General features: G+C 46.3%; 54 protein-coding genes (2 of these 54 cut by a window edge). 6 read left to right on the top strand and 48 right to left on the bottom strand.

Going from position 1 to position 57,671, the window contains the following annotated elements; translation table 11 throughout:
- From DQG23_RS32960 to DQG23_RS32995, 9 genes are all read right to left on the bottom strand, one after another.
- A protein-coding gene (locus DQG23_RS32960; protein ID WP_113035287.1) for an SMI1/KNR4 family protein crosses the window boundary here: on the bottom strand, positions 1 to 59 show its 5' portion. 769 nt of this gene lie to the left of the window's left edge; only the first 59 of its 828 coding nucleotides appear in the window; the start codon lies at positions 57 to 59; its stop codon lies off the left edge, out of view.
- 50 nt (positions 60 to 109) lie between these two features.
- Positions 110 to 766, bottom strand: a complete 657-nt coding sequence (locus DQG23_RS32965; RefSeq protein ID WP_420330264.1) for a GAP family protein — start codon at positions 764 to 766, stop codon at positions 110 to 112.
- A complete protein-coding gene (locus DQG23_RS32970; protein WP_113035288.1) occupies positions 763 to 1,536 on the bottom strand; it encodes a MerR family transcriptional regulator in 774 nt (257 codons plus the stop codon). The genes DQG23_RS32965 and DQG23_RS32970 overlap by 4 nt, the downstream gene beginning before the upstream one ends.
- A 24-nt stretch (positions 1,537 to 1,560) precedes the next feature.
- Positions 1,561 to 1,710, bottom strand: coding sequence for a hypothetical protein (locus DQG23_RS42660; protein WP_192894663.1), 150 nt, complete (start codon positions 1,708 to 1,710; stop codon positions 1,561 to 1,563).
- Between the two features lie 424 nt (positions 1,711 to 2,134).
- Entirely contained in the window at positions 2,135 to 2,590 is a 456-nt protein-coding gene (locus tag DQG23_RS32975) for a hypothetical protein (RefSeq protein ID WP_146762428.1), read from the bottom strand.
- A gap of 179 nt (positions 2,591 to 2,769) precedes the next feature.
- Complete coding sequence (gene murD, locus DQG23_RS32980; RefSeq protein WP_113035290.1) at positions 2,770 to 4,092, bottom strand: UDP-N-acetylmuramoyl-L-alanine--D-glutamate ligase; 1,323 nt, start codon at positions 4,090 to 4,092, stop codon at positions 2,770 to 2,772.
- 168 nt (positions 4,093 to 4,260) lie between these two features.
- Complete coding sequence (locus tag DQG23_RS32985) at positions 4,261 to 5,118, bottom strand: aminoglycoside phosphotransferase family protein (protein WP_113035291.1); 858 nt, start codon at positions 5,116 to 5,118, stop codon at positions 4,261 to 4,263.
- A gap of 289 nt (positions 5,119 to 5,407) precedes the next feature.
- Positions 5,408 to 5,764, bottom strand: a complete 357-nt coding sequence (locus DQG23_RS32990; RefSeq protein WP_113035292.1) for a nuclear transport factor 2 family protein — start codon at positions 5,762 to 5,764, stop codon at positions 5,408 to 5,410.
- Between the two features lie 124 nt (positions 5,765 to 5,888).
- Positions 5,889 to 6,689 (bottom strand): class I SAM-dependent methyltransferase, encoded by an 801-nt coding sequence (locus DQG23_RS32995; RefSeq protein WP_113035293.1) that lies wholly within the window; start codon positions 6,687 to 6,689, stop codon positions 5,889 to 5,891.
- Positions 6,690 to 6,983: 294 nt separating this feature from the next.
- Here DQG23_RS32995 and DQG23_RS33000 point away from each other — a divergent pair, with 294 nt between their 5' ends.
- Positions 6,984 to 8,087, top strand: coding sequence for a P-loop NTPase family protein (locus DQG23_RS33000; RefSeq protein ID WP_113035294.1), 1,104 nt, complete (start codon positions 6,984 to 6,986; stop codon positions 8,085 to 8,087).
- Positions 8,088 to 8,269: 182 nt separating this feature from the next.
- On the opposite strand, the gene DQG23_RS33005 is transcribed toward DQG23_RS33000, so the two are convergent.
- The 9 genes from DQG23_RS33005 to DQG23_RS33045 form a co-directional block, all read right to left on the bottom strand.
- Positions 8,270 to 9,079 carry a MerR family transcriptional regulator gene (locus DQG23_RS33005; RefSeq protein ID WP_113035295.1) on the bottom strand — a complete coding sequence of 270 codons (810 nt, stop codon included), beginning with the start codon at positions 9,077 to 9,079 and terminating at the stop codon, positions 8,270 to 8,272.
- A gap of 183 nt (positions 9,080 to 9,262) precedes the next feature.
- On the bottom strand, positions 9,263 to 10,408 hold the full coding sequence (locus DQG23_RS33010; RefSeq protein WP_113035296.1) for a hypothetical protein: 1,146 nt from the start codon (positions 10,406 to 10,408) through the stop codon (positions 9,263 to 9,265).
- A gap of 195 nt (positions 10,409 to 10,603) precedes the next feature.
- Entirely contained in the window at positions 10,604 to 11,089 is a 486-nt protein-coding gene (locus DQG23_RS33015; protein ID WP_113035297.1) for a hypothetical protein, read from the bottom strand.
- A 134-nt stretch (positions 11,090 to 11,223) separates the two neighbouring features.
- The gene (locus DQG23_RS33020; protein ID WP_158560812.1) at positions 11,224 to 12,213 is read right to left on the bottom strand and encodes a phosphotransferase enzyme family protein; all 990 of its coding nucleotides are present in this window, start codon (positions 12,211 to 12,213) and stop codon (positions 11,224 to 11,226) included.
- 186 nt (positions 12,214 to 12,399) lie between these two features.
- Positions 12,400 to 12,891, bottom strand: a complete 492-nt coding sequence (locus DQG23_RS33025) for a GNAT family N-acetyltransferase (protein WP_158560813.1) — start codon at positions 12,889 to 12,891, stop codon at positions 12,400 to 12,402.
- Positions 12,892 to 13,348: 457 nt separating this feature from the next.
- Positions 13,349 to 15,310: an ABC1 kinase family protein gene (locus DQG23_RS33030; protein ID WP_113035300.1), complete on the bottom strand. Its 1,962-nt coding sequence runs from the start codon at positions 15,308 to 15,310 to the stop codon at positions 13,349 to 13,351.
- Between the two features lie 651 nt (positions 15,311 to 15,961).
- On the bottom strand, positions 15,962 to 16,378 hold the full coding sequence (locus DQG23_RS33035) for a GNAT family N-acetyltransferase (protein ID WP_113035301.1): 417 nt from the start codon (positions 16,376 to 16,378) through the stop codon (positions 15,962 to 15,964).
- A 459-nt stretch (positions 16,379 to 16,837) separates the two neighbouring features.
- Positions 16,838 to 17,464: a DUF1796 family putative cysteine peptidase gene (locus DQG23_RS33040; RefSeq protein ID WP_113035302.1), complete on the bottom strand. Its 627-nt coding sequence runs from the start codon at positions 17,462 to 17,464 to the stop codon at positions 16,838 to 16,840.
- 576 nt (positions 17,465 to 18,040) lie between these two features.
- Positions 18,041 to 18,922, bottom strand: coding sequence for a LysR family transcriptional regulator (locus DQG23_RS33045; RefSeq protein ID WP_113035303.1), 882 nt, complete (start codon positions 18,920 to 18,922; stop codon positions 18,041 to 18,043).
- 389 nt (positions 18,923 to 19,311) lie between these two features.
- On the opposite strand from DQG23_RS33045, the gene DQG23_RS33050 reads away from it, so the two are divergent.
- A complete protein-coding gene (locus tag DQG23_RS33050) occupies positions 19,312 to 20,226 on the top strand; it encodes an NADP-dependent oxidoreductase (protein WP_113035304.1) in 915 nt (304 codons plus the stop codon).
- Positions 20,227 to 20,439: 213 nt separating this feature from the next.
- Here the strand turns inward: DQG23_RS33050 and DQG23_RS33055 are convergent, their stop codons facing one another.
- The 10 genes from DQG23_RS33055 to DQG23_RS33100 form a co-directional block, all read right to left on the bottom strand.
- A complete protein-coding gene (locus DQG23_RS33055; RefSeq protein WP_113035305.1) occupies positions 20,440 to 22,719 on the bottom strand; it encodes a glycoside hydrolase family 3 C-terminal domain-containing protein in 2,280 nt (759 codons plus the stop codon).
- A gap of 24 nt (positions 22,720 to 22,743) precedes the next feature.
- On the bottom strand, positions 22,744 to 23,631 hold the full coding sequence (locus DQG23_RS33060) for a carbohydrate ABC transporter permease (protein WP_113035306.1): 888 nt from the start codon (positions 23,629 to 23,631) through the stop codon (positions 22,744 to 22,746).
- A 24-nt stretch (positions 23,632 to 23,655) separates the two neighbouring features.
- A complete protein-coding gene (locus tag DQG23_RS33065; RefSeq protein WP_113035307.1) occupies positions 23,656 to 24,588 on the bottom strand; it encodes an ABC transporter permease in 933 nt (310 codons plus the stop codon).
- Between the two features lies 1 nt (position 24,589).
- Positions 24,590 to 27,247 (bottom strand): glycosylhydrolase-like jelly roll fold domain-containing protein, encoded by a 2,658-nt coding sequence (locus tag DQG23_RS33070; protein WP_113035308.1) that lies wholly within the window; start codon positions 27,245 to 27,247, stop codon positions 24,590 to 24,592.
- Positions 27,244 to 28,779, bottom strand: a complete 1,536-nt coding sequence (locus DQG23_RS33075; protein WP_113035309.1) for an ABC transporter substrate-binding protein — start codon at positions 28,777 to 28,779, stop codon at positions 27,244 to 27,246. The genes DQG23_RS33070 and DQG23_RS33075 overlap by 4 nt, the downstream gene beginning before the upstream one ends.
- 83 nt (positions 28,780 to 28,862) lie before the next feature.
- Positions 28,863 to 30,491, bottom strand: a complete 1,629-nt coding sequence (locus DQG23_RS33080; RefSeq protein ID WP_113035310.1) for a response regulator — start codon at positions 30,489 to 30,491, stop codon at positions 28,863 to 28,865.
- Complete coding sequence (locus DQG23_RS33085; protein ID WP_113035311.1) at positions 30,463 to 32,247, bottom strand: sensor histidine kinase; 1,785 nt, start codon at positions 32,245 to 32,247, stop codon at positions 30,463 to 30,465. The genes DQG23_RS33080 and DQG23_RS33085 overlap by 29 nt, the downstream gene beginning before the upstream one ends.
- Entirely contained in the window at positions 32,244 to 32,870 is a 627-nt protein-coding gene (locus tag DQG23_RS33090; protein WP_113035312.1) for a TetR/AcrR family transcriptional regulator, read from the bottom strand. Before DQG23_RS33090 ends, DQG23_RS33085 begins: the two co-directional genes overlap by 4 nt.
- An 18-nt stretch (positions 32,871 to 32,888) precedes the next feature.
- Positions 32,889 to 34,091, bottom strand: a complete 1,203-nt coding sequence (locus DQG23_RS33095; protein WP_113035313.1) for a pectin acetylesterase-family hydrolase — start codon at positions 34,089 to 34,091, stop codon at positions 32,889 to 32,891.
- Between the two features lie 23 nt (positions 34,092 to 34,114).
- Positions 34,115 to 35,029 carry a poly(ethylene terephthalate) hydrolase family protein gene (locus DQG23_RS33100; protein ID WP_146762429.1) on the bottom strand — a complete coding sequence of 305 codons (915 nt, stop codon included), beginning with the start codon at positions 35,027 to 35,029 and terminating at the stop codon, positions 34,115 to 34,117.
- 272 nt (positions 35,030 to 35,301) lie between these two features.
- Between DQG23_RS33100 and metE the strand changes: the two genes are divergently transcribed.
- A complete protein-coding gene (metE, locus tag DQG23_RS33105; RefSeq protein ID WP_113035315.1) occupies positions 35,302 to 37,572 on the top strand; it encodes a 5-methyltetrahydropteroyltriglutamate--homocysteine S-methyltransferase in 2,271 nt (756 codons plus the stop codon).
- Between the two features lie 28 nt (positions 37,573 to 37,600).
- Here the strand turns inward: metE and DQG23_RS33110 are convergent, their stop codons facing one another.
- The 3 genes from DQG23_RS33110 to DQG23_RS33120 form a co-directional block, all read right to left on the bottom strand.
- On the bottom strand, positions 37,601 to 38,542 hold the full coding sequence (locus tag DQG23_RS33110; RefSeq protein WP_113035316.1) for a LysR family transcriptional regulator: 942 nt from the start codon (positions 38,540 to 38,542) through the stop codon (positions 37,601 to 37,603).
- A 207-nt stretch (positions 38,543 to 38,749) separates the two neighbouring features.
- On the bottom strand, positions 38,750 to 39,541 hold the full coding sequence (locus DQG23_RS33115; RefSeq protein ID WP_113035317.1) for a nucleotidyltransferase domain-containing protein: 792 nt from the start codon (positions 39,539 to 39,541) through the stop codon (positions 38,750 to 38,752).
- 231 nt (positions 39,542 to 39,772) lie between these two features.
- Positions 39,773 to 40,900 (bottom strand): NADH:flavin oxidoreductase, encoded by a 1,128-nt coding sequence (locus DQG23_RS33120; protein ID WP_113035318.1) that lies wholly within the window; start codon positions 40,898 to 40,900, stop codon positions 39,773 to 39,775.
- Positions 40,901 to 41,401: 501 nt separating this feature from the next.
- On the opposite strand from DQG23_RS33120, the gene DQG23_RS33125 reads away from it, so the two are divergent.
- A complete protein-coding gene (locus DQG23_RS33125) occupies positions 41,402 to 41,626 on the top strand; it encodes a PspC domain-containing protein (RefSeq protein ID WP_113035319.1) in 225 nt (74 codons plus the stop codon).
- 252 nt (positions 41,627 to 41,878) lie between these two features.
- Here the strand turns inward: DQG23_RS33125 and DQG23_RS33130 are convergent, their stop codons facing one another.
- The 7 genes from DQG23_RS33130 to DQG23_RS33160 all read right to left on the bottom strand — a co-directional run bounded on the left by DQG23_RS33130 (position 41,879) and on the right by DQG23_RS33160 (position 44,920).
- On the bottom strand, positions 41,879 to 42,079 hold the full coding sequence (locus tag DQG23_RS33130; protein WP_113034398.1) for a cold-shock protein: 201 nt from the start codon (positions 42,077 to 42,079) through the stop codon (positions 41,879 to 41,881).
- A 311-nt stretch (positions 42,080 to 42,390) separates the two neighbouring features.
- Complete coding sequence (locus tag DQG23_RS33135; protein WP_113035320.1) at positions 42,391 to 42,858, bottom strand: GNAT family N-acetyltransferase; 468 nt, start codon at positions 42,856 to 42,858, stop codon at positions 42,391 to 42,393.
- Positions 42,859 to 42,987: 129 nt separating this feature from the next.
- The gene (locus tag DQG23_RS33140) at positions 42,988 to 43,254 is read right to left on the bottom strand and encodes a hypothetical protein (protein WP_146762430.1); all 267 of its coding nucleotides are present in this window, start codon (positions 43,252 to 43,254) and stop codon (positions 42,988 to 42,990) included.
- 122 nt (positions 43,255 to 43,376) lie between these two features.
- Complete coding sequence (locus DQG23_RS33145) at positions 43,377 to 43,733, bottom strand: hypothetical protein (RefSeq protein ID WP_113035322.1); 357 nt, start codon at positions 43,731 to 43,733, stop codon at positions 43,377 to 43,379.
- A 143-nt stretch (positions 43,734 to 43,876) separates the two neighbouring features.
- Positions 43,877 to 44,188 (bottom strand): GyrI-like domain-containing protein, encoded by a 312-nt coding sequence (locus DQG23_RS33150; RefSeq protein ID WP_337589423.1) that lies wholly within the window; start codon positions 44,186 to 44,188, stop codon positions 43,877 to 43,879.
- 120 nt (positions 44,189 to 44,308) lie between these two features.
- Positions 44,309 to 44,596, bottom strand: a complete 288-nt coding sequence (locus tag DQG23_RS33155) for a hypothetical protein (protein WP_113035324.1) — start codon at positions 44,594 to 44,596, stop codon at positions 44,309 to 44,311.
- A 21-nt stretch (positions 44,597 to 44,617) separates the two neighbouring features.
- On the bottom strand, positions 44,618 to 44,920 hold the full coding sequence (locus DQG23_RS33160) for a type II toxin-antitoxin system HicB family antitoxin (RefSeq protein ID WP_113035325.1): 303 nt from the start codon (positions 44,918 to 44,920) through the stop codon (positions 44,618 to 44,620).
- 330 nt (positions 44,921 to 45,250) lie between these two features.
- On the opposite strand from DQG23_RS33160, the gene DQG23_RS33165 reads away from it, so the two are divergent.
- A complete protein-coding gene (locus DQG23_RS33165) occupies positions 45,251 to 46,444 on the top strand; it encodes an RNA polymerase sigma factor (RefSeq protein WP_158560815.1) in 1,194 nt (397 codons plus the stop codon).
- Between the two features lie 41 nt (positions 46,445 to 46,485).
- Positions 46,486 to 46,953 (top strand): GNAT family N-acetyltransferase, encoded by a 468-nt coding sequence (locus DQG23_RS33170; RefSeq protein WP_113035327.1) that lies wholly within the window; start codon positions 46,486 to 46,488, stop codon positions 46,951 to 46,953.
- Between the two features lie 278 nt (positions 46,954 to 47,231).
- Here DQG23_RS33170 and DQG23_RS33175 read toward each other — a convergent pair whose 3' ends face one another.
- The 10 genes from DQG23_RS33175 to DQG23_RS33220 all read right to left on the bottom strand — a co-directional run.
- Entirely contained in the window at positions 47,232 to 47,711 is a 480-nt protein-coding gene (locus DQG23_RS33175; protein ID WP_238178156.1) for an NUDIX hydrolase, read from the bottom strand.
- A gap of 106 nt (positions 47,712 to 47,817) precedes the next feature.
- A complete protein-coding gene (locus tag DQG23_RS33180; protein WP_337589424.1) occupies positions 47,818 to 48,393 on the bottom strand; it encodes a histidine phosphatase family protein in 576 nt (191 codons plus the stop codon).
- 131 nt (positions 48,394 to 48,524) lie between these two features.
- The gene (locus DQG23_RS33185) at positions 48,525 to 49,043 is read right to left on the bottom strand and encodes an HIT family protein (RefSeq protein WP_113035341.1); all 519 of its coding nucleotides are present in this window, start codon (positions 49,041 to 49,043) and stop codon (positions 48,525 to 48,527) included.
- A gap of 167 nt (positions 49,044 to 49,210) precedes the next feature.
- A complete protein-coding gene (locus tag DQG23_RS33190; RefSeq protein WP_113035329.1) occupies positions 49,211 to 49,804 on the bottom strand; it encodes a class I SAM-dependent methyltransferase in 594 nt (197 codons plus the stop codon).
- A gap of 266 nt (positions 49,805 to 50,070) precedes the next feature.
- Positions 50,071 to 50,514: a DUF6376 family protein gene (locus DQG23_RS33195; protein ID WP_113035330.1), complete on the bottom strand. Its 444-nt coding sequence runs from the start codon at positions 50,512 to 50,514 to the stop codon at positions 50,071 to 50,073.
- Positions 50,515 to 50,908: 394 nt separating this feature from the next.
- Positions 50,909 to 51,628, bottom strand: coding sequence for a GNAT family N-acetyltransferase (locus DQG23_RS43225; protein WP_238178157.1), 720 nt, complete (start codon positions 51,626 to 51,628; stop codon positions 50,909 to 50,911).
- A complete protein-coding gene (locus DQG23_RS43885) occupies positions 51,595 to 51,945 on the bottom strand; it encodes a phosphotransferase (protein ID WP_113035343.1) in 351 nt (116 codons plus the stop codon). Before DQG23_RS43885 ends, DQG23_RS43225 begins: the two co-directional genes overlap by 34 nt.
- A gap of 785 nt (positions 51,946 to 52,730) precedes the next feature.
- Positions 52,731 to 53,045, bottom strand: a complete 315-nt coding sequence (locus DQG23_RS33210; RefSeq protein WP_113035331.1) for a Uma2 family endonuclease — start codon at positions 53,043 to 53,045, stop codon at positions 52,731 to 52,733.
- A gap of 319 nt (positions 53,046 to 53,364) precedes the next feature.
- Positions 53,365 to 54,174, bottom strand: a complete 810-nt coding sequence (locus DQG23_RS33215) for a M55 family metallopeptidase (RefSeq protein ID WP_158560816.1) — start codon at positions 54,172 to 54,174, stop codon at positions 53,365 to 53,367.
- A gap of 367 nt (positions 54,175 to 54,541) precedes the next feature.
- Positions 54,542 to 57,671, bottom strand: the 3' portion of a protein-coding gene (locus tag DQG23_RS33220; RefSeq protein WP_113035333.1) for an S-layer homology domain-containing protein. The gene runs 1,484 nt beyond the window's last position; the window shows 3,130 of its 4,614 coding nt (coding positions 1,485-4,614); its start codon lies off the right edge, out of view; it ends in the stop codon at positions 54,542 to 54,544.

Here is a 57,671-nt window from a genome sequence, read left to right on the forward strand (position 1 = left end):
AATTCCTTTTTGCCGCAATTATCTACTGTATATGTACCGGTTAGCTTTACCACTTCCATGCAGATTCCTCCTCGCTATAGCCTCGTCTCTATCTCAATTATAAAACTCTCTACAGATAATCCAAACTATTAAAAACCAAAATCAACCCCACGATACACATGACCCAAGAAACAGCCGATCCTGAATGCTTCGATAGCCTGGTTTGAAGCCTTACTAATGGTCTTTGCATTACTCGTCCAAATAATAAATGCAATGTAAACAGGATTAATGGCGGTAGAACCATTATGAAATTATAGCCAACTATAATTGGGAGCCACTGAAAAACTTCTAAATTTGAGGTAGTCATAAGACCAATCGCAGCAAAATACGGAAATGCTATACCTACTTCAATCAAAGATGTCGTGAAACCGAGTGCAATCATGGCTGTCTTACTTTTTGACTTTGGCCGTGGCAAATCCGTTTTTTTGCTCTTAGGGTAGTAAAAGCTGGCTATAAACAGAACTCCCCCAATGATCAGCATAACCCAACTCACAATCCGATTTTGAAAGATCGAAGAGAACGTAGCCAGTAACGCATCCAGACCTAATATGGAAGCAACGCCTACTGAAAAATAAAATGCTGCGACTGTCACTAAATAAATCATTAAGCGTGAACTTAATCGCTCCTTCTCCGTTAACAGCAAATATACCGTCACCCCTAATGTTGCAGGACTAAGCATATCCAGTAAGGCTAATCCCCCTACCATAAAAAGGAGTTCAAGAGTCACGATTCTCCTCCTTGCTCCATGGAAGAGTTCTGTATTGAAGAAATGTGAATGTCATAGGCTCGCTCCATAAAATCAAGAATTTCCTTGTCTATAGGATATAATCCCAGACTCTCAGATTGCTTTGGAGATTTCCTCAGATCCCATAATTTATTCACAAACTCGTCTTCTCCTTCGAATTCTTCCATTTGTTTTTCTATCATACGCCGTATTATGTTTTGCACTCGTGATGAAGCAGGATCATCTTTCGTATATCGTTTTATCTGACCTAGCAAAGCAATCCACTCTAAAGAATAAGGGTCTTCTCCACTCATTTTTGGGAGCTTTGTCCAAAGCTTCATTTCCTTCTCGTTAAACACGTTCTCCTTGATGGTCGGCAATCTTTTTTTATGTTGATTCGATAACTGAATAAGTTTCTGTATTGCAAGCCGTTCATCCCCTCCGTCGACTGCAATCCCATTTATCAATTCCCGCAGAGACGACTCTATACTCCTTAATCTTTCTTGCTCTTCAAGGATATACGCTAACTGGCTTTTCAAACTGTTCGACCAATTCCAATTAGAGTCGGATAACATATCTTTAATATCTTGCAACTTGTAACCCATTCCTTTTAAAAATTGGATATATTGAAGCTTCTTCAGTTCTTCTTCTGAATATAGACGATGTCCCCCTTCTGTTTTGGATGAAACCGTCAATAAGCCAATCTGATCATAGTACCTAAGTGTTCTGACTGTGATTTTAGTTTGTTTCGCAACTTCTTTGATATGAATCATTACAAACACCTCCGACGATGGATGCTAATTTTCTTTATCTTTATATACAGCGTATTTGATTAGATACCCCAATCCTAGTCCGACTAATACTCCAGAAAATGCTTGATCCAGCATAAGTCCAATCCCTGCTCCTATAATGACACATGCATAAATAAAGATATCACCTTGTTTCATATCTTCTATCTCCTTTGGTATAGATTCCTTCTTCCCTCTATTTGCCGGTTGGCCGCGCTGCCGTAAACCCGTCAAGGCCGCGAAGTGTTTATATAGCCTTGACGGTGGCTCCAAGCTCCCGCGCTGTAGCCCATTGGCTTGATTATACAAAATGACGTTACGTCACTTTCAAGTGTTTTTATGATTAAAATATACTTTGCTTGCACAACTTAGCTTGATGTTGACGCAACGTAATCTTATAAAATCATTTCACAATAATAAAGAGGTGAGGAAATGAATAAATATTACGTTTATTTCTTTGAGTGGAGATACTTTCTCTTAGTGCAAAATTCACATCAATAAATAAGACAAAACCACTCCTGACGATGGAGTGGTTGTGGAAAGTCTACACCAGTATTATTTGTATGTTATTATTTGTTCCTGTTTAGTCTCTAAAGTTGGCCACGCGCTCAGAAATACTCGTAGCTAACTCTAATAAAGTGCCAAGAACCTTTGTTGGATCTGCGCTTACATTTTGAGTAAATAACTCTTTGTTCATAATCCATTCCACTGCTTTTACTTGTGGCAACCCTGCTGACATCTCTAAAAGCTCATTGAAATTATGCGGATATTTTCCCGTTATTATTAAACGCTCTATACGCATAGCTACGCATAAAGGCTTTAATACCCATCTTTTTAGGCGGCCGTCGCATAAATGCTGGACAGGTTCTTGGGCGGTTATGTAATGACGAATACTCATCACTGCCTCGGATATAATGTTTTCAAAAAAAGGGTAAAAATCTAATAAGGAAAAGAAAATTCCGCCGATCATGGCAGCGAAACGGACATAACCTTGCATCGAGTTATTACTTGAACTTACCTTATCCACTGGTTTAATCAATTGAATATTTTGCTCAACTAATCTGCTCGTTACTTCAATAGAAAAAGAAGCAGCTGATGCAACACGCTACTCCACGCTAACGTTTCCCGATAACATAATGAATCACTCAGTTGCTGTTTAGAACCATCTATAAATGAAAATACATCAGCGCAATCAACACGTATCATATTAATATCCTTTCAGTCCGTCCGGTGCAGCGCTCCTACCAGCTCTACAAAGTGATGACCGCGCTCTTCAAAGTTACGGTATTGATCAAACGCAGTGCATGCAGGACTCAGCAGCACAGTGTCGCCCGGTTCTGCCAGCTTGTGCGCCTGCGCCACTGCCTCGGCCAGGCTTTCGCAACGGACAATAGGCGGACAACTCGGCACGCTGCGCGCCGCAGCTTCGATTTGACCGGTCGCTTCTCCGATCAACAGCAGCACCTTGACATGATCAGGCAGCATCCTAGCCATCTCGTCAAACGGTACTTTCTTATCTCGACCTCCCGCGATCAACAGCACTCGGCCCACATGTGCATGCAGCGTGGCGACGGTACGGGCGGGACTTGAGCCGATTGAATTGTTGTAATATTGAACGCCGCCCACAGTTGCCACCCACTGATTTCGGTGCTCCACGCCGACGAAGTTGCGCACCGTCTCCAGGATTGCTTCATCCGACACGGTCCCCCGCACAGCAGTCATGGCAGCCATAACATTTTCCACGTTATACCATCCCGGCAATCGAATGTCACTGATGGGTAATAGACCGTCGATTACGCCATCGCGGACAGTGTGCCCGCCGAAATACATGGTTTTTCCTCGCCCTCGCAGTGCGGCGGTCGCCGGATTATCGCCGTTTAGGACGGCAAAGTCGTCAGCACTCTGAAAATCCAGCAGACGACGCTTGGCGGCGGAATATTCATCCATACCACGGTGCCAGTCGAGGTGATTGGGCGAGAGGTTGGTAATCACCGCCACATGGGGAGAGCGCGTCATGTCCATCAGTTGGAAGCTGGACAGTTCGACCGCACACGCGTCTAGCGGAGTCATCTCGCCCGCGCGCGTCAACAGTGGCGTGCCAATGTTGCCACCCAGATGTACCGTACGACCTCCGTCAGCCAGCATGTCTGCTATCAGCGACGTGGTGGTGGTCTTACCGTCCGAACCGGTTACGCCGAAAATGGGACAAGGACACAACGCAAAAAACTCCTCCATCTCACTGGTCACACGGCTACCGCCAGCTCGGGCCGAGTCCAGTGCCGGATGGTCTGGACGCATGCCCGGAGTGCGGAACACCACGTCACCTTCAACGCGATCCAGATAATTCTCCCCTAGCTGCAACCTGACGCCCAGATTGTCCCATTCCTCCCGGGGTAGTGCCGGATTGCGGTCACGCACGGTGACTCGCGCCCGAGCCGAGCACAGCATGCGGATCAGCGGTGAATTGCTGACGCCGGCGCCGATGATAGTTACGTCCTGACCGGCCAACGATTGGATATAGGTTTCGAAAGCGAAATTCATAGGCACCTCCGATTAGAAAATGTCATTATATAGAATATACCACATATTGGAACTCCCCCGCCCGTTAGTTGAGAAACGGCAGCCGATCAGTCTTACCTGCTACCGTCATGTATTTGTTAAGCTATTGTTTTCACTTATCCTAAGTGACGGGGGGATGAAATCTTCACTTCATTTCCCGTTAATAAGGAGTCTTCTTCTAATCTCCTTTACCAACAAGTTTTTCTCCTCCTCCGATATTCCATCAGCACTCAATTTTCGAGCAGCAATAGGAACAATCCAAGACTCCACCTCTGCATATCCAATACCGGACAGCCTTTCGTACTCATCCATGAAGATACGGATGCTGGATTCACGCGTTTTATTTAAACCATCCTTGGCTTGAATCGGAAAATCTGATAGTAATATTGCATATCTAACCATAATGATATATTCGGCCAAGTCCGCTTCCGGGTTCCCTGTCGATGAATTGTTCCAATCAATAATTATGGCTTCGTTATCTCTAAAAATTACGTTGCCTGGATTTGGATCTCCATGACAAAGCTGTTGTTTCATCGGTAATTGATCCAATCGGTTAATAACTGCTTCTTTTTCGTTTTCATTCAAGTATTGCGAACGAAGAATGTCATTCTTGATGTTTTCTCGCTGGCTCGGCATATTTTGAACCGAATGAGAATGGATTTGAAAAAGAAGCCGCGCTGTTATCTTGGCGTCGATATAATCGTCAAACACATTATTTGTTTCCTCTGTCGTCGCCTGTTTAGTTGATCTATCAACAAATCGCTTCAAGATGGATTCTCCATAAATTCTTTCAAACACAATGCCTGACCGGCCATCAATATTCAGAAGGTCAAATGGTTCAGGAACTGGTAGACCACAATCCCATGCAATTTGACAGTGATACAGTTCACGTTGCAAGGCAGCGACACTTGTATTTGATTTTGCTAATTTAATAATCTTATTATCATCCATCCACTCAAATACCTCTGCACATCCACCTTCGCCAATCTTCGCACCAAGTTTTTTCATTTCCTTACTCCCGTTCTAGAGAATATATAAATTTAGTTTCATGATGAAATATTCTGAGCAAAGATCGTCTTCTGTGAGTATACCACATGGAATTTTTAGTAAATCGGTCTTAGGAAGTATTCTGCCAGTATAGGTGAACAAGGCAGCCGATCTTTACAAGTGGTCACTAATCAGTTTAGAAATAAATATTCTCATCAGCCATCCTGTCCGTTACTTCAACTAATAAAGAAGGAGCCGCCTCTTGGCAAGCTCCTCTGCAATCGTAATCCATTAGATAAAAAAGACCACTCTACAGTTCTATCGTTCCTTGATGAAAATACATTTGCCATCGACCATCGATAAATTTCCATATACTGCTTCGTAAAGTCCTATTTTTTGTTGTTTTGTTTTCTAAACGATAAGTCGTTAAAACTACATCTTCCGCCAAGGGATGTACCTCACAATTAGAAAACGTAATATCCAATGGGGCGATTCCGCCTTCAACAATACAATCTGCTTTATAAATAAATTTGCCCGAACTTGCAATTTCAAAGAAACCATCTGCAAGTATTTTTGCTAATTCCTCTGGATTAGTGCGAACCCCAGCTTTTAAATGACTTTGCTCTAATTGACATATCTGTTCTTTCAACGAGGCATTATATACCATTTCTTTTCTCCTCATGAAAATATATTGGATTAATACTTCGCATTACTGCCCAATAACTTAAGAAACTGTCCGTTCTTCCATGGCAGCCTCATGGTTGGAACTTTCGTACCCGTTAGCTTAATCGTCATTTAATGGCTTCTATTGATAGCCATTGAGGAATAGCAGCTAGTGGATTTTTACGCCAATTACAATAGTTTTCAAGTTCTTCTTCTGACAAAAATTCTCCCTTATCAGTGGAATCGTCCACCCAAAATGAACCATCCTCTGCGTACATTTCCTCGATACGTCTGATGTTAAGATTTGATGATATGATGGCATTCATAATATCTTGGATGCGCCATTTAAAAGTTGGTATTTCTCCAAAAGGACCTGTCACATCGTATGGTTTTTCCACTATTAGATCGTTTCCCGCTTTTATGCCGAACGGACGCATAAAGGGATGTATATCAAACATAATGTATGTCCCATTTTTCTTTAAAACCCTTGCAATATTATTGTACATGGATGCTAAATCATTAATCCAAACATGAACGCCATTTGATGTGTACACATAATCATATTCATTGCTATTTACTTTAGATAATGTCATGGAATCATCGCATATGAACTCAATATCCCATCTATGTTTGCTTGCAATGACAAAAGCGTTTTCTATTTGCTTTTCCGAAATATCACATGAAGTTACTTTTGCTCCCATCAAATGAAAAGCAAATACCGCATGATTATCACCACTTGAAGGAACCAATACTCTTTTACCATTCAAATCCGGTACAGCCTCTTGAATCATAGAATATGTAATGCGGTGAAATGCCGACGCATGAGAAGTAATAATTCTTGTTATCACCCCATCTGATCGTTTCTTCTGATACCAAGTGTCAGACCACTCATTCCATTTATTTTTAATGATATTCTCACTACTGACCACGTAAGTCCCCCCTTTTTAATGTGCTACGACTAATTTCATTATGCATTTTTCACCATATAATGGAAAGTGATTGAATAATTAAAGTTGAACTATCCTACACGTTAGTTGAGAAACGTCAGCCTATTGTTCAGGCCGGCTGACGTTTCAAGTTTTATTGAGGTAATGTTATATAGAAAACACTTATGGAAAATTTAGATTAAACCATTGTTGGAATGGTACCGTGCGTGCTAACGAAGTACAATTGGTGGTGACAAAGAAGTATAAAAAAGGTTGGTCTTTGGAGGCGTTTTAGTCGTGATTATTTTTATGGAAGGTTTGCCTGGGTCGGGGAAATCGACCAATTCTGGTTTCCTGTACCGCCAATTTGAGAGAAACGGATTGCCTTCAAGTTGGATTCACGAGCTAGAACGGCCGCATTCCGTGTTGTTTTTCCACGAGGCATGCCTGACGAAAGAAGAGTTCCAAAGTTGGCCAGAACGTTTTCAACCCGATCTTCCTCTTCTACACAAGCTTGCGCAATATCGGGAAAACTCGGTCGGGTTCGACTTGCTCGAGATTGAATGGCATTATCTAGACTCTTTATCCGAGCCGACGCTTAATGAACTGCGGCGAAGAGATGTATGGAATTTCACGCTAAAGGAGTACTTGAACATTTCTTTGGAAAAATGGAAACGATTCGTCACAAAAGCGGTTGAGCAGCCCGATCGCATCTACATCTTAGACAGTTGCATCTTTCAGTACCAAGTATTTGCATTTCTATGGGACGATGCGCCAAAACAAGCACTAATGGACTTAGTGAGTTCAATATGGAAGCTCGTAATGCCGCTGCAGCCGAAGTTGATTTATATGTATCGCCATTCCGTCCGGGATGCGATCGAACATTTGCGGCTCGTTCGGGGGGAATCCTTTCTCCAAAGAATGTGGGAGCGGGACCGCGGCAGGCCGTATTATGCGAAACGTACACAATCCATTGAAGCGTATTGCGAGTTTTTACACGATTATCACGAGCTCGCAGTGACACTTTATGAGGATGCGCCGTGCGAGAAACTGGCGGTTGAAGTAACAGAAGGAGATTGGCAAGCCTATGAGGAGCGGATGCTGCGCTTCTTTGATCTTGCGTTCATCCCGGATCCTCCTAAGCTTCTTCCGATCGGCAAGTTCCATAACGAAGACCTGGAATTGTCCATCACAATCGAAAATATCGGAAATGAATACGTATTAGTTGATCCTTTCGGAGCTCAGCGACGACTGTATCCGCGGTCAGATGACGAAGCCTATATCCGGGATTTACCTGTCATTTTGCACGTGGAAAGCAATGATAAAATTATCACAAAAGGATCGCAATTGACAGGTCGTTGGACGGAATCGGGTTTGATTTATAAGAGAGTAAGCATCTAAAGCAAAAATTATTTCGTCCTTTCACCCTTCGTCTACAATACTGCCCCTTACTTCACTGAAACATCAAAAAGGAGCTGTCCTTGCAACAGCTCCACACTATCGTACCCGTTAATTTTAAGAGAGAGAACCCGGCAATACCTCGGCTTAAGACTTCAATCAGCTTTTTAGCCGAGTTTAACCATTCAGGCTTTTCGGACAGGGCACTGGATTTCGGTAATGTATTCATTCTGATCATTTGTCGACCATTCTCCGGCCAAATATAACTCTCGTTGGGGTCCAGCTATCTCGTACCGGTTTTCCTCCAGGCAATTCAACAAGCAATTATATGCGTTATGGAGGGTCTGATAGGGACCTTTATGAACCACGCTTGCCATTTCTTCAACACCTTCAAGGATCTTGACCTTGATACGGTCGGTTTCCGGCAAATCCCCGGATATCGGTTCAATCACCTCTGCATCTACGTATGAATCACTGTTTCCCTCGTGGTAAATCACTATGCAGGGAGGAACGATTTTTACTCCATGCTTTCTAATATGTTCCCCCAAAGCTACCCACAAGTGACCTTGATCGCCATGAGTTGGAATATGTTCCCTGATTGAAGCAACTCGTACCGGTTCAATCTTTTTAATAACACAATCATACTTCACGACATGTCCCTCCTTTTCCATTCTCATATAGCTTTCGATCCGGGAAAGTCTTGATTGATCATCCCTTACTCTTAACAAGATCTCGGAATGCTTTACTTCTAGGAACTTCTGCAGGTGTTTTGAATCCATGTCTGCATGGAGAAGGATAGAGATCTCATCTAAGGAAAAGCCAAGATCCTTCAGGGCCATAATCCGATTAAGTCTGGACATTTGGCTTGCCGTGTAATACCGGTAACCAGTTGAAGAATCGATATGCGCGGGCTGAAACAGTCCTACGCTTTCATAATGCCGTAGAGTTTTCACCGTTACCTTACTCAGCCGTGCAAAGTCACCAATTTTGAACATACTTCTCTCCCCTGCACTCTTATTTCGCGGTCCTCACATGCAGGATAAAGCTTACCCTAACAGGAGAGTCAAGAGTCAATGTAAATTTTTTTATTCAGACAACTGCTTAATTAATCGAGGCAGCCCGTTGGACCCACGGTAGCTGTTAGAACGGCTTTCTAGTTGAGGTCCAAGTCATTGCAGTTAAACGGACATTTTATGAGCCAACACAATGGCATTAACCGCTGATACGGTATCCTTGGCTACCAGCTGTTCATCCAGCTTCAAATGAAGTTGTATGGTAGATACTGGAAGATTATTGGTAGAAATCATGAGCCCCACCTCATGAGATGAAAGCACCTTCGCTTGCATGATTTGCAGCCAGGGGATAACATCCGGTAATGATTTATCCTCCGAAGGGCTGGTTTCCATGCCATCCACCCCAAGAGGTGAATGTCCATCGAAATACTCAATCCTGAACACAGCATTAGAGGGGTGACTATTCCTCTTCAAGGTCGTGGCCGCCTCCAGCCGATGGCGGGAGTTTTTTTTAGGACCGATAATCACATTCCAAAAAACGATAAACAAAGAGGGGATGAGGAAGCCGAGAACCGCCAACCAACCACTGGAGGTCTTGACATAGACGGTAAGACAGAGGGCTGCGGACAGAATCGCAAGCAACCATATGTAGAACTCCTGCCGCCATTTGGGCAGGTGCTTCCTAGATGCTGGAGGAATGGACTGTGCTGGCTGAATTTCCGGAGCTTGCTCCAGCTGAGTTAGCGTACGTTCTTTCCATGGCAAATGTTCCCCATTCAACATATAGATGTTATCGGCTGCTCCCTGCCAGACCTTCTCCTGCGAGGGATGAGGCGACTGCCAGAGGTTAACGCATTCTTGAATGTCTTTCAAATAGAGTGCGGGATCGCCCGTGAACGAGAAATATTGCGAAAGCTCCAGATGAACAACGGCAGCAGAATACCGCTGTACATGGGTCGATAAGGTTTCTAGCCACTCATGCACGGGAGCGGCAAGCGATGGGTAATGCGCCAGCGTGCCGGGTAAGCTCAGGCGCAACTGCGCTGCAGCATCCGCCCATGGAATCTGCCATTGGAATGCCTCGGAAAAGCATTCCCACTCAGGCAGATCCTCCACATCCGGTTGATCCATATGGGGTTGAATCTTGCTCCATGCTAGCAAAAGCTGCCCGCTATAGCGCTGAAACTGCTCTTGGCTGACCAGACAAAACCATACCGGAGCGAGAAAATTGTTTGTCTCGAAAGCTATATTCTCATAATCGACCGAATCTGTATCGGCGTTTGTAATGCTCAAGAATGTCCGGTTTCCCATATAATATCCTTTCCTACTACCTTTGTTTCACATCCAATATCGGTACAGTGTTTTAACATTATCAATTACTTCATACGAGATAAGGTATTAAGATGTTGCGCTAAACTCCCATTACTTCAATAAAATGAAGGAGGAGCCGCCGCTTGGCATGCTCCTCCGTAATCGTATCTGTTAGCTTAATAATGAGAGCGAAATTTAATTATTTTCGATATATTTTTCTGCTTCGTATCCGTCGACAGGGAAATCTTCAACTGTAACCGCATTATAGTAAAATTCACCGATTGAACATTTTAGATTTATTAAAATGTCTCTTGGATTAACTGATTCATCTTCCCATAATTCATCATGGAACACATACCCAACTTTTAGGTTTTCTAAATCCAATACAATTAAATCACCGTTTGACCCCCAACCAACTATTAGCAGCCTTTCAGCAATACACCTTTGATTTGTATCATATAAATTTTCACCAGGTAGTTCATTGACTTGATAAAAGGATACATGTTTGAAACTAATATGCTGGTCAAAAGAAATATAATTGAAGAAATTAATTACTCCTTTCGGAACATTACTATCAACTAAAAAGGAAAGCGCCTTGTCTGACAACTTTACCTTTTTCAGTTCCCTATCAGAGTTAATCTGTCTTAATGCCTTCTTAAACAAATCTAAATCTTTATCCACTTTCTTCCTCCAAACACTATTATTCTGCCCGTTCGTTGAGAAACGGGAGCCGATAGTTCTGGCCGGTTGCCGTTTTGAGTTTTATTGAGAATATGTAACCGATAGCTTAATAGATGATCCCTATACAAGAAGTTTTAGAACTCATCGATCAATGAGATACCCTTTATTATACGCATATAACTATCTTGCAAGAATTCGCGGGTCCAACCGTCTGGCTGACTTAAATCCCAGCTCCGGTGCATACCCACGACAACGATAATTTCGCGTAGTCTGAGGAAAAGCTTTAACAGTTCCTTCCAGTCATCTGGCATTTGACGTCCATCTTCTGTGTAGCCTAACTCAAAATGTTTCATAAAAAGCTCGTATTGCACCTTACGTTCAGACTTCGAATCTTCCCCGAATACATACAGCAAATAATAGAGCTGAATAGCGATGTCTTCGACATACCAACTGTACTGACACTCGTCGAAATCAAAAAGCGTTATTTGCCCTAATTCATCGACTGTGAAGTTTCCTACATTGATATCACCATGAATTAAACCAAAATTATCAGTATTAACAGGCAGGCTAGCTAAATGTTTTTTAAGTTCTTCCAGGGCATGAAGAACTGGTTGAAGCTCTGACGGTAAATAAACTTTTGCTCGTAAGATGTAATCATTAAATTCCCAAGTATGTCTCTCGGCCAATGGTTTGTAAAGTTTGGATAATTCATGAACACAACCAGTTATGCGTCCGCATTGCTCATAAAGCATTGAATTCCCTAGGCATTCTGGATATCCGATTTTACTGCCGGGGGCATGTTTGAAGGAGGTCACGTAGAAGTCCATCTTATTTCCTAGGATACGTTCAAAATCCTTTCCATCAAGCGACGAGACCGGATCTGAAACCGATACCCCTTTCTCCGAAAGATAACGAATCCATTCAATTTCAGCTGCAAGTCCTTCCGAAGTGCGAAGAGTACTTGGGGTGAATCGGAGAATATATTTCATTTCATTTCGATTATAGGAATAAATAAAGTTTTGAAAACCTCCAATGAACGTCAGATCCTTTGGGCTGACCCCAAACCGAGCAGCGCCTTCAGTGACATGTTTGTCCTGGAACATCAATTTTATTTTTGGGTCCATGAGTTCTCCTTGGTAATTGAATCTTGATCGAAAAATATTATTCCTTTCAATAGCAATCATACTAATCCAGCTTTTTACAGTCAATGAAAATGACTGTGTTTTTGCGTAAACTGCCCATTACGTGAGAAACGGCACCCGATCGTTCTGGTCGGCTGCCATCATGTATTTATTGAGCTAATGTACCCGTCAGTGCAACTCCAACTCCATTCTTATACATTCATTTCCATCGTCATCAACATACGTTTCTAATGCAGAAAATCCACGGCTTTCATATAGTCGCCTTGAGCGTTCATTGAAGGTGTAAATACCGTTAATAAGAAGTCTATCTCGCCTCTGAGACTTGGCGTAATCCACTATAAGGTCGAGCACCTTGCCTCCAATGCCCATGGATCGATACTGTCCAATACCAATTTCAATCGGTAAACAATCTGTGCAAAGAGCAACATCGCCAATGCTGAACCAACCATCGGTCGTCTGAACTTCGATAATAAATACCTCGCCTTTGTTCAGAAGGTAGTTATACATTCTTTCAACCTTGTCTGCATCGTATGGAACCGCCCCTGCTCCACCTTCAGAGTAATACAATACCTCTGGGTCTTGATACCAAATAACTGCCGAATTAATGTCATCTGGCAAAACGAGAGGTCGCAAACGCACATCTCCATTCTGAAGCGTCATTTCTCTCACCTTCATTCATGTGCTTTTAAGATTTCTATCGTAACTATGGTTTTATGTTTTTCTTTATCTCTTTTTTTCTTTTTGAATATTGAAATGTTTAATTCTGAAAAAGTGATATGCGAATAAAATTGAAAAAATAATGAATAAAAAAATATATACATAATAAAAACTAAGTTCTTTTCTAAAGGTAAAGTCCATTGTCAAACCTATTAATGCTAAGCCTAAATTCTCTTTGTTGTACTTTTGAAAACGATGTTTGTAAATCCTATAAGTAAATATTATTAATATAAAAAAAGTCCATGAATTTATAAATACAGTTGCTATTATTCAATCCACCCCATCCGTCTTTAATTGATACCATATTATTCCACGTTGAGCATATCCGTTATTTTCAATACAGATATTCGCTCAAATTCCTCAGGTTTCACTCTGCCTTCATCCCAGTGGATCATATTGGCTACTCCTTAACTTGCTTCAAATTACGCACTGCATGGATTGCGACTCGAATGAGCAGGATCGCGCTGATCAATATGCCGGCGTATCCGAAAACGGCCACGATATTCAACTCATCCTGAGTGTTATGTTCGCTTATGCTAAGCAATCCGATGGAGATGCCTCCGAACGCCGTTCCGACGAAAGCCAGCAAAGCCAGTGAAATCCATTTCGTCACGAATGAGGTGTTGGCCTTGTCGGAAAAAAAGCCTACCTTAACGGACATCTCGCCCTTCTCCAGCATCGACCCGAGATGGTCGAGTCGCCGCGGCAGCCTGCGAATAACGGGGAGCTGCTCCAGAAATTCATTCGTCGCCGTTTTCCGCAGATCGCTGTAGTCACTGACAGGAAGGAACTCCGCCGTGTGCTCCCTGGCGAAGCGGCGGGATTCGTCCATTAAGCTGAACAAAGGATTTAATTGCGCCATCGTGCCCTCAAGTGTAATCAGTGAGCGGAACGCGCCCGCAACGTTCGGGTAAAACGAAAATCCGAACTCCCCAATCATCCGAAACAATCCCTGAATGAACGCATCCGAGCTTCCCGCCACGCCATAAGCCGTCTGAACCAGCAGCTGGCTGAGCGCCTGTTCCAAACCTTCTTTTTCGATTTCCTGTTGCGGCTCGACCAGTTGCAGCAGAGCATCCATGATAACATACGTGTTGCGCTGTTCGAATCCGATCAACAACCTCTTCAGGGAGTCCTGCTGCAGCGTTCCGAGTCTCCCGACCGAACCGAAATCCAGCAGCACGGGGGTTCCATCATTCAAAATATAAACGTTGCCGGGATGCGGGTCGGCATGAAAAATTCCCTTGATGAAGATTTGCTCCAACATGCAGTCGAAAATTTGCCGTTGAACCTCCTGACGATCGATGCCGCGTTCATCCAGTATAGCCGTGCCGCTTTTTACGCTAACGCCCTCCATATATTCGATGACGAGAATTTTCGCGTTGCTTAGCTCCGGGTAGACATGGGGGATCTTCACCTTTGTCCGGCTATTGGCCAGAGAAGCTTTCACTTGAGCGAAATTGCGGGCTTCGATGCGAAAATCAGTCTCTTCCTTCATCGCTGCGGAGAATCCCTTGGCCAAATCGAGGAAGCCGATATTTCTAGCCCAGGCAGATTTTTTTGACGCCCAGGCCGCAAAGCGCACTAAGATGTCCAAATCGCGCTGCAGCTTGGAAGTGATATCCGGACGTAGCAGCTTGACGACTACTTCCTTCCCGCCCTCGAGCAGCGTGGCACGATGGACTTGTCCGATCGATGCCGCAGCGAGCGGTTCCATTTCGAATTTTTGGAATATCTCGTCTTTGGGGCGCCCCAGCTCTTTGGTCAATATTTCCTCCACCTGTGCAGTCGTCAAACGGGCGACGTTTTCCTGCAAGTGCGATAGTTCTTCGATAACCGCCGGGGGCAACAGATCCGAGCGCGTCGACAACACCTGACCGAATTTGATAAAGAAACCGCCGCAGTCCTCTAGCATCCTACGAAGCGATACTGCCACCTTTTGATCTGAAGCCGACGATCGTTTGATGGCCAGATTTTTGCCTACGCCATTCTTGAGCGCGATCATCAGCACTTGGACGTATCTTCGCTGTCTTCGCCACCAGGCGGACAGCCTTCTTACCGGGTTTTTCGTATCGGTGAGACGCTCGCCTCGCTCCCCAAGAGGGATAGGGTCGAACATCTCGAACAAGAGATAGAAGAGCAGGGAGACGATGACCATGCTGAGCAGCCATAACCATCCGTCGGCTTCGAAGCTATCCGTATTGCTGCGGTAACGCAAGAATGTGTACCAATACACGGAGGTCGTTACAATGACGCTGGACAGCGATGCCATGACTTGTTTCATAAAGCTGATGTTCGTCCCGATCAATCGGCCGATGATGATGATCATAATAACGGCCAGTAAAATAATTTGAGAATACATCGGTTCACTCCTTTTAGTAAAGGGTTCGCCCTCTTATTATACATAATTTTGGTAGCAGCGACGTAAACAACCCGACACGATTATTGACATTGTTCTCCAAGCATTTGCGTGTAGTGTCACTACGTTGCTATTACCCCAATCAAAGCGAAGTTCCCAGAGCATGAGTTTAACAATCTACTTTGCCCCTGGTGATAGCGACGCTGGTACAACCCCTAAATGCCGCTAACAAGTAAACATATACATCAAAAAAGCAAGTAAAAACCACCCCTAAATCGTCCATTTTCTATCAAGCTTTAGGTAAAGCTTTAAACTAAAGCAATAATATGATTCAAAGAAAACATTGAACTTTTTATGAAAGAACCCTTCGACTAACATAATTGTTTACATAACATTATTATTGGAAACTATATTTCGAACGGGCTGTCGTTCTGAAATTTTGATGCATTATTTATGTATAATTGGAATGACAAAAAAGCCGGATCCGACATCGATACCGGCTGAATTATTTTGTTCCCTGTCCCTCAGCTTACTTTACCCTTAACGGCTGCAGTCGGACTGAAACCTCAGCTTGATCCGGCGTCCAACAGCTCGCTTCCGATCCACGTCAGCAGCCGCGTTTTAGTTGTATATTAAGCTATAATCCCACGTTAGTTAATCTAACGGTCTTAATAAATAAAGAATTTCATTATCTATAATTTTGCCTGTGTTTTCAAATCCTGTCTTCTCGTAAAGCACTTTTGCCACAAGGTTATCAGAATGAAACGACAAGTATATTTCCGGATTATTATATTGAGATCTCATTACGTTGATCACTTGTTGCAATGCCTTCTTACCATAACCTCTTTGCTGGTACCTGTGATCGATCATTAAACGGCAAATTTCATGGAAACCATTCTTTATTGAGTAGCCAAACATAGTAAAACCAACCATTACATCATCACTATATATTGCCTTTATTGTCCAATTTTTTTCAATTTTAGATTGAGCTATCGATACGGTTGGGTCTTCCCCGTAACATTTCATCTCTCCATCCAGTTCATACCCTTTAGGTGAAAGAATTCGATTCATTATGTACTGGATCCACTCTACCGATTTATAAAATTTCTCCTTCTCATTCCATACGATTTTTTCTTGTCGTCAGTTGGAATCCAGCCACACCACAAACTAGGTTGTGGCGCTGGAGGTGAGTTTCTATTTAGAACGGTCTCATCTTTAACGCGAATGTAAACACCCTTCTCCATAGTATGAGACGGTCGATCTGTAAAGTAAAATTCTCCTTCAGTGCCGTATTTCTCAAGAGCATCCTGTTTAGATATATTGTTTATTCGAGCTAGAACTGAAATATCCCGACTAACCCTAATAGTGTTTCCGAGGTTATGGAGCAAATTGAATGTTTATCGACTAATCATTTCTATAAATGATTGTCGTTATCCTGCCCATTACTTCAACAAAGAAAATGGGATCAGCTGCGTAATTTTCAAAAGCAATCTACATAAATTTCTTCCAACTCATTTGATAACCGATTGTTTAATCTAACGAAATTCCATCAAACACAGTTTTCCACAGATGATCGTTTTGACGCCAAATATCGTGCCCTTGCATTTCTAGCAGTGTTACATTGTCCAGACTACATGGGTGCTCAACGATACCCGTAACACCGGTATATTCGACAAGCAGCAGCTTGAATTGATGGCGGACGAACGATGACAGGATGGCATGTAGATCCAGAATCGCATGATCTATCTTACCGGCTCGAACGAACAGAATGTGATCGCAAGTTGAAATCTTCTCCAGAAACCGCCGGATGCGCCTATCCATCTTACTTCTAAATTCGGAGTAGGTGACCAAGTTATCGGGTGTATTAAGCCGTATGGGAAAGTCGTGTACCGAATTTATGTTATATAAGTGATCCTTAAACACATAGTTCCGATGATGAGCATCTATCCCTTCAAACGTCAAATTGGAGCGCTGCATAAACCCGTTAAACCGGTTCCGTAAAAGGTTGTTTACATCTTCTAGCGATGAAGAATTCATCCAATCCAGGACACCGGCATAAGGTCGTAAGTTGTTTTTCTGAAGTTGAATGGCCGGCGAGCAGTTTGACCCAAGGCTGAAAATAGCATCATATCGGCCTTTGAGAGCCTTTAGTTCCATTCCACACTCCTCCATCATTCAGTTAAATCATAATATACGAATCATGGAAAATTCGGTTGGCCTGGAATCTATTATAGAATGGATTTTAATAATCCTTATACTGGTTTAGTTCTTCCAACTGCCTTTTAGATGCAATTGATTATTGCCCATCTAATTCCATTTAAGGAAATCCGTCAGTGATGAGATAAAATTCTTTTCATCAATAAATGACAAGAACTTTATCCCATAAAATCAAAAAGCCGCATTCTATGCGACTTTAATCAGATCATGTTCTTATTACCCGACATTACTGAACCCATAATTATCAGTATTTCAAGCAACATAAATCGAGGAATATGCATGTTTGACATTACTGTCAATACACATAAACTCCTGCCCTACAAACCAGCTTGCCTCCCCCATGAAGATGTGACTCCTGTGCGAAACGCAATTGTCGTTTCGTTCCACCTGTACCTGGATTCGACCAGCTCTTGGCATTTTCAAAATGATGGCTCTTACGCTCACCTTCTCCATGTGAGCAGCAGCTCGAAGTTACATGCTTGTCGTATTCCATATCTGGCGTAGTAACCTTCCATTTCAACCCGCTTTGTCAGATTCGGCAAAGTACCCAATGAGAAATTCGCGAAACTTGCGCGCAGCAAGGGAGAGATACCGTTTTTCGTGCCAAGCGATTTGGAAATTACGCTGGCAGACTGGGAACTCAATGTGCAGTAAATTCAGAGGTGAGTTCGGGCCGCCGCAATTTCCCACAAGCGCAACGCCTAGCCCGGCCCGGACAAGACTTGAAATGGCGGCAGGCTCGTCGACCCGGCAGACAAAGTTGGGCGTGATCCCGACTTCTTGAAAAAACAAATCATTCATTCGCTGAAAAGGAAAACCCTCCTTATACCCGATAAACGGGTCATCCGCAAGCTCGCTCAGGCGGATGCTCTTTCTCCCGGCAAACCGGTGTCCTTGGGGAACAGCTAAATAGATATCTTCCTTCAAGACGGACACTGCGCTAATGTCGGGCCGATCGATCGGCAGCGCCGTAAAGCACATGTCGACCTCGCCCGTCTCCACCAAATGCGTCATTTCTTCCATCGAAGCCTGCGTAATTCGAAAGCTGACTTCCGGATGAATCGCGAGAAATTCGCCCAGCGCATCAGATAACCGGTCCAGTGTCGTTGTCGCGAGGTGAATGCTTCCTTGTTCGAGTCCCGCCAACTCTGACACTTCTTTCCTTCCTTCTTCCAATAGTGCGAGCGCCTTCTCGACTTTGTCCAGGAACGCCTTGCCAAACGTATTCAGGCGAATCCGCCCTCCGTGCCGGTCGAACAACGGAACCCCTACGTCCTCCTCCAATCTTGAAATCGTTTTGCTTAGCGCAGGCTGCGCGATTAACAGCTCCTGTGCCGCCTTCGTCATGTGCTCCATCCGGGCCACCGTTCGAAAATACCGCAACTGCAGCAGCTCCATACGTGTCCCCCTCTCATATACCTGAGTATATACACCTTATGGTTAAAGATATATTTCTGTTTATTTATATGTGATTGTAAAATATAGCAAGTAAGGAAGCAACACGCTTTGCGTAAAAAAATATCGCATTAGCAGTAAGGAGGACTTTACGGCCATGGTTGTCGCAGTTCAGCAGCAAGCCGGCGAAAAATTGATCCGTATTCTGGCCTTCACGCTGATCATTTCCCTCATGAGCGCAACGCTGTTACCCGATCAAAACATTTAAGCCTGCCGAACTGCACGTTGGTAAAAAAACCGCATTGTGAGATCAGCTTATCTCATGGAGCGGTGTATTAATAACTATACGATAAACGAAGTTACAATAGGGATGAACTGGGGAGGATTGCATGATGAGAGCAGCAGCATTTCGCTCAATCGGCGGACCTGAGGTCATGGAGGTCATGTCATTTCCCGAGCCACAGGCCGGTTCGGGGCAAGTCAGGGTCCGGGTGAAAACGGCCGGGGTACAGCATTACGATTGCAGCGTGCGGAACGGTTGGGCTCCGCAGGGCGTCGCCATTCAGATTCCGCAAATTCCGGGCAACGAGTTCGCGGGCATCATCGATCAAGTAGGCGATGGCGTAACCGGCTTTCACATAGGCGGCGAAGTACTCGGCTTCGCACTATTGAATTGTTACGCTGAATATGTGGTCGTGGGCGCAGACCAAATCGTAAGCAAGCCCGGCAGCATGACCTGGGAAGAGGCAGGAGGGCTGACCGGCAACGGCCAGGGCGCCCATATTGCCATGAAAGCCATTGGAGTTGGGCCGGGCGACACCGTATTAATCAATGGCGCGGCCGGATCACTGGGCGCTTTTGCCGTACAACTGGCTAAGGAATGGGGGGCCAAAACCGTCATCGGCACCGCCAGTAAGCAGAACCATGACTACCTTCGTTCGTTAGGCGCTGTTCCGGTGACGTATGAGGAAGGTCTCACTGAGCGAGTAAAGGCGCTTGCGCCGGACGGCGTCGATGCCGCATTCGATACGGCCGGAGGCGAGGGGATTCACGCCGCGGTGAACTTGGTGCAGGACAAAAACCGTATATGCACGTTCTTCGCCTATGGCCTCATCGAGGAACTCGGCCTTCGCGTCGTCCGTGGCCAGCGCTCCGCCGCCCGTCTGGCCGAGCTTGTCGATCTGCACAGCAAGGGCAAGCTGCGTATCCATATCCGGCAGACGTTCCCACTCGAACGGGCCGCGGATGCGCATCGGCTGATCGAAACGAGACACGGCCGAGGCAAGATTGTCCTCACAATCGACTAAGTAGAGTCCATCGAAAATGATTCAACCAAGGATAAACGGCTTCGCCGTGCTTTAAGGACAGGCTCGTTTACCGTTGAATATAAGCACTTGATACGTGAAACATATAAATTCCTTATATTTGAAAAAGTCACCGTAAGGTGACTTTTTAGTTTTTACCAGTCAGGCTTTCGCGGAACAAGCAAATGGACAGTCGAATAGATTCATCTGCGTCCGCTAACTGTTCTCCTGCGCCCCTATCGTATTCGCAAGGTGCAAAAGCCCCTCGAGCATTTCGTCGGTGAACGCCCCCTTGCTGAAAGCGACTAGCGATCGAAGCGGCATTTCTCGGATAAACACGGCCATCATCTCCGAGCTGTGCTTTTCTTGCGAATCGGACAAACCTTGCGTAAATTGGCGAATGATAGGCTCAACCCGAGGATCGGCGATCAAATCCGACAAGGACGACTGGCGGTCGTATTGCCTTGCGATCGAAGTTGTCGAACGGAGAGTTACCGTCTCTTCCAGCAAAATATGCCGAGAGGACTGGCCGATCAGAATATCGAACTCTCCCGTCTCCGCGTGCCAATCTTTAAGTTCTGGATCATAAAAAGCGAACGCCCTCTTATCCAACGTAAAGGCAATTTCTTTGGCTTCCCCGGCATGAAGCTCGACTTTCGCGAATGCCTTCAGTTCCTTCTCCGGCCGAACCAATCGGCTAACCTTGTCCTTTACATACAATTGAATCGTTTCCTTGCCTGTTCGAACGCCGGTATTCCGAACCCAAAGACGCACGGTGAGCGTTTCTAGATCGCTGAAATCTTTCTTATCGAGATACAAATCGCTGTATTCGAACGACGTATAACTTAAGCCGAAGCCGAATGGATAAAGCGGCTCGATATTGCGGCTGTCATAATAGCGGTAGCCGATGAAGAGGCCTTCGCGATATTCGCAGCGATCTCCCTCGCCCGGAAAACCGAGGTATGCCGGAGTGCTTGGCAGATCGACCGGGAACGTTTCCGCAAGCTTGCCGCACGGATTCGCATCTCCGAACAGAATGTCCGCAAGCGCGCCTCCAAAGCCTTGGCCGCCCAAGTAAGCTTCAACGATTCCGCCCGCATGCTTCGCCCAAGGCATCTCCACGGGAGAGCCATTGCATAAAACGACAATGACCCGCTCCTGAACTTGCGCTATGGCGCGGATAATCTCGGCTTGGTTAAAGGGAATCCGCAGATGCTGCCGATCATACGATTCCGATTCGCAGCGCTCGGGCAGGCCAACGATAACGATAACCGCTTCGGCTTCCGCCGCTGCCGCTCTCGCCTCCTCTTCCAATGCCTTGTTGATTGCCTCGTTGTCCAGATCGTAGCCTTGCGCGTAGACAAGCTCGCTGCCTTCGCCCAGTTTGTCGGTTACTGCGGCTGCCACATCATCCACTTGCGTCGGCTTCATATGCGAACTTCCGCCGCCCTGAATTTTCGGCGAACGGACCATTGCTCCTATAAGCGCGATCTTACGCTTCGTCTTGGACAACGGAAGCAGGTTCGCCTCGTTCTTAAGGAGCACCATGCTTTCCGCCGCGGCCTTCCGGGCAAGATTATGATGACGCTCATAATCGCAATCGATCGGCTGCCCGGAACGCTTCGCGGAGAGCAAAGCTAATTGCAGCACCCGCTCGACGGCATGGTCCAGCGCTTCTTCGGTCAATGCCCCGCTTTGCACCGCTTTGATTATGCTTGCAGGACCGTAGCCTTCGCTCGAAGGCATCTCCAAATCAAGCCCGGTCCGAATTCCTTCCGACAGCACGTTCACCGCTCCCCAATCGGAGACGACCGCGCCTTCAAACCCCCATTCCTGCTTCAGAATTTGATTCAACAAATGCGGATGCTCCGAGCAATAAGCGCCATTGACCCGATTGTAGGCGCTCATGATCGTCCATGGCTGACTGCCCTTGACGGCAATCTCGAAGGCGTTCAAGTATAGCTCCCGCAGCGCTCTCTCTTCTACGACAGCATCGGTCGTCATCCGCCGCTCTTCCTTATTGTTGCAAGCATAATGCTTCAACGAGGTGCCAACGTTTTGGCTCTGAACGCCGTTAATGTAAGCTTTGGCCATCTCCCCCGACAAATAGGGATCCTCCGAGAAATATTCGAAGTTTCTCCCGTTTAGGGGAGAGCGTTTCAGGTTCACGCCAGGCCCGAGCAAAATATCCACTCCCGCCGCATGACACTCCTTCCCGAGCGCAACGCCGATTTCCGTCAGCAGTTCCCGGTCCCAGGATGACGCCAGCGCCGACGCCGATGGAAAGCAAGTGGCCGGAGCGCTGTCACTCACATCGAAGTTGACTTCAAATTCGTCAAGCTTCCTTAACCCGTGGGGGCCGTTCATCATGACGATGGACGGGATGCCCAATCTTTCCAGCGCGTTCGTTCTCCAATAATCCTTGCCCGAGCACAAGCTCGCCTTCTCTTCCAAGGTCATGAGGGAAAGCCATTCCTTTACTTTTGTAAGCTCCATCCGTCTGTTCCTCCTCGCTCCTGCCTATCCTTTAACCGCGCCGATCGTTATGCCTTTAATGAGATATTTTTGAAAGAAGGGATACATGGCGATAATCGGCAGTACGCCGACTACGGCGATCGCCATCTTTACGGTCGTGCTGGGCAAATTCGCCCCTGCCTCGCCTAATTGCGCGCTGAACTTGCTTTCCGTCAGAAACTGAATGTCCGTCAGCATTCGATTCAGAATGTTCTGAATACTGAATAGCTTAGAATTCGTCACGTAGATCATGCCGTTAAACCAGTCGTTCCAGTAGATGATCGCCTGAATCAGGCCTACGGTGGCCACGATCGGCATCGACAGCGGCAATATGATTCTCCAGAAAATTTTGAACTCTCCAGCTCCGTCTATTTGCGCCGCTTCGATTAAGGCCGGAGGGATCGTCGTCATGAAAAAGGTCCGCATCAGCAGCACGTTAAAGCCGTTCATCAGCAATCCGGGCACGATAAGCGCCAGAATCGTATTTTTAATATGGAATAATTGCACATAGATCAAATAGGTCGGGGTCAACCCGCCATTGAACAGCAAGGTGAAAAAAACGAAAAATGCGATTGCCCCGCGCCATGGAACGCCTTGTCTGGACATCGGGTAAGCGAGCATCGCGGTCATGAGCAAGCTTGCCGCCGTGCCGAAAATCGTTACAAACACCGTTACGCCATATGCCCGCGCGAGTTGGTCGGAATGATTCCATAAGTAACGGTAAGCATCCAGCCCCAGTTGATCGGGAAAAAAGGTGTAGCCCTGCCGCAGGATCGAGCTTTCATCCGATACGGATGAGATGACAAGCAGCAGGAAGGGCAGCACGCAGGCCGCCGCTAGGGCAAGCATCGGAAGATGAAGCCAAAACTGTTTTCCCCTGTCGATCGTATTCATGCTTCTCCACTCCAGTCCCGGACCTTAGAACAATGCGCTGTCCTTGTTGAATTTGCGTACCGCATAGTTCGATAGAATCACCAGCACGAAACCGACGATGGACTGGTACAGTCCTGCGGCGGAAGACATCCCGATATCTCCGAGATTCATAAGAGCCCGGTAGACATAGGTGTCGATGACTTGAGTCGTATCGTTAAGCGCTCCCGAGCCTAGCGGAACTTGATAGAACAGGCCGAAATCCGAATAGAAAATTTTGCCGATAGCGAGCAAGGTCATCATAATGATGATCGGGGACAGCAGAGGCAGCGTAATGCTGCGGATTTGCTGCCATTTGGAGGCACCGTCCAGCTTGGCCGCCTCGTAATATTCCGGATCGATCCCGATAATCGCCGCCAAGTAAATGACGCACAGGAAGCCTGCCCCCTTCCACATGCTGATGATCGTCAGGATGAACGGCCAATACTGCGATTCGCTGTACCACGAAATCTCCTCTATACCGAGAAACGGAAGCACGGTCTTGTTCATGAAGCCGGTATCCATGCTCAGCAAAGAGTAGGCCAAATAGCTGACGATAACCATCGAGATGAGATGAGGCAGCAACAGCACGCTCTGATAAAATCTCGACATGAATCGGCTGCGAATTTCATTAAGCGCAATCGCGATGCCGACGGCAAACGCCGTGTTAAGAATGATAAAAGTAAAATTATAAAGGATCGTGTTTCTTGTGATGATGTAGGCATCCTGCGTCTTGAACAAATATTCGAAGTTTCTAAAACCGACCCAATCGCTGCCGAGCAGTCCCTTCGCAAAATTGTAATCCTTGAAGGCGATAAGCAGCCCGAACATCGGCAAGTAGTTGTTGATTAGCAAATAGGTCAAGCCCGGTAACATCATGAGCAGCAAAACACTGTATTTGCGTATTCCGTTCTTCCGGCGGAGCCGATAGGTTTGTTCCATATTACTCCCCGCTTCCCTCGCTTATCGTTGATGGCCTAAGAAGCCTAACTGGGCCGAGCAGACCGGAGGGCTCCTGCTGAACGAACTTGGAGAACCAATCCTGCTGATCTTTGACTAACGTATTCGTTACCTCGACGGTTAACACGTTCGCCCCCTGCTGCCAAAACTCCGAAATATCCCAGACATAGGGAGCGCACAACCGGACTCCGGCTTCCCGTCCGTTTATCCAAACCTGCGCGGTCTCGTATACCCGGCCCAAATCAAGCCAGACGGAGCCGGCCGCTTCTTCGTCCCGCACTTGGCATTCGTACTTCATCGTGCCGGAAAATCTCGGCAGCAAATCGCGAGCGCTTATGTTCCGCAAGCTCGTTAATGTCCCCCAAGGCTTGAATTCAGGGTAGTCCTGTGCCGAGGCCAACGAAACATGCCACTCCGTCGGCTCAATCAGACGGCTTGCCGTTTTCGTCGCTGGTGCCGTCTTCCCCTGACCAATCGGATAATCCGCCTCGTCGCCGGGCGGAATGCGCAGCAAGACGGCCGATTCATAAGCTCTGAGCGTGAGATCATGAGCATAATTCCGTCCTTCCCCGATCCGTTCCAACGTATTGCCGAAGGCGTCGTAGCGCAGCCATACTCCATCGCCCGGAAGAATGACGCGAGTATTCAACGTCTCTTCGGGATGCTCGTTGAACAGCATGACGGTTTCCAAACGGTCATGACGATACTGGTACACTCGAAGATAAGGCTGTCTTTCGCTTGCCTCCAGCTCGTACATGCCCCAATCTCGCAATGTTTCTGAAAGACTAAACAGAGGCACGACCGCGACATTGGCCTGAGCTTCCAATCTCCTCAACGGCTCCGCATAGGGCACAGCTTGGCTAGCCCGTTGTGGCAGCGAGTCGACAAAGACGACCTGCAAGCCTGATTCCGCCAATTCGGACAGCTTCGCGATCAATTCAATCGGCAACGCTTCTGCACACGGAACGATTAAGCAGCGATACCTTTCTTCGTGAACGGCAAGCTCTCCTCGAATAACGCTTGAACGAAGCAACCTATCCGCCGGCAGAACGTCGCAATCAATTTGACGCTGCATGAGCTGCTTGACGGGCTCTTGGAACAGCATGGATTCCCCGGACCATTCCGCTTCCGCATGATACAATACTCCCGCAGTCGCCACGTGCTGACCGTCGTTCAATAAATGGCAAAGCCGGTTTGTATAGGCGTTGAGCAGCCCGTAATATCTGAACTGCGGATTGTATCCCCTTGCATAGAAGTGCGGTGGACAGTCCCAATCGGGAAATTCCTTCTGGGAAAAAGCATGGGGCACGAAATGGTTAACGCCTCTGACAAGCATATGATCGGTCAGCCATTTCATCAGCTTCAAGCCTTCCGCCCAGCCGTACGCCCCGAAAATCTCGCAAAACGTCCGCCCCCGCTTCCGGGGATCGATATGTCCGAGCGATACCGCCAGCTTTGTCATACCATAGTGGAAAAAGACGCTGTCCGTCTCTCCGCCCATCCAGGAAAAGGACATTTCATCGAAGCCGGGCACAATCTGCCACAGCACAACGTCAAGGCCCGACATATCTTGGCCCTCCAGCGCGCGGAAGAAATGTCCGGCCCCGCAGCCGAGTCTGGCGTGGACGTTGTTGTCCTCCATGAGGTGGCCGATGTAGGCGACGCCGCGCTCTTGGCACCAGCGTCCGATCCGGCCGCTAAAATGTTCCGCATACAGCTTGCTGACGACATTCATGTAGGCATATCGGACCGCGAACGTATGCGGACCGCCTTCGTGCCACAGCAAGGGCAGATGCCGGCGAAGATTCGGGCCGTATTCCGCCTCGAGCAGATCAAGGAGATCGTCTCTCCACGGCAAAGCCATTTTGGCGTCGCCCAGCCCCGAAGCATAATCATAGGAAGATTTGCTGTTGTAGAAGCCCGGCTCGTCGGAGAAAAAGCCGGCGAACGCAGCGCCGAAATCGTCTTTATAGCGTTCATAATAGGCTTCATAAATCGTGTCGATCAAAATTTGCGTCGATTCCGGAACGATTGGGTTCAAATAATCTTTCCTGCGCTCGTCTCCCCCTTCACGAGTGACGACGAACAAACAAATCGTCCAAAAACCTTCAGGCACGGGCCAATACAGCACGCCATCCTGTACGGAGGCTTCAAGGTCGATGGGAAGGAACTCGCCGTCCAGCTTTCCTGTGGCCGGATCACGTCTGGCGGCAGCGGCACCTATAGGCCTTGCTCCATCCAGAACGGACCAAGGACGAAGCAGGAAGGAGGCTTCGGGATCCGGGCCTCTCGCATCGATTCGCCGCTCCGATAGAAACTGACGCTGATGGTCCGGCGGCGCTTCCTTCACCTTGCCTGCGGCATGGCCGGTCGGAAAGTGATCGTCGTCGAACACCCAAATCTGCATGCCGTAAGTCCGTGCCTCGTCCATAATAATGTCCATGTCTCTCCACCACTTCGGACCAAGCATGTCGGGATGGGGCCTGGACTCGACGCATACCGCTCTTATCCCCGCTTCCCTTATGCGCGCAAGCTCCTCGCGGATGACGGCTTCCTCTTCTCCGCGCTGCCAGAGGAACGGGAGAATATAGTTCCGTTCCTCGCCGCCGAGCAATTCCTGCAATTTGCTATTGCCGCTCATCGCTGACCCCCGGCTTTAGCCCATGCATCCAACTGGCGCTGCTTCTCCGCAATCACTTTATCCAGACCCGCGGCTTTCAGCTTTTGATTCAATTGAGGAAGCACTTTATCCGGGTCGACGGAGCCGGTCTCCAGCACGAGGTAGTATTGCGCGATGACGTTGGAAACCGCGGCGATTTCCGTCTTCACGGACTCGGTGTCCATCGTAAAGCCCATCGCTTTCGACTTGACCGCTTGATCGTTGAATTCCTTCATTTTCTGCCAAATATTAGGGTCTTCCCCCTCAAACACATAAGCGAGAAATTGATTGCCGAACAGCCAGCTCATATTCAAGTTATAGCCGTTCGTCAGCATCGTTACGCCTTCCGGGTACTTGATCACATTGTCGGACACTTTGACGTAATGCTTACCTTCAATGCCCCAATCCAGCAAATTTACGAGCTCCGCATTTCCGTACATCAAGTCCAAAAACTTCATCGATGCTTCCGGATTGTCCGCTTCTCTAGGAATGCCCCACATAATGTTCAGAACATGATCCGTCATCGATACCGGAGCCGATAGCTCTGCGCTAACCATCTCCTTGCCGATCGAGCGGGATTCCTGCGCATCAAAGCCAGGCTTCAGCTTCGAGAGGTAGCCGAAGGCACGATCTGCCTTCATTAATTCGATCTGGCTCGACTTGTTCGTAGAAGCATCCTTCAGCAAGTAACCCGCCTCATACCAGCTTCTCATCCGTTTCAAAAGCTCGGCATACTCCGGCGACTCATAGCTGTTGACTAGCTGCAAGCCGTTGTCGTAGCCAGGGAGAACGCCTATTCCATTGCCTATCCCGTCGTGCCAGCTATAGCTCGTTAAGAAAGAAAACCCCGCACCGCTTGGAATTAATGGCGTTATCCCCGGTTCTTTATCTTTAATGATCTTAAGCGCGGCTTCTACGTCGTCCAAGGATTTGATTTTGCCTGCATCGATGCCGTACTTGTCTGCAAGGTCTTTGCGCATCGTGAAACCGTTGGCGGTCGCCAGATCTCTTACTGGCGTTACGCCGTAGATATGGCCGTCCACCTTGCTTGCGTTCAAATATACGGGATCAAGCGCCTTGCGAATATTGCTCCCATGCTTGTCGAGCAGTTCGTCCAGCGGAAGCAATTGTCCTCGGGATACTTGGGAGCTAAACCCGAACGGCGAACCCACAACGATCAGATCCAGCTTCTCGCTGCTCGTCAGCATCAGATTGACCTGCTGGGCGTATGCTCCATAATTGATCGGCATCAAATTGACGGACACATTGATTTTGGCTGTTGTGATTTTGTTGATTTCAGCTTCTACCGCCTTCAGATCGGGCGGCGTTCCCGTTACGCTCAGAAAGGCGACGTTCAGCTCGTCGATTTTCTGCGGCTGGCCGCCTGAAGGAGCTTCCGTCCCGGAAGTGTTCCCCGGCTTCCCCGATTCGCCTGAGCCTCCATTGGAACCGCATGCCGACAACAATAGCAATACGATTCCTAAACTTGCGGACAACCATGCCTTCTTGCTCATTGTATTTCCCCCTCGCTTGGTCATTTGGCTTTCTCTTGCATTGTAGCCGGAGACCGCCGCTTTCTTCTGCTTCAGCTTCGACTTTAGCCTGACGTGATTTCGACTTTGTTATTGGAGCCTCCGCGCTCGCTTTGCCGAAATTCTACCGGGGTCAAGCCCGTCTGCTGCTTGAACAGTTTGGCGAAATGGGAGAAGTTCGCATAACCGCTGGCCATCGATACGGCGCTTACGGGAAGCTCCGAATGAGTAAGCAGCTGCTTGGCCAGCTTCATTCTTTCGCGCAAAATAAACTCAGGAATCGTGCATCCGAGCTCCTTCTTGAATAAGCGAGTCAAATAATCCGGATGCAAATAAACGTGGCTGGCCGCCGCCTCCCTGGACAGGTTCTGATCCAGATTGGACAAAATGTAACGGGTTGCGCGTTCGACGACTTCTCCCACGGAAGAAGCTTGAGCATATCCCACCGCTTTCGCAATGATATTTACAAGCCAGCGCTCCAGATCCGCCAAGGATCGCGACGCCGCTTCCGACAACCGCAAGCTGCCCCCGTCGCAAAACATAAGATGCGCTTGTACACCTTGCTGCTGCAGCACCGCATGCGTCATTTGCAGAAAATTCTCTTTGAATGCGAGCAAATAGCGGCTGTCGATGTCCGGCCGCTGCCTCAGCTTGCCAATAAACGCTGCGGCTTCCTCCAGCAGCCTCTCCTTAACGCCCTGCCGGAGCAACGCCGCCCAACCGCTCATATCGGGCAAGGCAATTGAAGCATCGACGGAACGGTTCTCCGCGGCAAGGCTGACATAACCGGCTCCGTTCACGTTGTTCCGATCCAATCTTAGCAATCTGTGAAGCATTGATGAAACTTCGTGTCCGGGTATGGCTTGCCCCTCGTAACAGGTTAACTCGCAATAGAGGTTTGTTTGGCAAAATTCAACCAATCGGCGACACATGAAGGCGAGTCCGCTCTCTCCTATACGCTGATCCGGGGTAACAGACATAATGAGCAGCCAAGCCTCGCTGCCGACCGGCACGAACACGCTCCCCGGATTAAGCCTTCCGATCAGTTCTTTGCCCGCATTTTTCAGCGCATACTCCAACAGCTTTCTGTCTCTAACCCGAAAATCCTGATGCCAATGTCGAACGACCATTAATATCGGGAGCACTTCGGCATCCCTGCAAAGTGAAATTTGCCGGGCGGCCGCTTCGCGAAGAAAATCTCCGCGATTAGCCGGAATCGCTTCGCTCAACAGATCCGTCCAAAACCTCTCAAGATTCAAGTCCTGCTGATGCGACCACCATAGCTTATTTCGCTGCGCCTCAATCCGCTCTTGCTCCCGATTCGCAATTTGACCCGCTTTATGGATAGCTTTTTCCAGCTCCTCCTTGGACAGCGGTTTGAGCAAATAATCGGAACAGCCAAGACGTACGGCTTCCTGAGCGAACCGAAAATCGGCGTGACAGGTCATCAGAACCGGCACCGTCCGAAGCTCCTTCCGCCTCATCCACTCCAGCAGCTCCAGACCGGTCCTCTGCGGCATTTCAATATCGCAAAGAAGCACATGAATGTCATGCGCCTGAAAAGCCTGCTCTGCGGCAGAAGAACTATAAGCGACATAAACGTTGGCAACGTCCAGTCCCGCCCAATCCACCATACGCTTAACCGCTTCCACAAAATGAATCTCGTCATCGACGATTAATACATTCAGCATCATTGTCGTCCTCTCCCTTGGGGAACGGCTTCATCGGCAGACGAATTTCAACCCTGGCTCCTCCTGAATCCCGGTTGGCAAACTTCAAGTCGGCATGTCCTTCATACAGCAGCTCCAGCCTGCGCCGCGCATTCCATAAGCCATGCCTGCTTCCGTCCTTGCGCTCCAAGCTCCTCCCCTCTGCCAATCTTTCCAGCACCTCTTGAGGGAACCCGCCCCCGGTATCCTCCATAACGAGGAGCAAGCGAGGCTCGCTTTCGTCCGATTCCAGCTTTCCACTAAGGGTAAGACGGAACGGCTTTTCCAACGAAAAGGCGTACTTAATGGCATTCTCCACGAACGTTTGAATAACAAGCGAGGGAACGGCCAGCTCTAGCAAATAAGAAGGAACCTCGATTTCGCTGCTCAATTGGCCAGGAAACCGCAGCTCTTGAATCCGAATGTAATTACGCGTATGCGTAAGCTCATCTCCAAGGGAGACGAATGAAGCGCCGCTGCGAAATATATACCGGAAATAGTCCGCCAGACAGCGGGACATTTCCTGAATCAGCTTATAATCGCCAACGGCGGCAAGGCTGTGCATAATGTTTAAGGAGTTCAAATAAAAGTGAGGGTTAATCGTCGCTTGAAGCTGTCTCAGCTCCGCTTGTTGCTTGCTCAATCGTTCCTCGTAAACATGGATTTTCAGCTCTCTGATTTGGGAGAGCATGTAGTTAAAGTTGTCGTTCACAATGCGAAACTCTTCCGTCGAGGTACTGGATTCGGGAATTCCTTGCATATGACCTTCCCCGATTCGCTTCATCGCGACGAGAAGCCTTCGAATCGGCAGCAAAATCGTTCGGCGAAGCAGCAGCAGGCTCAGCGGCAGCAGCAAGATCGAGCCGACCGAAACAACCATGTTCCATTCCCGGAGATTAAACAGGCCCTTTAAGATTTTTTGTTCCGGTATAAGCGCTGCGAGGCGAAAGTCTCCCTGCTTCGATAACGCCCCCACGGTTAAATAACGCTCCGGCTTCCCGGATAAGCTGTATCCTCCCTTGGCGAAGCTAAGATCGATTTCATTCTCGCGAATAAATGTGGTATGCATCATCGGCTTCCCTTCCGTCGTGGCGAACAAGGAGAGGCCGCTTTCCCCCAAGTCGATCAGCTTAAGCGGAACAAGCAGACTCTCCGCCTTCACCCAAGCTCCGACGTAGGTGTTTCGTTCAGCTTGAAGCAGCCTTACAATATAGTAGCTGCCATCGATCTCGCGAATGATCCAATTTCTTGCCTTAGGCGGAGACTTCACGGAAGCTAAGCTTAGCAACCGGACGAGTTCTTCTCCTACAGCAACTCGCTCGGAGTAAGACGGCCGCAAGCTAAATGATTCAATAAGACTGTTGTCGATAGCCGAATAAATAAAAAATTCGTCCATCGTTCCGTAACGGGCAATTTCGTTCGCAAGCTGCTTGGAGAGCTGCACCTTTAACAGGGCCGCCTGCTCCTCGGACTGCCGTTTATCCAACAACGGCAAATTCGGGTCGGAAACGATCATGCCGATGAGGAAGCTGTCGATCTCTTCCAAAACGCCGTCTATTTGATTCATATAAAGCGAAATATAGCTTTGATTGCTCTCGGCTACCTGCGTTCGGACGACTTGCGCGGCATAATATTGGTTGAAATTAAGCAGGGAGATAAGCGGCACGAGAATCGCGGCTACGCCTGCCGCCAGTTTGAAGCGAATCGTGTGTCTTAGCCCTCGACGGCGGCTCCCACTCATTGTACGTCCCACAAGCTGAGTAGAAATTCCTTATAACGAATGTTCTGCTCGATTTCCTCGGCTTTCGTCGCATCTTGATTCTGGCGGGAAATTAAAACAGACTTCTGCAAATAAATGAAGTAAAGATGCGTCACCATCCGCGTGCGCTCGATCCAAACGAGCTTTTGCCCCGTTTCCTCCGTTTGCAAATCGAGCGAAAACGCGCTCACCGACAGATGGGTTTCCTCGCTGATCAATTCCTTGAACGCCGGCAGCTCCGCCGGATTTTTGCCCATGCTGGCAAAATACACGCTGAAGAGCGAATCGTAATACAGCAAATCCGGGTGGTGCTCCCTCAAGAACAAATATTTATTCAGAATGGCCTCTATTGAAGCGCGCGGCGATTGGAAGTCGAATTCAAGAAGCAGTCTCCCGAACATTTTTTTGAGATTGTCCACGTACACCTCGGTCGCGAGCTGCTCCTTGTCTTTAAAGTGATGGTAAAGCGTCCGTCTGGAAGTACCTGAGCGGGCAGCGACGAGAACGAGGTCCGAGCCTTCGATCCCCTTCTCGCAAAACGTTTCCAACGCAGCCTCCTTGATCATTTCCCTTGTTAGCTGAAGCTGCTTTTCTCTAAGCTTCATTGTGCGATCCCCCTTGTTCTAGGCTTGCATTCTAGTTTTCTCTGCATCCGCCGGTTCGGCTTCCTTGTTCTGAAGAAAGCGGGAGCCCAATGAGACGCGTTTGTTCTTGTGAATGATGCCGTCGAGCCACGTTATTAATTTGGTGCCTTCTTCCTCCGCCTCGTAGAAGGCTTTCATTGGCAGCAGAGTATGCGGAGTCGTATGAGTTGTCGAATCGTATTCATGATCGGTGAGGAAATAATAAAAATTAGGCAATTGTTCGTCAAGCCTACGGGTAGACGCTCGGAATTGACGGCTCCATTCCTCCGTGCTTTGCCTATTGATCTCGTCCCCTTTGCCGTTCAGCCTATTCTGAAACGAAGTCAGCACTTTATCGTGGACCGTGCAGGCATGAAGCAGGACTGAATGTGCAGGCATGGCTGTGCCGTTATGGCGGAAGGCGGCTCCAATCATATCCGCTTCCATCGGATAAGAGAACGTCCGCTGAAATTCGGCCTTCCAATTGTTGTCCACAATAGTCGGCCACTGATCGGTAACGAGAAAAGAACTGTCCGAGAGATGATAAATTTCGGCACTGGCGTAATGATTCGCGATTTTGCTCCCCCAGAAGGCGGAACCGAAGCCTCCGGCGCTGGAGCCTGCAATGAGCAGCTTTTCCGGCGTCTCGAAATTCCGGTAAATCCACTGTAACGCTTCCTCTACGTTATTTCTACCGTTGTGCCTGACCGTTCGTGATTTCGAGCCGTTTCTGTTCTCATAACGGGCTGTCGTATGGCCGATATGAAAATCGCCGGACGCATATGGGATAAACACGATGTTCCATTCCGAGAACGGATTGTCGGGACGTTGGTCGAAGATTCCCCGATGCATGCTAAGGATATAAAAAGGAATACGCGCGAAGTAATAGCCGAATTGTCCTTGCTTGAGATAAGAGCGCAGCGACAAAGGGATATGCGCCGTCTCGCCGTCCCAGCAGGCACCGCCTCCGCAAAAATAAATCATCAAATTGCGGCTTGCGCCTTTGCGGGTGTACAAGAAAAACTTCGAGCCGTCGGTTGCCGTTGTTTTTGTGCCCAGCTTCACTTTATTCCACTTGCCGGGCTTCGTTTGCTCAAAGCTGGTTTTGCTGCTCGGTCGCTTGAGAACTTTGCGGTTAAAGTACACGATGGAAAGCACAGCGGTGGCAATGGAATAAAAAAGAATGCGTTTAATCGTTTTCATTGGTCGGTTCCCTCTCCCCGTCTTTAATTAACGTCCTTAATATTTTGGGTGCTGACATGCTTCCAGCCTTTATTGCGATGTATCTCGGGGCTCTTGCCCGCAAAGGCGGTAGCGGCTAGCCCGTCCTCCGCCAACCGATAACGCAGCCACGCGGTCAAATAGCCTCTATGCATGCCTCCGTTCCCCATGCTTTCCAGATGGTCTGCACATTTCGTCATAGCCATGACTGCCGCTTGCCCCGGACGAACCGCATGATAGGCTTTCGAATTGGAAGCTGTCGGAGATATTATGAAATCATGCGTACCGGCCATGAAAAACAAGTCTGCAGACTGGCTCCCGATTTCATACACATCCTTCGCATCGCACCATTTCAAAGCCGGCAGAGCGATCGTAACAACCGTCTGAAGCGGCTTCTCCAAATACTTGTTGGCGTTCAGAACCCCGGTGGCGCCTTGAGATTGACCAACCGCGCCAATCCGATCCGTCCGGATCTTGCCATACAAGAGACTTGTTGGCTTGTCATTCTCACGCAGCACATAGTTGACAGTATCCGCAATCTCCTTGCCGGTTCCCGTATTGCGGCAATAATTGCCGACAATCGTAAACCCCCAAGAGGACAGATGAGCCAGCAAATCTCCATAATTCTCCGGCTGAGCATCCGAGCCGTTGCCCCAAATGACAACCGGGCAGGCATCCATCCGATCTTCCGGATAATCGATCCGATATAACGGGCGTCCCTGTTCGTCATGAATGACTGCGCTGGCGCTTCGGTAAGGCCCAGATTCGCGATACAACCGCTCCAGCGGCTCCGGTCGGTAGCGGTATAACCGCTCGCGTAATTTAAGCACATACATAAGTAGCACAATCAGAGGCATGAACACCCACTTTATCCATGGGCGTGCTGTCGGCTGTTCCGAGGTCGACATACGGTTCTGCATTCCTTCCTCATTCAATTTATGTTACACCTAGTTCATTCATTACACACCGTGTGTAACAAATTATAATTTTGAAAGCCCTTTCTGTCAACGCTATATTGGAGCGATTGGGGCTCCGACAAGCTCTGTCACTTTGTCCGCGATGATAACACCACTCGCTTGCATGACATACCCATATAAAAAAACTATACTCCGATATAGTTTTTATGTGTTTTTCGATGGCACCTTCCCCGCTCTATAATGAAATCATCATTCAGAGCAGGGAGAGATTGGAATTGAAAACATCACTTATCGGCTATCCTAGAGTCGGATCATTGCGAGAACTTAAATTCGCATCCGAAAAATACTTCAAAGGCGACATTACAATCGATGAGCTGCATCGGACTGCCGCCGACCTTAGAATCAGACATTGGAGAAGACAACAAGAGAATGGCATCGACTTTATCCCGTCGAACGACTTTTCCTTTTATGACGGTCTGCTCGATACAGCGTGCTTGTTCAATATCATTCCGGAGCGCTACCAAGCGTTGGGACTTAACCCATTAGAAACGTATTTTGCAATGGCCAGAGGATATCAAGGGGAGCAAGGCGACGTTAAAGCGTTAGCCATGAAAAAATGGTTCAACACGAACTATCACTACATGGTTCCCGAAGTCGACGATTCCACAACCATCCGATTGGCCGGTACGAAGCTGTTAGATGAGTTCTTGGAGGCTAAGCAGAACAATATCACGACGAAGCCTGTGTTGATCGGAGCCTTTACGTTGTTGAAGCTTGCCAAATATACCGAAGGCAAACAAGCCGACGACTTCGTTCATGAAACGGCTGAGGCTTATGCGAACGTACTGACAAGGTTGAACGAGCTCGGTGCCGAGTGGATTCAATTAGATGAGCCCAAACTGGTAACGGATCTAACCAAAGAGGATCTTGTGCTCTTCACGAAGCTGTATTCCCGAATTCTATCCGCCAAAGGCAACGTCAAGGTTCTCGCTCAAACATACTTCGGGGACGTTCGCGACTGTTATCAAGAGCTTCAATCTCTTCCTTTCGACGGGATCGGAATCGACTTTCTCGAAGGGAAGCAGTCTCTGGAGCTCGTGAGGAAATACGGATTTTCGGATGATAAAGTGCTGTTCGCCGGTGTCGTAAACGGCAAGAACATTTGGAGAAACAACTATCATAACACGCTCACCCTTGTGCAAAAGTTGAACGGGCAAGCCAAGCAGCTGGTGCTTAGCTCCTCCTGTTCGCTCCTGCACGTGCCTTACTCGTTACAGAACGAAGCGGCGTTGTCAGACGGGATCAAACGTTATTTCGCGTTTGCGGAAGAGAAGCTTCATGAATTCGCGGAGCTCAAAAAGATCTTGTCGCATGCAGATCCTTATTCAACCGAGCTGTATAGGCAGAACGAGGTGCTCTTCGACGGCACCCGTTTCGCGGGTAACGAGACTGTACAGGCGAGAACGGCAACCTTGACGGATGCGGACTTCAAGAGACTGCCCGCTTTCGTTGAACGGGAAGCGATTCAGAATGCTAAGTTCAAACTGCCTCCGCTGCCGACGACAACTATCGGCTCGTTCCCGCAGACAGCCGATGTTAGAGCGAACCGGTTCTCCTTCAAGAAAGGCTCCATTACCGCGGAGCAGTACAAACAGTTCAACTTCGACAAGATCGCGGAATGCATCGCGCTTCAAGATGAGATTGGTTTGGACGTGCTGGTCCACGGCGAATATGAGCGTAACGATATGGTCGAATATTTTGGGGAGAGCTTGGACGGTTTTATTTTCACGGAAAACGCTTGGGTGCAGTCTTATGGAACAAGGTGCGTAAAGCCGCCGATCGTATGGGGAGACATTAGCCGTTCCAGACCAATGACAGTCGAGTATTCGGCTTATGCCAAGAGCTTGACCAGCAAACCGGTAAAAGGGATGTTGACCGGTCCTGTCACAATCCTCAACTGGTCCTTCCCCCGCGAGGATATTAGCTTGAAGGACAGCGCCATCCAGATTGCGCTTGCGATCAGGGAAGAAGTGTTGGATTTGGAAGCTAATCATATTGAAATCATCCAGATCGACGAAGCCGCACTAAGAGAAAAGCTGCCGCTCCGGCAGTCGGATTGGCAAGCGGAGTATTTGAGCTGGGCCATCCCCGCTTTCCGATTGGTCCATAGCGGTGTGCAAGCCGAAACGCAAATTCATACCCATATGTGCTACAGCCAATTCAGCGATATTATTCGCGATATCGATGACATGGACGCCGACGTCATTACGTTCGAAGCATCCCGGTCGGACCTTGCGATTATTGATGCGATCAACGCGTGCGGATTCCAAACGGAGGTCGGTCCGGGGGTTTACGATATTCATTCCCCTCGCATTCCAAGCGTCGATGAACTCAAACAGGGACTGTTCCGCATGCTGGACAAGATCGACGGCGCCAAGCTGTGGGTCAATCCCGATTGCGGGCTGAAGACGCGCGGCGTAACCGAAACTTGGGCTAGTCTGAGACATTTAGTTCAAGCCGCGAAAGAAGTCAGAGAAACGTTGTAATGCATACACGTAAAGCAAGAAGATGAACTCAGACGAGTTCATCTTCTTGGCTTAGAATGGGGTAACCATAATCTGAGATAACGCTTTTAAGCTTGCGAATATAGTCGGTGGCGAGCAAGCTCAGTTTGGCTTTCTTATTCGTGATATATCCGATCTGCATAGTCTCTTCTGTTCGCAGACGCACTGATTTAATATACTCTCCGTTTAAGTCCTCATTGAGCACGCCCGAACTGATCGTATAACCGTTTAACCCGATGAGGAGATTAAATAATGTCGCTCGATCACTAACCATTATTTTCTTATTGTATGACCTAGTGCTGAGAATCTCTTCCGAGAAGTAGAAAGAATTGTATTCGCCTTGCTCGAAAGAGAGACACGGGTACTCGTCCAAATCTTCAATTTCAAAAATCGTCTTTGCCGCAAGGGGGTGCGTAGAGCTAATAAAAACGTGCGGCTCGGCTACGAACAGCGGGTGGAATCGGAGCTCGCTTTCTTTCAGTATTTTCTCGATAACTTTCCGGTTAAAGTCATTGAGATAAAGGATGCCGATCTCGCTCCGCATATTTTGCACATCTTCGATAATTTCATATGTCCTGGTTTCGCGCAGCGTACACTCATACTCGTTCGTGTTCAAGTCTTTCAATAGGCTGACGAACGCTTGTACGGCAAAAGCATAATGTTGCGTCGATATGGCGCATAGCTTTTTCGAAGGTTTCTTATTCATATACCGCTGCTCAAGAAGTTCTGCCTGCTCTACGACTTGTCTCGCATAGGATAAAAATTCTGCCCCTTCATTAGAAAGCACGATTCCCTTGGATGACCGCAAAAAAATGTCTACGCCAATTTCCCGCTCCATTTCTTTAACTGCGCTGGATAAGCTGGGTTGAGAAATAAAAAGTTGCTTGGCTGCCTCGCTAATGGAACCGCAACTCACAATTGCTAATATGTATTTTAATTGCTGTAAGGTCAATATGATCATTCCTTAAATGTGTTACTTTAAGTATAACGTATTTCCGAAACAATACTCCTTCGAATTTCTCCGTCACTTTTGAAGTTCTACTTTAACTTACCCGTGTCCTCGGCATATTCCCGCAGAATCCAACCGCATTGGTCAATAACTTATATTCCATATTTTCAAAAGCGATTACCGTCGTTTTTTTTTTGCAATATGAGTTGTTTATTTATCTAAAGAGGAGTAAACCGTTTCGAGGTAAGCAATTGAAACTTGTTCCGCCGCTCTTTTATATTCGAAATCACCTAACTGCTGACGAAGTCGTTGATATAACCGAATGGTCATTTGTAATGCGTGGTAACAACTCTCTGTACTGTGGTTTGGAATCGTTTCTTTAAGTTCATCGAGTTCTTCACTCACATGTTTTTCGAGTTTTCTTACCCCTCTTGGAAGTTCACCGTTCTTGATCAGAAACAGTGGTCCAAGTACAGCGTTTCGCATATAGGTAAGGTGATCGATTAGTTCGAACAATTCTCCCCTTCCTAGCTTTGTCGCGCCATAATGCACCCATATCCAAAATCTATCCTCGATCCATTGGGGACTGGGGTATGGAAAGTCCGCTGATGTCCTTTGAATGAAGGAGCTTATCTCCTCTCCTCTTTCCCAGAGGATTAAAGGATTCTCAATCCTTTGTTCAAGTTCCTGAACAGTGACAAACTTTAAGTCAACATGTAGTGGCGGTGGCCCATATAGGCAGATCACTAAACGCGGTTCTCCCACATGTTCGCCTGTAAAGCCGGATAACAAGTTCCCCAGCTTCTCGGCAATTTGAACGCGGTGATTCATTATTTCTTCACTGTACCCGGCATCATATACGACTATTAAATCCAAATCGCTGTACTCATCCGTAGTACCTGTAATCATGGAACCCCCTGCAAGAAGTCCAAGGAAGCGATGGTCCTGCTGAAGTTTTTCTTTGGCTTGGATAATAAAATCTTCATGCATTTGTAAAGACATTGATATCACTCCTAAAATAATGACCTCAAAAGGGCATTACGCCATCATATCAAGTATCCAATCACCAGTCAAACAGTATTTTTTAAACCAATCGTATGCAAGCCGTCGGGAATAAGATAAGGTTCTTGTCATTTGATTTTGACAAGAACCTTATCTCATAAAACAAAAATCGGGCTCTCCCGCTAACTCGGTGTCCAATCATTTAAACAAAAGCTTAGAATTACAGCATTGTCATGATAGCGAACGTAGCGCTTCAGGGGTAAAAGGCTTCAGCTCGTCAAGCCGGCCATCGCGGACCTTAGCCGCCCATGCCGGATCCACCAGCAGCGCACGGCCGACAGCAACCAGATCGAACTCTTGATTTTTAAGCTTGTCGGTCAAGTTATCCACGTTTGCCGTACCTGCGTTTTCCCCTCTAAACGAAGATAAAAACTCATTATCCAGACCTACGGAGCCCACAGTGATTGTAGGTTTGCCTGTTAATTTTTTAACCCAGCCTGCGAAATTCAGATCGGAACCGGTGAACTCCGGTTCCCAGAAGCGGCGAGTCGAGCAGTGAAATACATCAACACCCGCTTCTACAAGCGGCGCTAGGAATTTGGCCAGCTCATCCGGATTGACTGCCAATTTCGCTTCGTAATCACTTGATTTCCATTGCGAGATCCGCAGTAGGATAGGGAAATCGGGGCCTACGGCGCGACGGCAAGCTGCAATAATTTCAGCGGCAAAACGGGTTCTTTTCACAAGGTCACCGCCATAGCTGTCGGTGCGCCGGTTCGTTCTCTCCCAGAAAAACTGATCGATTAAATAGCCGTGCGCGCCATGAAGCTCAATCCCGTCAAAGCCGATCCGTTTGGCATCAGCAGCCGCTTGTGCGTAGGCGGCAACAACGGAATCGATCCTTTCCTGGCTCATCGGCTCATTGACTTTTTCAAAGGTCGCGAGATCCAAGCCCGAAGGTCCGATCGGCAGCTCCTCCGGGTTCGGAACGGCTCCTACTTTACGGTCCGTGCCGATATGCCACAGCTGCGGCATAATCAGCCCGCCGGCTTCATGTACTTCTGCGACGACGCGAGCCCAACCCTTCAGCGCTTCCTCCCCATGGATATTCGGAATATTCGGATTATTGGTCGCTGCCGGATCGTTGATCAGGGTACCCTCCGTAATAATAAGTCCTACACCGTTCTCAGCACGGCGACGGTAATAAGCGGCCACATCAGGACCCGGCACTCCACCCGGAGAGAAGGCTCTCGTCATTGGAGCCATGACGACCCGGTTCTTTAGGGTCAAAGTTCCAAGCTTGGAGGACTCGAATAAAGGTCCTAACTTGGCATCAGTTTGGATATTTTGATTATTCATTTTAACATTGCCTCCATTATGAATTAAAATTGGTTTCATAAGCCTCACTATTCAAACTGTCATATAAATTATTACAGTTGTTGAATGTACTATACCATACTTTTTCCCAAAGCACTACTTTTTAATTGCTTTATTTTTCGCCTTTGTCCCAGCCGAAGCTTTCATAATCAGCAACTTATTGCGCAGTTTGAAGCTCCGGAAATAATGCCATACCTTAATAAATAGGCCGATCGATTTCACTTTATTGCTACGCATTATACACCACACCACACCTTACCGCACAGGTTATTTTCCTGTAGAAGCTTTCAATCGAAAATGAGGTTAAGATTTCCACTTGCTCGCTTAGCGGCGGCGATTCCTACCCATCCTCCGAACGAATTACTACTGGACTTATGCCTAGCCCGGCCGACCGACCCTGGTCCATTTCGATGGCGGGGCCTGTCGTTTACAATAAAGATATTACAAGCGCTGCGGCGCTACGTTGAAGGAGATGTGATATTCATGAATAGATTATTTCGCTCGAGAACGGACAACAAAATTACCGGCTTATGCGGCGGATTAGCGGAACGGCTTGGCATGGACGCAATGATCGTGCGTTTGCTCGTCATTATTGCGGCATGCATCAGTTTCGGAACAGTCGCGTTCGTTTATTTGATCGCAAGCGTCGTCGTTCCTAAAGCGCCTTACGGCGTCGACAACTACTTTGGCAGATTCCGATCCTATTAATCTACTAGGATTTTTACAGGTCGCAAATGAGAAAAACTCCTCTATGTATAACCAGGGAGCATACTGGTCGTTTATTTTTTATAGCTCAATAAGGCACGCCCTACTAGGGATACTGCTAATAAATAAACGAGACTGCCGGGAGCCTCGTTTATTTTTGTGCTATCGTACCCGTTAGTTCAATAATTTCATGGGCAAGAGATAATAAAAAGCCTGCTCCAGACATATCGTCAGGAACAGGCTTTAATGTCATTATTACAGTTTTACAACATTCTCCGCTTGAGGTCCACGCTGGCCTTTAACAACATTGAATTCAACGCGTTGTCCTTCGTCCAAAGATTTGTAACCTTCGCCTTGAATGGCGGAAAAATGAACGAATACATCTTCGCCGCTCTCCCTTTGAATAAAGCCAAACCCTTTTTCAGCATTAAACCATTTGACAGTACCTGTTTCCATGAGTAAATAACCTCCAAAGTTTAAAACATTATGCCCTCAACAATACGGGACTATTCACTAGTATATCAGATTACAGACGCAAAATCTGTCGGAATTTGTTTTGAAAACTTTTAAGCTTTAAATGAAGACAACTGCCCATAAGCTCATTCAACAGCAAAAAAAGAGACCCTCAGTAACGGGCTGCGGGTCTACGGTTTATATTTTAACAAGGGGGTCATTGTTTATTATAGGCTTGATTTATTAATCCTGGATGAAAATAAGATTTCAACTTATTACATTTAATGAACAAACGTACCCGTTAGCTCAATAGGCTATAGGACAAACTCAACGTATACTTCACCAGAAGGGTGGGTATTCCCTGTTTCTACAAAACCTAGTGATGTATATAGATTTTTCGCAACTAGGTTTTCTGGTTTATATGTAAGTTCAACGACCCTCGCTTTTCCATAAGGATATGCCCTAGAAAATTCTATAGCTTTTATCATGGCTTCTTTGCCATACCCTTTGCCCTGATATCGCCCATCAATCATGATTTTAAAAACTCCATAACTGCTGTAATCGAAATTGCCATTTCCATCGTCATAATACATCATTATAAAGCCGACCATCTTCTCGTCTTTATAAATCGCATGTGTAATAATGACTTGACCCTCTTTTGAGGCAATATAAGCTTCTGCGAGTGCATGTTGATTGGAGGAAATAAAGCGTTTCTGTTCCTCTGTAACTTGCAGCTCAATACATTCAATAAAGTTGTCCCACGTTATTTCTCTAAATTCCACTAACCAATCCCCCCAGAAAGTCTTTTCTAATTTCCAATATCAATTATACAGATATTGGAAGTTCTCTACTCAATAGCGTAATAAAGCTGCCGATCCCGCGGCAGCCTTGGTTTAGCGCAAAAACAAGGGTTAGGTTAGCGCAGATTTAACAATTATGTCATTGACTTTAATTGTATCTTCATCGATTCGTGCAAAAGAGTTTTCTTTGTCATAGTTCTTTTTTAGCGAATCGATCAAAGTATCGGCAGATTGCAATGCACCATGCTGAATCTGAATCAATGATTGTATTCTAAGTGCAATCTCCAGTGGGAGTTGGACTACGACATTGAGTCCACGACCTTCTGATTTACCAATGTAAAGTTCTAAACTTTTCAGTGCATCGTTACTTTTACTCATTCTAACCTCCATTTGCATTTTTCTATAATATTCCACACACAGCTAAACTCTCCTGCCCGTTACTTTAATGAACTGGAGCAAGTCGCCGAGGCACCTTCTCCATCATTTCACTATCGTACCCGTTAGCTTAATTTGGCTTCAATTCTTTCAACTTTGATATGGTCTGAATTAAGAAAATGAAGCACATCTTGAAAAAATAATTTAAGTTCATCTACTTCTTTATTTTTCTTCATAAACAACACCTTTGCATTTATCCAATTATCTTCGCTCGAAAATTCTAGTAATTTAAATGGATTTACGTACTTTCCATCATGAGGAAAAGTCCATGATCCAAATAAAGAGTCAAGAATTCGGGCGTTAAGGGTCCCGATTGGTTTAAAACAAGTCATCAAAATCTCTATTACTACCCCTTTTTTTAGTGTTAGTTCAGTTTGCCGGATATAAATATCCTCTAATGTATCCCAGTTATAGTTAGCCAATATATCACCTCAAATATTCTCTTGTGTTCTTAATTGTCCTGCCCGTTAGTTGAGAAACGGCAGCCGATCGTTCTGTGGCCGGCTGCCGTCATGTATTTATTGACCTATCGTACCTGTTAGTTCAATAACAAAGTGGATAAAATTTATATTTTTTCTATGGGTATCCGGACGATCGTTTGCCACTTTTCAACAGGATTCCAGGTCGGCGGATTCATATAGATTTCCCGAGTCTTTCCCCGTGAACGAAAGCCTTGTGAAGATACAGTCTTGATGATATGGTCTTCTGTGTTTGCGATCTCATCGTAATGACCAAGATGCAAAGTGTGCGCGCACAACCTCTGCGAGATACGTCGGAATGATGGAGCAAGAAATTCCACGCCTTTATTTTTGATTCTTACGTTGCGAATCGCCTCATCAACGAGCAACTGGTCGATCTGCTCCGGAACCTGTACCATGACGACTCGCTTCCATATTCCATCTGGTAATTGATCTTGCCATATCATTTCAAACGGCATTAGGCGGAAATTGTATTGCATACGTTTCGAAGTGATTATCCTCAACTGATTCTGTATCCTTCAGAACAACCAGATAAGGGAGGGATCATCTTTAGTCAAATCATGCCTTCTTCCCTCATTCTCAATCACCAAAAAGTTCAGATCAGGAATTTCGTTAATCATGACAATATTCGGTTTCAGTTGGTAGACGCTTTTATACTCTTTACGGTTATCAGTTAACTTTACGGAATTATTCTCCATAATAACCTCCCCATTGATATTTCCTCCCTCGTCTTTTTTCAGTCCCACAATAATTCTTAAAGCGTTAGGAATTTCAGTGTGGTTGTACGCATCAGTACTCTTCTTCAAGAACCTTGACCCATTAGTGGTTTATTCGGAAATAGGACGGAAGATGGTCCATCCCATCCGGTTATCCAGTGGCGTTGAACTTGGATCACTGCCAGGCTCTGGTATAGGCTTACCATGCTTAATGCAAAACTCAAAATAAAACCTTTTGATGATCTCCAAGTCAATAAGCAACTCCTCATGAGTTTTACCTTCAGCTTTTAATCCTGGAAGCTCCGCTATCTGAGCGGTCAAATACTGTCCATTTTCAGGATCGTTTTCTGAGTCGACTTTTTCGATTATCACATTGAAGTTAAGTCCCATGTAATACTCTAAACCTCTCTGCATATCCGCTTTAAACCTCCTTTAAAGTTATCCGTTTTATTCGGGGGGTATACTTTTCTTCTTTTTATTTTACAGGAAATTCTATTTTCCTGCCCGTTAGTTGAGAAACGATAGCCGATTGTTCTGGACGGCTGCCTTCGCTTATTAATTGAGCTCATGTCGCACGTTAGTCCCCCCATGCCGCGCTTCACGGCATCAATGATGATGAAAATTTAGATTTTCCAGGGTAGTTAAACGAGCATTTACGTTCTTATTTTAAAAATTTTTTTGGTTATGTGGCCATTTATAACTTTTTGGTGTCTAATCATATGTGAAAGCAAAGGAGGTTCACATGTGTCTGGGCCCAATGACAAATTCAATAAAATCTACGAGCAATATTATAAAAAAATCCACCGCTACCTCTTGCTGAAGGTCGATATTCAGACAGCAGAGGACGTCACTCAGTTAACCTTTGTTAAGGCTATGGAAAATTGGCATACTTTTCGTGGAGATTCAAGTGTATTCACTTGGTTGAGCAATATAGCTAATAACACGCTAAAAAACGAATTCAGAAAAAGGTATCGAAACCAAGAGGTTTCGATAGACATGCTGGATATGGAAAACCGATTCATAACTATTGAGTTCACTAAGAATGTTGAATTAAGAATCGATGTAACCATGGGGTTACTCAAATTAAGCCAACTCGACCGTGAAATAATCTCATTACATTATGATGTAGGGTGCACATTTAAAGAAGTATCGGAGATTGTCGGGATGCGGATTAGCGCCGTGAAAAATCGGTTATACAGGGCGCTAGCCAAGTTAAGAAATGAACTTGATGATTGGGATGTTCAAAAAATAGTGTCATTTATAGACAGTATCTCGATTGTAAGTAAAGATGTTGAGCCTACAAATAAACCTACATCGCATATCAAGATTTATCAAGATATCCTCGAGCACCTTAGAGCTAATGTTGATCGAATTTGTTCACAACTAAGGCACCAACCTTCAAGGAAGTTAACGATAGAGGTTTATCCGAATCTTTACTCCTTCCATCAAGCTGTAAACGAGCCTAATGCTCCAAATTGGTTTATGGGTTTGATTGACAGTGATACGATTAAGATCGCTTCTCCCTTACATCCAGGCCCGGAACACACCTACGAATCCATTCTTAAATCTACTGTGCATCTCTTTACAATGTGGTTGGTAAAAGACATTAACCCGTCAACTCCAAAGTGGCTGTACCAAGGTCTAGGGGGATATGAAGCTGGATTAATGACTCAGAGCTATATAAAAAATTCAATTTTAGAGTTAGTAAAACAAGGACAAATTCCTACCTTTTCTGAACTTGAAAATAACACATGGGATTTTGAAAAAATGAAAGGCTTTCAGTTTTCCTACCTTATATGTGAGTTTATCCTATTGAGGTACGGCCAAGAGGCTCTTAATGAGATCATTAGAGAGCCAAACGATTTTGAGGGTGCTTTTTTGTATTCATGTATTGAAGTTCGTCAGCAATGGATTGAAGATTTAAAAAGCTTATCCTAATCATAATAATGTATTCTAAATGAAAGGTAGTTGATCGGTAGATGAATATAACCGTAGTGAATCTTGCAGATAGATTGGAGTACCTAAATGAAGTAAGTGAATGGTTTTGGCATAGGTGGGGCGCAAAACAGACTCTGGAGAACATGAAATACACTACACTCCATAGCACCCTAAGCAATAAAATTCCACTGACGTATATTGCGCTATGTGGCGAAAGACTAGTTGGTACAGTCGCAATATGGCGGAATAACCTGCGCTGCAGACAAGATTTATATCCGTGGATGACCAATTTGTATGTTACTGAAGATATGCAAAATAAAGGAGTTGAAACACTCCTACAGAACTGTATTATCGAAGTAATCAGAAGTATGGGGTATAAAGATTTGTTCTTGATTTGTAACGAAGGCTATGATTATTACGAAAATACAGGATGGGTATTCAAGGAACTAGCGCCAATGGCAAACGGAACTATGACGAAAATTTATCAAAAGGATTTAAGCATTAACTAGACTTCCCATCTTAACCAATCAATGAAGGATTCTCACTTAGTGTCCTAATGGCATTTGTCGAATTTGAGGAATTAGAATAAGAATCATGTACGGGGATACCGTTGTTTGAAAAAAGGTGACGTGCATTTAGAAGTGAGATTTGGCCACGTATAACTGCCCATTCGTGCAAAGAGGCTGCCAATTCATATCGGCAGCCTCGTTCTGGTCAATTATTACAACTCTCGTACCTGTTGGTTAAGTCAGATTTTTTATATAGATGATAGCCATAAAGAATAAATTCATATAACCACTCTCAACCATTCTAATGGGTCTCTCTTTACAAAATGCTTTTCAATAAATCGAAGAACTTCATCATTGCCTGGTAATGTCACTTTTTCACTTGCTTCTTCAAAACTCATCCATTTGAATTCCTTATGCTCATTATTCAATTTCACATCTTGTTTCTCCTCGACAAATCCTACAAATACAGGTGCAAGATTAATAAAATCGTCAATTGAGGAGTAAAATTGGTCAAATTTATTGGAGTTGTACAAAGTAACATGAGTAATTCCAGTTTCCTCTTGGATCTCTCTTAATGCTGCTTGCCAAGCTTTTTCTCCTGTTTCAATACCACCGCCAATATAACACCACACATCGTGAAGGATGGACGAGGCTCGTTTCAATAAAAGGACTTGGCATTGATGTTCAGTTTTTTTAAGAAGTACAACTGCAATCCCTTTACACCTAATTGTTAGTTCATTGTGATCAAAACTCATCATGCAACCCTCCCCATAATAAAAACCTCCCATAAAAGCGCTATAAAGTCTAGTTTGCTTCTTATGGAAGGATTTAATCTGATTAAGTTAGTAGACGATTGTTGAACAATCACTGAAGATGTCTAGCACAATTATAAATTTCACATTCCCATTTTGACTTTAGACTTAAAACAGTTATCGAAGTGTTTTTCAAATGATCTTCTGTATTTACATGAGGTATTAACCTCTTTAGAGTTAGTCCTATCAATGCTCCGTGGCTAACAATCAGTACTTTTTTCCCTGTCAAGGAGTTCGAAATATCCGAAATAAACGACATTCCTCTATCAATAATCGCCTCATCATTTTCGATACCTAGCTCAAGTTTCTCCCATGTGCTACCCCACTTAATTATCCTTTCATCCAGAGTAGTTCCTTCAATTTCACCGCAATGCATTTCTCTAAGTCTCTCATCAGTTTTTACAGTGAGCCCCAATGATTGGCCAATAATATCAGCCGTTTCTTTAGCTCTTGAGAGGTCACTTGAATAAATGTACTCCCATTTCACATTCATCAAGCGTTTTGCTAATGCACAAGATTGTTTTCTACCAGTGTCATTAAGTGGTATATCGCTATGCCCTTGTACACGCTTTTCAATATTCCAATCCGTAATTCCATGTCTCACTAACCCGATTATCACCAGAAACATCCCCATCCCTAAGGTCCGTATTGTAAAATCCAGCTTCCAAAAGGAAGTCCGTCATCTTAAAGATCGTGCCATATTTATCATGGAACTTTGCTTTACGGCTGATATTAACGTTACAGAGGACCCGCGTAATCTCAAGTTAGTCTTCTATTAGGGTTATCATTCGCTCCTCCTAGGCCTTCAATGTTTTCCTTTATCCAAGAACGCAACTTATCAGCATAGAAAGAGCGTTCATCCGGATCGGACTGAGAACCCTTTGTCAGATAAAGTTGATCATTCACATATCTAGGGTAAACATGGAGATGATAATGCCACACGTCTTGATTGCCAGCAGGCTCATTATGTTGCCGTGTAGAAATCCCATCACATCCATATGTGCTTTTCATTGCAAACGCTGTAAGCTGAGCCGCGCGGTGAATTTCAGCAGCGTAATCCGCAGGGAGCTCAAAGATGTTCTCGAAATGTTGATTAGGTACAACAAGAACATGTCCTTTATTGTTTGGCCACCATTTGCTCGCTATAAATGCCGTTACCTTTTCATTCTGATAGATGATATCTCTCTGTTTTGTACCCTGATTAAGTCGATCGATACCCGAAACACGACAAAATGGACATTCGTATCCTTCGGGCTTATGTGAAAATAATGCTGTCATCTTTCTCATTCAACTCCGTTCATAGTCCATTTGGTTGCCTCTTATTGATTTGATAGCTTTAAGATTCAACATGGTGTTACACAATCCTGCCTATTGAAAAGCCTGCCGGGTCACGCCGACAGGCTGAATTATGAAGGTTTCGTACTCCTGTTTCACTATCACTTTAGTCACTTTTTTTTAAGCACTACTAGGTTTCCTTTCATTCCTTCACGGCTGAAACCTATACCGGTTACCATTTGAATTGGATACACTTCCCCACGGTCAAAATATTTACCGAAGTGTCGGTCGACTGCTTGTCCCGTCACAGGGATAAAATGCCCCTCTTCTTTTGTTTCACGGCAACCTCTGAGCAACATCATGCCACCCGGCTTGAGGACGCGGGCAATTTCTCGTGCAAATTGATCTCGTTCCTCTTCGGCAATTGAATGAAAACAGCCGCGATCATTTACAAAATCTACGGACCGGTCCTCAACCGGTAAATCTAAGACATTTCCTTGACGCCAGTCAACCAGCACCCCCGCCTCCTTTGCCCGTTCAGCAGCGATCCTGAGAGCTTCTACACTTAGATCCACTCCAATCATTTTCAATCCGTGTTCGGCAAGAAAAGCTGCTTCTCGACCGGCTCCACAACCAACATCCAAACCCACTGTCTCCTTTGGAAAGTTTATAGCGGCAATAAAAGCGACCAACTCCTGTGATGGATACGGAAGATCCCACATATCTCGAAAACTCCCATTTACATACGCTTCGTCCCAACTCATTCTTTAACACCTTCCCATAAAATATTTTTCCTTATTACCCATTCTGTCCAATCCACTAAATTTCCTGTAAAATGTACTCCTTTATTCTACAAAATGGCCCGTTTTTTTGAGTAATACCTCTTGTCATTAGATTTTGACAAGAACTTTGATCCCATAAACACAAGAAGCCGCTATGCGGCTTTTAATGAGATCAAGCTCTTGTCACCCGACAGCATTTCAAATATCGGTTGATGTCGGATGACAAGAACAATCTAAGCTAGTGAATCTTACTGACCTAGATTTTTGACTTGATCCAAGATCCCGGTTATTTTTTTGATCGTTTCGACCATTTGCGAATTCGCAATGGAGTTCCAGTCGATAGCCCCATTATTGATTTTCTCCAGGTAGTCGTTAATCTCTTTCATCAGTGTCTCATTATAGCTTACCAACTGTTCGTGAATTTCTTTGGCAAATGCAGGGGCTTGAATACCGTCAAAAGCAGCGACTTTTTCTTTCATATTCTCAAACTCTTGTTTCAATGTTGTTCTTGCCTGCGCATTGGTTACCGCTTGTTCAGCAAGAGCCGGTATTTCATTTGCGAATCGGTTGACATCATTAATGTAGGTTGTTGTTTGATCGACATAATTCAATGAATTGTTCACGCCATCGAATAAAGAGCATCCCGGCAGCAAGCAGACCGCAAGCACTACTAGTAGAAATCGCAATCGCATCTTCTTGATTCTCCCCTTAATGGTTTTATAATTATTATTACTCTGAGATGGATAAAATGGTTTCAAGTAAAATGAAACAGGCAGCCGACAAGGGCTGCCTGTTCCTGATTTATAAAAAAAGAGCCTGCTGGTTTTTGCTCACGATCATTTTCAAAGATGTGTCATAATCGGTCCAGTGAACATATGTCGCGTTCATCCACATTAGAAGAGGGAAACGGTTAATCATTTTGGATTATCTTGCCCGATAAAACAGCAGGGCTGTCGATAAATTAGGTAGCCCTGCTAACATACGTTATGAAACTAACGTACCCGTTAGCTTAATGTTTTTGCCACCATGCTACTGCTATGTGGGTTATTTGAACTTGTACCTCGTTCGTTACAAAATTTAAAATGATTACAATTTCTTCTTTAAGAAAAATTGTTTTATATTTTCTGGATATTCATCATTAACGGCAAAAACTTCATAACCCATACGCCTATAAAATGCTGGCGATTGATACGAAAATGTGCAAGTATGAGCAAATATACAACCAAGTTCTTTCCCGAGTCTTTCAGCTTCTATTATCATAACTTTTCCATATCCCTTGTTTCTATATTCATCAGCTATCCAGAATACATCAATATACATACCGTAAGACCAGGTTTCACAAAACAAACCACCTACGACTTTGCCTGATTCATCCTTTAAATATAAGTTAATATCCTTGCCTGGCTTTTTGAGTAAACCATTAGTCGCTCGAACGTTGTATTCATATAACTTAGTACATACCTGATTGTAATCAGTGTCACTCGATTCTACTGTTATCTTGATATTGTCTAATGCTATATCAGCCATAAGTCTCCTCCGATCTTTTACGAATCGAATCTCATTCTCATAGTGGGCCAGCTGCCCCTTTATCAATCTTATTTGAAAGGCTTGGTTTCCGTTAGCCGCAAAAATGTTCATCGTCTCACACAGTACAATCAACCGTTCAATAATCCACTCTTGCAGATTGTTAGGTACGGGAACTCCATAAGATTCAAAAAACAGGTGAATTCTCCGACTGCGCTCTGCATCATGTTTTTCACGCTGATAGGGTACTACTTCCATTTTTCCCGAAGAAAAGTCAGGCATAAAATCCCCGAGCGGTAGCGATGTGTAAAGGGTATATGCGATGTCCCACAGGCGCGGAGCGGACCTGGGCCTGCTATGTCAAAATCAATCAGCGCCGCCGGCTCCCCATTCCGAAAGACGAGATTATAATACGCTGCATCATTATGGCAGATTACTTCGTGTTCGGCATCATTAGCATATTTAAGCTGCCATTTGGCCTCACTTTTGGGAGTGAAGGATGTCGTGAAATATTGACATTTTTCACCGGAGATATAAATCAGCCAGAGCTTGAAACGTACACATGGTGGACGGACGAAACGCTTGCGGTTTTGGCGCAGAGACTCTCACCTGATAATAGCAAAAGATACCGTTTAATGCCGATAAATAACAATTATAACTAAACTACCAGTTACTACAAATGAAATGAAGAGATGCATTGCTGCAAGCTCCTCAACTATCGTACCTATTTAGCCATACATGCTGCACAAAGCGCAGCACCACAGAGAGTGAAAGTTAATCCGTTCTTTCACAGTAGCTTAATGGGTAATCATCCGATCCCAGCACATGTTTTAGAGAGTTTCTTTCCAATGTACATGAGATGTTCCGCTAAACTCAACAAGTCCTCACATTCGCTTACTAGCTCTGCTAAGTCCAGCCCTGCCGAGACAACATCGGGCGACTGATTTAATAATTCCGGCTCGCGCAAATATAAAAAGTTCTCACAATTAAGTAAATGCAGCTTATCCAAATTAAACTGTTCAAAAAAGGGTAGAACATCACTAAAACGAATAAAAAATTATCTTAAAAACCTTAACCGGTAAAATTCACATCTTCGACGATAGTTCAGCTGTAATCTCCGCCCCTCAATGGATCTTGGAGTTACAAACGCCTCCATAATACAAAATGAAACAGCTGCAAAATGCGTTGAATTCCCATTTAAATAACCTAAGGAATTCGTAACATGTCAGAACAAAAAGAAAACCTTGAACGGCACGGAGCCGATCAAAGTAAACAACCGTTATTCAATATTGTCGTATGCATCCCCTATCGAAAAATCTTTTTCAAGGAAGCACCCAATAATCCCATTCATTATCAAGTAAACACTCCGGCATCAAAATATCGGTCAGCACGACATGCAGATTGCCGCTGCGAACGAACCGCCACACGGTTTCATAACGTCCGGTTGAAGAATGTTGTCCTCGTCAAATTGAACGTTCATCGGCGCCAAAATATTTTCGCCTTCCCGGGAGCGCGCCCATGAAAAGCAAGATGCTGAATTCGTCAGTATTATCTGATGGACATACTTGGGAGAGGCCAAAAAATCGTAGCGGATGCCCCCGATAATTTCGTAACGTTCGGGAATAGCGTAGAAGCCCTGTCGTTCTTTCAATTGCTTCGCCGTATCCTGCCTGCCATGCTTCGGCTTCGGAGTCTCCATCATATGGCCTCCCTAGATTTCCCTTCATTTTATCATACATTCCGGGTGGGAAGGAGAAGGAGAATCGCAATCCAAACACGCCGATCTGCGCATCCGCTACAGGCTGTCATCATACTTGCCCCATTTGTCGTAAAAAGCAGACTTGCTCAAGCCGAGAAGCTTTGGCCGCCTTCTGCTTGTCGCCGCCCGCCTCGGCAAGCGCTTGCCGAGGCAATTTCATCTCCGCTCCTTATCGTCACCTTGCTCCAGCGTTTTCTCAAGCGTATCCCACGAAGGTACCTCTTTCATCTTCCTTTCCTTTTCCAACGCTTAATTTTGACTATAACGAGCTGTTCAGCAATTTAATAACGCTGTCAGGGTGTTCAAAATGTTTGGTATGCGCTTCTCTCTTGTCATCGCTGCGGTACTTGATTTCCAACCGGTATGGCGGTTGAAGCTTGAGCAACTCGAATTGCTCGCGGTCTTCGGCGAATCGGCGCATCGCTCGTTCAGCCCCCGCTCGAATTTGTTCGCATGCATGATTCGGATGCATATGGATCGCTCCGTTATATCGTTCTTTATAGGCGTCCGTGCTGTATTGTTCTCCGCTTCCCGGCATGATTCCTCGTTTGACGCTAACCGTTTCAATTCCTTTAACCAACGCTGCCGCTTCTTTCGTAAACGCCTCATCGCCCGCGCCGAAGATCGAACGTACGCCCAAGGAAGCGCCGCATAGCGACATCTGACCGAATTCCCCGACGGATATACCATTTATTCGGAAATCGAGTACATTAAACCAGCCTGTATGCGGCATCTGCGCAAATTCCGTTCCAGATTTCGCATGTTGACCTACCCAAGCCATTGCGTCGAATGTTTCGTCAAGTATAAACGGATAAGGCCCCGGCTCAGGTCCGCGTAAATACAAGGCCCGCTTATCGAGGAGCAAGTTGTTTATGCCGCCGTATCCGTGACCGTCCGCAACGAAAATTTCGGTTGCTCCCGCCGCCGCAAATCCGTCGATCGCCGCATTTACTTCCATGGTCAGCAGCCTTTTGCCTTCTTCATAGTATCTGCCTTGAGGCGTAACCCACTCATCATGGCTGACGACGCCGCATACGCCTTCCATGTCGGTCATTATATAGATTTTCAATGAAATTCCTCCTCCGATAATCTTGTCGTCCGGGGTGTAACGCTCGAATCCAGGTAACCGATGAAGAGCAGCCGTTCGACATAAAGCGCGTCGAATTTCATGCGTAACTCCTCCCATCGGGGAACTCCGTGTCTCTCTATACGATAACGGCTTGCCAGCAAGACGAACATGCACAATCTCAAGATTTTCTGGGAGATTCCCACACTCTTGCCGATAGAATCTCCTCGTTCGCCTAAAAGTCACGTTCACCGGCGCGACGCATCCTGACCCGATCATGATTTTTCCATGCAAATGCCCCCCTGCACTGAAATTAGCCAAATTAGCCAACTTCAGCGTAGAAGGGCATTGCGCAAGGTCATTTCTCGTCTTACTTAAGCAGATTATAAACAGCGTTGGCGGCTTCCGCCCGATTCGTCAATGCCTTCGGATCGAATTGATTATCCCCTCTGCCACTTACAAGACCCAACTGTGCCGCTAGATCCAGGGATTCCAGCGCCCATTTACTTACTTGATCGCGGTCAGCGAACCCAGATATCCGCTCTGTCGGCACGGAACTGCCATGCAGCATCATGTTGTAGGCTCTCACGAGCATGACTGCCATCTCTTCGCGGGTGATAGTCCGATCGGGCTCGAAGGTTGCGCTGTCGGTTCCCTCAACAAGTCCTGCCGCTACAGCGGCTGACACGATCCCTGCATACCAGGCAGATGGCTCTACATCCTTGAACCGCTGTGCTTCGGCCGGCTCAATCCCGAGAATACGGACAAGCAAGGCTGCAAACTCTGCTCGCGTCACTCCCTGAGACGGATTAAACTCCGTATTGCTTACTCCCTGAACCACCTGTCTGGCACTCATTTCCTTCAACATTCTGTTGGCCCAGTGATCGGAAGGCACATCGTCAAACGTCTTATCATACGCAAGTACAACCACTCTGCCAGGTCGAGGAAGTTCCGCCTCGATTCGGCCGTCTTTCATGCTGCCGCCCACATATACAAGCTTCCCGTTATCTTCAAGCATATAAACGCCGAGTAGTCCAACATCTGCCTGCGGATCGAATGCTATGCTTACCGTAAACGGCGATTCGAATTTTTCTCCAGTAGGTCCGGCATACATCTGAAAATCATATACTTTGCTGGCTGCAGTCAATGAGGCAAATGCTTGTTCTCCTGCCCTTGCGATCGCCTGCTCCTCGGCCTTGCCCCAGCTGGCGTTCAAGGACATATGAAGCTGAATGTAGCTGCCTGCTCCTGATGATTCCATGTTTTGCAAGAGTTGCTGAATCGCGTTTTTGGATATCACCACGGAAGCATCTCCTTGCGTCACAGTCAGTTGCTTCGCAGCAGCTAATGCATCATGCGGTATGGATACGGCGGACTTCCCCCCATCCAGAGCGACCGTTATGTTCCCGCTGGCATCTGGTTTCAGGTCATTCTTATTGGGAACAACCTGAGATGGATCTACAACAGGATTACTGATCGATGGTGATGGCGATGGTGATGGCTCTCCTGGGTCAGACGGCAGTACCGTTACCCCAGTATTTGCCGTTTTATCGCCTATTTTGGCGGTAATGACCGCCTCCCCTTGGCTGACTGCCTTCACTAATCCTGATGCACTCACGCTTGCCACCCCTGCGATGCTGCTCTCAAACAGCGCTTCCGTCGTCACATCCTGGGTTGTTGCGTCACTGTATACGGCAGTAACCACAACCTGAGCCGTCTCACCGATTCTCATAGCAGAAATCGCGCCAAGTTGAATCGTGTCTAGTGTGGGAGCCAAGTCGTCAATGATGGCAATCGTCAGCGTTTGATTCCCGCCCGAGCTGAAGGTGAAGGTCAGAATCGTTACGCCTTCCTGCTGCTGCGCCAAATATTCTTTTTTGATCGTCACCGTATCGCCCGCAATCGTATACTCCGTTCCGGGAATGAGCGCCGTAACGCCATTTCGGATATCGCTTAGCGTATTGCCGTTCAGCGTCAGTGTCGTCGTCACATCCGATTGAACCGACATTTTCTTGTTAAAGCTGCCTGTGGTAGGGCTGATCATACTTCTATTCGGAGTCGGATCGCTGAATTCGTTCACATTGGATATCCGGAACGTATGATCCCCCGTCCATTTCGTGCCAGGGAAGAAGCTCATTTGTGAACTTCCGTCCGGATATAGGTCGAATCCGGGTTCCCCTTCGATCTGAATGATCGACTCTTCGCCATCTTTGCTTACGTTTTGGATCAAATAACCGTGTGTTGTGCTGTCCGGATGAGTAACTACAATATATTGGCCTTGAATATTGGCCGGAATCTCCGCTGTCGTTACGAACGCATCGTAGGAATCGCCGTCTGCTTTGCGAAGCACTTGCTGAATATCGCCAATGGCAGGTCCGTCGCTGATTATTTCCATGTCTTCATAGGATAGACCGGTGCCGTCGATCAGCATCATTTTTGTTACAATTCCATTCTCAAGGCGGATAAACCCTGTCTTCCCGTCAAGTCTGATCGTCCCTGCAATCAGCGGTGTGCCGGTCTGATTCGGCGAGCTGAGAATAATATCCTTCGTATTTCCGTACGTAACGGCCACGGCCACGGCGCCCTCTTCCCCTTGATCAAGCTCCAGCCGTTCCACTTTCTGAATGGTAGCGCTCGCTCCAGCGGCATATGGCTCCAGCGCCGTCACGAACGTGCTTCTCAAATTGTCGCCTTCCCGTCGCAGGACGAGCTTGGGCATGGTGAACTCGTCAGCTCGATCGTTCGTATCTATGTTGCTGACACGGGTATTGCGTATCGATGGCGACCGGCCCAGGAACAATTCGTTCTGCCCCGGCTCCAGCAGGCCTGTAATTTGAATGCGGCTGCGGTCGGCTCCATTTTCCTTTGTGACCAGCGTCATCGAATACTGATCATCCGCTAGCTCTGCTTGCTTGACATCGCGTACATAAATATACCCATAGTACTCGTCGCCGGCCGATCCTGTGGAGGTCTCTCCCTCCGGCAGCACGACCTCCGTCCCTTCCGGCAGCAAGTAAGGGCCGTAATCCTCTGTGATCATGTCAGTCTCGAATGCCGCGTCACGGTTGGCATCTCCCTGTAGGGTGTACTCGTGACGGCTTCCTCCCGACACTCTGAATATATCGAGGACATATCCTTCGTCGCCGGCGTCCCCAGGGAACGTAATATACCATGGCTGTCTGCTATACTCGGTAACGCCCGGGTAACTATTCTCCTGTCTGGCCTCCATAACCTTCACCGTTTCATCGACCGGGACAAACATCTCCACACTGCCGCCATGTTTGCTATTGTCATTGACCTCCATATCCTTGCTGTCAACGACGACCGTATTGTGCCCCATCGTCGATGACGCCCAATGCCGGTATTTCGTGTGAGTATAGCCCAAGTCCGGGATCAGCTCCTGACCTTGGCTGTACAGGTTCAAGTTGAGCGGGTCATAATGATTATGGCCATATTTCGTAGTGAATGTCATATAGAGCTGAGATTGCTGCTCGCCTTGT

This window comes from Paenibacillus contaminans, from assembly GCF_003285015.1.
In the GTDB taxonomy this organism is placed as follows: domain Bacteria; phylum Bacillota; class Bacilli; order Paenibacillales; family NBRC-103111; genus Paenibacillus_V; species Paenibacillus_V contaminans.

Bases quoted from the DNA above. Each gene is read 5' to 3' on its own strand.
- DQG23_RS32970 (WP_113035288.1), bottom strand. From the start codon at position 1,536: ATGATTCATATCAAAGAAGTTGCGAAACAAACTAAAATCACAGTCAGA.
- DQG23_RS42660 (WP_192894663.1), bottom strand. From the start codon at position 1,710: ATGAAACAAGGTGATATCTTTATTTATGCATGTGTCATTATAGGAGCA.
- murD (WP_113035290.1), bottom strand. From the start codon at position 4,092: ATGAATTTCGCTTTCGAAACCTATATCCAATCGTTGGCCGGTCAGGAC.
- DQG23_RS32985 (WP_113035291.1), bottom strand. From the start codon at position 5,118: ATGAAAAAACTTGGTGCGAAGATTGGCGAAGGTGGATGTGCAGAGGTA.
- DQG23_RS32990 (WP_113035292.1), bottom strand. From the start codon at position 5,764: ATGGTATATAATGCCTCGTTGAAAGAACAGATATGTCAATTAGAGCAA.
- DQG23_RS33005 (WP_113035295.1), bottom strand. From the start codon at position 9,079: ATGTTCAAAATTGGTGACTTTGCACGGCTGAGTAAGGTAACGGTGAAA.
- DQG23_RS33010 (WP_113035296.1), bottom strand. From the start codon at position 10,408: ATGGGAAACCGGACATTCTTGAGCATTACAAACGCCGATACAGATTCG.
- DQG23_RS33020 (WP_158560812.1), bottom strand. From the start codon at position 12,213: ATGGACCCAAAAATAAAATTGATGTTCCAGGACAAACATGTCACTGAA.
- DQG23_RS33025 (WP_158560813.1), bottom strand. From the start codon at position 12,891: ATGACGCTTCAGAATGGAGATGTGCGTTTGCGACCTCTCGTTTTGCCA.
- DQG23_RS33030 (WP_113035300.1), bottom strand. From the start codon at position 15,310: ATGTATTCTCAAATTATTTTACTGGCCGTTATTATGATCATCATCATC.
- DQG23_RS33035 (WP_113035301.1), bottom strand. From the start codon at position 16,378: ATGAATCGAATTCTTTCACCTAAAGGGTATGAACTGGATGGAGAGATG.
- DQG23_RS33040 (WP_113035302.1), bottom strand. From the start codon at position 17,464: ATGGAACTAAAGGCTCTCAAAGGCCGATATGATGCTATTTTCAGCCTT.
- DQG23_RS33045 (WP_113035303.1), bottom strand. From the start codon at position 18,922: ATGGAGCTGCTGCAGTTGCGGTATTTTCGAACGGTGGCCCGGATGGAG.
- DQG23_RS33050 (WP_113035304.1), top strand. From the start codon at position 19,312: ATGAGAGCAGCAGCATTTCGCTCAATCGGCGGACCTGAGGTCATGGAG.
- DQG23_RS33055 (WP_113035305.1), bottom strand. From the start codon at position 22,719: ATGGAGCTTACAAAAGTAAAGGAATGGCTTTCCCTCATGACCTTGGAA.
- DQG23_RS33060 (WP_113035306.1), bottom strand. From the start codon at position 23,631: ATGAATACGATCGACAGGGGAAAACAGTTTTGGCTTCATCTTCCGATG.
- DQG23_RS33065 (WP_113035307.1), bottom strand. From the start codon at position 24,588: ATGGAACAAACCTATCGGCTCCGCCGGAAGAACGGAATACGCAAATAC.
- DQG23_RS33070 (WP_113035308.1), bottom strand. From the start codon at position 27,247: ATGAGCGGCAATAGCAAATTGCAGGAATTGCTCGGCGGCGAGGAACGG.
- DQG23_RS33075 (WP_113035309.1), bottom strand. From the start codon at position 28,779: ATGAGCAAGAAGGCATGGTTGTCCGCAAGTTTAGGAATCGTATTGCTA.
- DQG23_RS33080 (WP_113035310.1), bottom strand. From the start codon at position 30,491: ATGATGCTGAATGTATTAATCGTCGATGACGAGATTCATTTTGTGGAA.
- DQG23_RS33085 (WP_113035311.1), bottom strand. From the start codon at position 32,247: ATGAGTGGGAGCCGCCGTCGAGGGCTAAGACACACGATTCGCTTCAAA.
- DQG23_RS33090 (WP_113035312.1), bottom strand. From the start codon at position 32,870: ATGAAGCTTAGAGAAAAGCAGCTTCAGCTAACAAGGGAAATGATCAAG.
- DQG23_RS33095 (WP_113035313.1), bottom strand. From the start codon at position 34,091: ATGAAAACGATTAAACGCATTCTTTTTTATTCCATTGCCACCGCTGTG.
- DQG23_RS33100 (WP_146762429.1), bottom strand. From the start codon at position 35,029: ATGCAGAACCGTATGTCGACCTCGGAACAGCCGACAGCACGCCCATGG.
- DQG23_RS33115 (WP_113035317.1), bottom strand. From the start codon at position 39,541: ATGTCTTTACAAATGCATGAAGATTTTATTATCCAAGCCAAAGAAAAA.
- DQG23_RS33120 (WP_113035318.1), bottom strand. From the start codon at position 40,900: ATGAATAATCAAAATATCCAAACTGATGCCAAGTTAGGACCTTTATTC.
- DQG23_RS33125 (WP_113035319.1), top strand. From the start codon at position 41,402: ATGAATAGATTATTTCGCTCGAGAACGGACAACAAAATTACCGGCTTA.
- DQG23_RS33130 (WP_113034398.1), bottom strand. From the start codon at position 42,079: ATGGAAACAGGTACTGTCAAATGGTTTAATGCTGAAAAAGGGTTTGGC.
- DQG23_RS33140 (WP_146762430.1), bottom strand. From the start codon at position 43,254: ATGAGTAAAAGTAACGATGCACTGAAAAGTTTAGAACTTTACATTGGT.
- DQG23_RS33150 (WP_337589423.1), bottom strand. From the start codon at position 44,188: ATGGTACAGGTTCCGGAGCAGATCGACCAGTTGCTCGTTGATGAGGCG.
- DQG23_RS33160 (WP_113035325.1), bottom strand. From the start codon at position 44,920: ATGCAGAGAGGTTTAGAGTATTACATGGGACTTAACTTCAATGTGATA.
- DQG23_RS33170 (WP_113035327.1), top strand. From the start codon at position 46,486: ATGAATATAACCGTAGTGAATCTTGCAGATAGATTGGAGTACCTAAAT.
- DQG23_RS33175 (WP_238178156.1), bottom strand. From the start codon at position 47,711: ATGATGAGTTTTGATCACAATGAACTAACAATTAGGTGTAAAGGGATT.
- DQG23_RS33180 (WP_337589424.1), bottom strand. From the start codon at position 48,393: ATGTTTCTGGTGATAATCGGGTTAGTGAGACATGGAATTACGGATTGG.
- DQG23_RS33185 (WP_113035341.1), bottom strand. From the start codon at position 49,043: ATGACAGCATTATTTTCACATAAGCCCGAAGGATACGAATGTCCATTT.
- DQG23_RS33190 (WP_113035329.1), bottom strand. From the start codon at position 49,804: ATGAGTTGGGACGAAGCGTATGTAAATGGGAGTTTTCGAGATATGTGG.
- DQG23_RS33195 (WP_113035330.1), bottom strand. From the start codon at position 50,514: ATGCGATTGCGATTTCTACTAGTAGTGCTTGCGGTCTGCTTGCTGCCG.
- DQG23_RS43225 (WP_238178157.1), bottom strand. From the start codon at position 51,628: ATGCCTGACTTTTCTTCGGGAAAAATGGAAGTAGTACCCTATCAGCGT.
- DQG23_RS33210 (WP_113035331.1), bottom strand. From the start codon at position 53,045: ATGGAGACTCCGAAGCCGAAGCATGGCAGGCAGGATACGGCGAAGCAA.